We start from the raw sequence: 53,322 nt of genomic DNA on the forward strand, positions 1-53,322 counted from the left end.
GCTGCTAAAGGGGCTGGAGACGATTTCCCTGCGGGTGAATGCACAGGCCGAAACGGCGCTGCAGATTGCGACTGCCCTTCAGGGGCATCCGAAGCTGGCGCGCACGATCTATCCCGGCCTAGCCGATCATGCTCAGAACGCGCTGGTGCAGCGGCAATTGGGCGGTAAGGGCGGAACGGTCCTGTCGCTGGATCTGAAGGGTGGCAAGGAGGCGGCCTTTGCCTTCCTGAACGCCCTGACGATTCCGGTGATTTCCAACAATCTCGGCGATGCGAAATCCATCGCAACCCATCCGGCCACCACCACCCACCAGCGGCTGGCCGATGATCAGAAGGTGGCGCTGGGCATCACGCCGGGTCTGGTGCGCTTCTCGGTTGGGCTAGAGGATCCGGAGGATCTGATTGCGGATCTGACGCAGGCATTGGACGCCTGCGGCGGCTGAAGTCTTGGGGACGCTGTGGCCCGCGTTGTTCGCGGGCCGGGGCGGGTTCACTTGTGGTGCGGGGTCAGTTCCGGGCCGGAACCTGCCGTATTTGTCTGATCCATTTTGTGTTTTCCCGCGTAACAGAGTAATACTGAACATCGCTGCGCCCCGGGGCGTAGCAGCAGCGGAGGAAGTGGTCGTATGAATATCCATATGCGCGGCGTGGACGAGACACCGGACCGGACCGAGGCAGAGGCGGCTCTTGAGACGCTTCGCCAATGGGCCGCGACAGCCACCCAGACGGAAATTGCGCAGCTTGACCCAGCCGTTGCCCGGCTTCTGCCAGAGCGGGCGGTGCAGAACTACCCCGATCTGTCGCGCAACTACCCCGAGGATTTTGTGGCGGATGAGGGCTATCGCGCCACATTGCCCGACCTGCAGAACGGCCCCTCCAGCCTGATCCGGGGCGCCAATGAGCAGATCCAGCATGTGGGGATCTCCAACTTCCGCCTGCCGATTCGCTTTCACACACGGGACAATGGCGATCTGACGCTGGAAACCAGCGTGACCGGCACCGTCAGCCTTGAGGCCGACAAGAAGGGCATCAACATGTCCCGGATCATGCGGTCCTTTTACAAACACGCAGAAAAGACCTTCAGCTTTGAGGTGATCGAGGCCGCGCTTGAGGATTACCTCAGCGATCTCGGCAGCATGGACGCGCGCATCCAGATGCGGTTCTCCTTCCCGGTGAAGATCGACAGCCTGCGTTCGGGCCTGTCGGGCTATCAATATTACGATATCGCGCTGGAACTGGTGGATCGGGACGGGGTGCGCAACAAGATCGTGCATCTGGACTATGTCTATTCCTCGACCTGCCCCTGTTCGCTGGAACTGTCGGAACACGCGCGTCAGTCGCGCGGGCAACTGGCAACCCCGCATTCGCAGCGGTCAGTGGCGCGGCTGTCGGTGCAGATCGACCCCGAGGCCCCCTGCCTGTGGTTCGAGGATCTGATCGATCATTGCCGCCGTGCGGTGCCTACCGAGACGCAGGTCATGGTCAAGCGCGAGGACGAACAGGCCTTTGCCGAACTGAACGCTGCCAACCCGATCTTTGTCGAGGATGCAGCGCGCCTGTTCTGCGAAGCCCTGCAAAGCGATCCGCGCATTGGCGATTTTCGCGTGGTGGCCAGCCATCAGGAAAGCCTGCACAGCCACGATGCAGTCAGCGTGCTGACCCAAGGGCCATTGTTTGCCGAAACCAGCCTTGATCCGGGTCTGTTCTCGACCCTGATTCATCGGGGGTAACAGGTAGGCAGCGGCGCACGTTGCGCCGCCTCCTGCCTGTTCCGCTATCACTCAAGCGCGAATTTCCGCTGCAATGCCGCATTTTTTTGCTGCGTTGCCGCATTCTCGTGTTAGCCTTCCATCAGGTCCGGACCCAGATGGCTACGGAATCCTTCTGCTGGCCAGATATCCATGCCGGATCTCTTTGATGTAAGGAGTTCCCGATGTTCTTTTCGCCCATCCTCCAAGATCAGCCTGCAACGCTGCCGCAATGGGTCGGCTATTCTGCCGGGACCCAATTGCGATGCTGGCGTGCGATGACGGCGCTGGCGGTGCAGGCGCCTTATGAACAGATACGCCTGACGCATGTACTGATGACCGCCGGAACGGCGGTGTTCAGACCGGCTGCTGTTGCTGCTCCGGCCCCGGCGCCGCAAAAAACGAAAACACCTGCAAAACGGGCAACCAGCGAACGTCCGGCCGCCAAAACCAAGACCCCTGCGCGGCGTCCGGCACGCAAAAGCAAAGCCGCCCCGGCGGCCAGGACTACGGCGCGCAAATCGCCTGCTGCCAAACCTGCCGCAGAGAAACCGGTCGCGGCCAGACCTGCAACGCCCAAGGCGGCTGCCACCACAGCGACTGCGAGTAAGACTGAGAACAAGGCAGCGGCCCGCAAGGCGACGACAACCAAGCCTGCGGCGACAACGCCTAAGTCGACAGCGGCAAAGACGACCGCGCCCCAAACATCGCCTGCTGAGCCTGCACCAGCGACACGAACACCCACCAAGACCGCAGCAGCAAAACCCGCACAGGCAAAAGCCTCCCCAACGAAACCTTCCTCGGCCAAACCTGCAGCAACAAAGCCCGCAGCGGATACTACTGCGGCCAAGGCGACAGCCAAGCCGTCCGCTGCGGCATCCACTCCGCCACAGGCAAATAAGGCTGAAGCCACCACAGCGGCACCGGCACATTCCACCGCGTCCAAGGCAAAACGCGCGCCGTCCAAGCCTCCGGCGCTGCCAGAGCGCTCCGCGGCAAAGAGTGACGCCGAGAAGGCATGACGCCGCCTTTGACTTGACACTTTGCGCAGGGGGCGCCAACGCTGCCCGTCATGTTGGATCTTCGCCCGGTCGCATATGTCATTGGCCTGTTGGTCGTCATTCTTGGCGCCATGATGGTCTTTCCGTTCCTGATCGATCTCTACGATGGGCAGGGCGAATGGCCGGTATTTCTTGAAAGCGGCCTGATCACCATTCTGGCGGGCGGGCTGCTGGCGCTCAGCTGTGGCAATTCAGTGCGGCAGGGGCTTAGCATTCGTCAGACCTTTCTGCTGACCACTTCGGTCTGGGCGGCGCTGCCTGTGTTCGGTGCGATCCCGCTGATGATGGGGGCGACCGAGCTCAGCTTTACAGATGCGTTTTTCGAAGCGATGTCGGGGCTGACGACCACCGGGTCCACGGTAATCTCCGGCCTTGATGACCTGCCACGGGGGATCCTCTTGTGGCGGGGTATCCTGCAGTGGCTCGGCGGGATTGGTATCATTGTCGTCGCCATGGTGTTTCTGCCCGAGCTACGGGTCGGGGGTATGCAGATCTTCCGCTCCGAAGCTTTTGATACCATGGGGAAGATTTTGCCCCGTGCGCAGACGATCGCACGTCAGATCTCGTTGATCTACGTGGCGCTGACGCTGCTATGCATGGTGGTCTATGTGGTGCTGGGCATGGGGCTGTTCGATGCGCTGGTGCATGCCCTGACCACCATGTCGACCGGTGGCTTTTCGAACTACGATGCCTCTTTCGGCACCTTCTCCGGTCCGGCCGAATACGCGGCATCGTTCTTCATGATCATGGCGGCGCTGCCCTTCGTGCGCTACGTACAGCTGATCAACGGGCAGGGGCAGCCGCTGCTGCGCGATAGCCAGATCCGCGCCTTTCTGGGCACTATTCTGGTGCTGATCATCGTGACCGCCAGCGTGCTGCTTTATATCTTCCCGCACCACCCCGAGCAGGCCCTGCGCGAGGCGCTGTTCAACATCACCTCGATCATTTCCGGTACCGGCTATGCCAGCGTCGACTATATGGAGTGGGGCAGCTTCCTGATTATGGTGTTCTTTTTCATCGGTCTGATCGGTGGCTGCGCGGGTTCCACAGCCTGTTCGGTCAAGGTGTTCCGCTATCAGATCCTGTTTGCCTCGATCCGGGTTCAGATCCAGCGTATCCGCTCCCCCAACGGTATCTTCATTCCGCGCTTTGACGGACGCCCGGTCGGGCCGGATGTCCTCAGCTCGGTGATTTCCTTTTTCATGTTCTTCGTGGTGACGCTGGGGGTTGTGTCCTGGGGGCTGGCTCTGACAGGGCTGGACTTCATCACAGCCGTCTCGGGCGCGGCAACCGCAGTGGCCAATGTCGGGCCGGGGCTGGGCGATATCATCGGGCCTGCGGGCAATTTTTCCACCCTGAATGATGCGGCTAAATGGATCCTGAGCGCGGCCATGCTGATCGGGCGTCTGGAACTGATGGCGGTCTACGCGATCCTGACGTTGAGGTTCTGGCGCAACTGACACCACGCCGGAGCGCTGGGGGGCGTGTAAGGGGGATTGGGGCCACAGGCAGGGCCCCCTGCGGCGGTTTGGCCCTTGTATTGCTACAATCCGCAGTCTTGCCCTGATCACGGACCTCCCCTATGAGGCGGTGATCGGAATCTGCGAGCGCACGGAGACGAATGCCCCATGCCCGTTCTAGTAATGAAATTCGGCGGCACCTCTGTCGCCAACCTTGACCGGATCCGGCGCGCGGCAAAGCGGGTCGGTGTCGAAGTGGCCAAAGGCTATGATGTCATTGTCATCGTATCGGCCATGTCGGGAAAGACCAACGAGCTTGTTGGCTGGGTCAATGAAACCTCGCCGCTGTTTGACGCCCGCGAATATGACGCAGTGGTGTCTTCCGGCGAAAACGTCACCGCCGGTCTGATGGCGCTGACGCTGCAGGAAATGGATGTTCCCGCGCGCAGCTGGCAGGGCTGGCAGGTGCCGCTGAAGACGACCAGCGCCCACAGCCAGGCGCGGATCGAAGAGATCCCGACCGAGAATATCAGCGCCAAATTCGCCGAAGGCATGCGCGTAGCCGTTGTTGCCGGTTTTCAGGGCATCAGCCCCGAAGGGCGCATCACCACGCTGGGCCGGGGCGGTTCGGACACCACGGCGGTGGCCTTTGCGGCGGCCTTCGGTGCCGAGCGCTGCGATATCTACACGGATGTGGACGGCGTCTATACCACGGATCCGCGCATCTGCGATAAGGCCCGCAAGCTTGACAAGATCGCATTCGAAGAGATGCTGGAACTGGCCTCTCTGGGGGCGAAGGTCCTGCAAACCCGCTCAGTCGAGCTGGCGATGCGCTATCAGGTACGGCTGCGCGTCCTGTCCAGTTTCGAAGAACAAAATGACAATGCTGGCACGCTGGTCTGTGCCGAGGAGGACATCATGGAATCCAACGTTGTGGCCGGTGTGGCCTATTCCCGCGACGAAGCCAAGCTGACCGTGCAATCGGTCGCCGACCGTCCCGGCATTGCGGCAACCATCTTTACCTGCCTGTCTGATGCAGGCGTGAATGTGGACATGATCGTGCAGGATATCTCGGACGAGGGCCGCACGGATATGACCTTTTCCTGCCCCACCGATCAGGTGGCGCGCGCCGAACAGGCCTTGCAGGAGAGCAAGGAAAAGGGCGATCTCAACTACGCCGAACTGGTTGCCGACAAGGACGTTGCAAAGGTTTCGGTCGTGGGGATTGGCATGCGCTCGCAATCGGGCGTGGCGGCCAAGATGTTCAAGGTGCTCTCGGATGAGGGGATCAATATCAAGGTCATTACAACCTCAGAGATCAAAATTTCCGTGCTCATCGACCGGAAATACATGGAACTTGCTGTTCAGGCACTGCATGATGCCTTTGAACTGGATAAGGCAGCCTGATCGTGCGTGGGCTGCCTGGCACAATAATTACGTGAACAGGGCCCATGGTCGAAAGTACTGAATCCGAGAGCCGCAGGTTGCTAGGGCGCCTGCGCGAGGCCATGGCCGGGGATGACCCTGGCCAGGCCCGTCTGGATAAGATCACTCACCTGATTGCCGACAGCATGGGGACCGAGGTCTGCTCGGTCTACCTGTTCCGCGATGACGAGACGCTTGAGCTTTGCGCGACAGAGGGTTTGAACGTCGAATCCGTGCACCAGACCCGTATGCGGATTGGCGAAGGTCTGGTGGGCCGGGTGGCCAGATACGGCAAGGTGGTCAATACTCCCGATGCCCCGAACGCCAAGGGGTTCCGCTATATGCCGGAAACCGGCGAAGAGCGGTATTCCTCCTTCCTCGGCATTCCGATCCAGCGTCTGGGCGAGATGATGGGCGTGCTGGTCGTCCAGTCCAAGGAAGCGCGCGAATTCTCCTCTGATGCGGTTTACGCGCTCGAAGTGGTGGCGATGGTGATCGCCGAAATGGCGGAACTCGGTGCCTTTGTGGGCGAGGGCGCAGCCCTGTCTCCGATGCACCAGCAACCGGTTCTGGTGAGCGCAACCGCCGCCCAAGAAGGCGCTGCCGAAGGCCATGTCTGGCTGCACGAACCGCGCGTCGTGGTAACCAACCCGATTGCCGATGATCCCCACCGAGAGCTGGAGCGCCTGAACGAAGCAGTGGAAGAGCTGCGCGTCGGCGTCGACAAGATGCTGAAGATCTCTGAAAACGGAGACAAGGATCAGCTGCAAGTTCTTGAAACCTATCGCATGTTCGCCAATTCCAAAGGCTGGATGCGGCGCATGGAAGAAGACATCTCGCGCGGGTTGAGCGCCGAGGCCGCGGTTGAAAAGGAGCAGTCCCAGGCCCGGGCGCGTATGTCTCAGGTGCAGGATGCCTACCTGCGGGAACGGCTGAGCGATCTTGATGATCTATCGAATCGCCTGCTTAGGATTCTGACCGGGCAGGGCGCCGAAACCGGCGCCGATCTGCCAGTGGACCCGATCCTGATTGCCCGCAATATCGGCCCGGCCGAGCTGTTGGAATACGGTCGCTCGCTGCGCGGCATCGTACTGGAGGAAGGCTCCGTCGGCTCGCACGCCGCGATCGTGGCGCGGGCCTTGGCGATTCCTCTGGTGGTGAACGCCAAACGCATCACCACCGAGGCGCTGAACGGCGATCATATCATGGTGGATGGCGATCAGGGGATCGTGCATCTGCGCCCGGATGAAACCGTGGTTAGCGCCTTTCGGGACAAGATCGCGATGCAGGCCGATGCCCAGGAGCGCTATGCCTCGATCCGGGAAAAACCTGCCATTACGCAAGACGAGCAACACGTCACCTTGCTGATGAACGCAGGGTTGATGGCCGACCTCCCGTCGCTCGAAGGATCCGGCGCCGAAGGGGTAGGGCTGTTCCGCACCGAGCTGCAGTTTCTTGTGCGCGATCAGATGCCTAAGCGGTCGGAGTTGGTGACGCTCTATCAGCGGGTTCTGGATGCATCGCACGGCAAGCGGGTGGTGTTCCGGACGCTCGACATCGGGTCGGACAAGGTTCTGCCCTATATGAAACCGACGGATGAGCCGAACCCGGCCCTCGGTTGGCGGGCGATCCGGGTGGGTCTCGATAAACCGGGCGTCATGCGCATGCAGCTGCAGGCGTTGATGCGGGCGGCCAATGGGCGGCCGCTGTCGATTATGTTCCCCTTTGTTGCGCAATTCGAAGAATACCGTGCTGCGCGCCAGGAGATCGACAAGACGCTGGAGCGCGAGCGAATCCTTGGCCACGCGCTGCCGGAACGGCTGGAAGTGGGGGCGATGCTGGAAACCCCATCGCTGGCATTTGCGCCGCATAAGTTCTTTGAAGAAGTCGATTTTCTTTCGATCGGCGGCAACGATCTGAAGCAGTTCTTCTTTGCTGCCGACCGAGAGAATGAGCGCGTCCGAAAACGCTATGACACGCTGAACGTCAGCTTTTTGACCTTTATCGAGCAGATCGTGGAGCGCTGCGACAGGTTCGAAACACCGCTGAGTTTCTGCGGCGAAGATGCCGGACGGCCGATCGAGGCCGTCTGTCTTGCTGCGATGGGAATCCGGACGCTGTCGATGCGGCCTGCTTCAATTGGGCCGGTCAAGTCTTTGTTAATGCGTGTTAACCTTTCAGATGTCCGCAAGATTATTTCGGACTCCCGCCACCGGGGCGATCAATCCGTCAGACCTGCTGTGATGCGATACCTGCGGGAGCTCTGAGCGCGGCGACCTTTCTGACAGTAAATAATGGCGCGGCCCCGGAAACGGGGCCTTTTTCTGCTGGGTTGCCGCAGATTGGCCAGGCGCTTGTCCCATTAGCCGCTACAGTTAGCCGAACCGTTTGTGATGGTGGATTTTAGGGGAGGACAGCGGGTGATTCAGATGAATCTGTAGGGGGGTAAAAATTGTCTAAAATATTAATAAATTTGACATTTGATCGTCCTTGTCCGCTCCAAAATTTACAAAAATCAATAATTTTGACTAGTTTGCCAGATTTATTCAAATGTTGCCCACATTTTCATCCACAGGAGGGGCTTCTGTTCTGGCGAAGGTTCGAAGTATATCCGGTGAGGTCTGCGTCAGATTGGCAGTGGGGCGCCGGATCGCATAGTGATGTGGCTCACGATTTCGCCAAATGGGATGTCTTATCCCAAAGTTATCCCGGGTTTATCCACATTAATGTATGATGCCTGTGTATTGATGTAAAAACACAAAAGGCAAACCAATCGCGGGATAGGGTCTCTGCACGCCCTGCAAATCTCAGATTATTTGCATTCAATTTTACCTTCTCTTGGTTGCTAAGTGGTAAACGGTTGGCCCCGGAATGGGGCGTTTAAATTTCAAGTATGAAACTTTAAGCTTGAAGTGTTTGTCGTCTCGCTTATCCTGATCACAACATAACAATCTCATGCGGAGGGTAGGATCATGAAAGTTGCCTGTTTGGGAGGTGGTCCCGCGGGGCTCTACTTCGCGATTTCAATGAAGCTGCGTCAGCCGGACGCTGATGTCACGGTGTTTGAGCGAAACAAGGCGGACGACACCTTTGGCTGGGGTGTTGTCCTTTCCGATGATGCGCTTGAAAACCTTACGGAAAATGACCCTGAAAGCGCCGCGGAAATCCGTCGGAACTTTGCCTATTGGGATGACATCGCGGTGGTGCACAACGGTGTGCGTACGGTGTCCGGTGGTCACGGGTTTGCTGGGATCGGGCGCAAGAAGATGCTTCTGATCCTGCAGGAGCGCGCGCGGGAGCTCGGGGTGAACCTGCAGTTTGAAACCGAGGTCGGACCGGCAGCGGACTATCAGGATGACTATGACATCGTGGTCGCCTGTGACGGGCTTAATTCCAGCGTCCGCAATGAGTTCGCGGAACATTTTAAACCCAATATCGACGTGCGCCCGTGCAAGTTTATCTGGCTGGGCACCCATCAGAAGTTCGATGACGCCTTCACATTCGTGTTCGAAAACACCAAACACGGCTGGGTCTGGATCCACGCCTACCAATTCGATGCGGATACGGCGACCGTGATCGTGGAGTGTTCTGCGGAGACCTGGGACAACTGGGGCTTTGAGGACATGAGCAAGGAAGAGATTATTCGCACCTGCGAAGAGATCTTTGCCGACCATCTGGGTGGCCACAATCTGATGTCCAACGCCGACCACCTGCGCGGATCGGCTGTCTGGATCAACTTCCCGCGGGTGCTCTGCGAAAAATGGCACCATCAAAACGTTGTGCTGCTGGGCGATGCCTCGGCCACGGCGCATTTCTCGATCGGGTCCGGATCGCGGCTGGCCTTTGACAGCGCCATCGCCCTGGCCGAGCTGCTGACGGTAGAACCGTCTATGGAACGCGCCTTTGAACGCTATCAGGACGAGCGGCGCCTTGATGTGTTGCGCCTGCAGTCAGCTGCGCGTAACTCATTGGAATGGTTTGAGGAAGTCGAACGTTATCTGGATATGGATCCGGTTCAGTTCAATTATTCTCTGCTGACCCGCTCGCAGCGGATCTCCCACGAAAACCTGCGTCTGCGTGATCCCGACTGGCTGAAATCCGCGGAAAAATGGTTCCAGGAGCGGGCGGGTGTTCCGGCGGAGGCGCCAGTGCGCGCGCCGATGTTTGCCCCCTATAAACTGCGCGACATGACGTTGGAGAACCGCATCGTTGTCTCCCCCATGGCGCAGTACAAGGCGGTGGATGGCTGTCCCACGGATTGGCACCTGATCCACTATGGTGAGCGCGCCAAGGGCGGCGCCGGGATGGTCTATACGGAAATGACCTGCGTCAGCGCCGAAGGGCGGATCACCCCTGGCTGTCCCGGTCTTTACGCGCCAGAACATGAAGCCGCCTGGACCCGTCTGACCGATTTCGTACATAGCGAAACCCGGGCCAAGATTTGCTGCCAGATCGGCCATTCGGGCCGCAAGGGTTCGACTCAGGTTGGCTGGGAAGTGATGGACGCGCCTTTGAAAGAGGACAACTGGGATCTGGTCTCGGCCTCACCCTTGCCCTGGTCCCCGAATAACGCCACCCCGCGCGAAATCACCCGCGCAGAAATGGAGGCCGTGAAGGCTGAATTCGTCGCTTCGGCCGAGATGGCAGAGCGCGCCGGATTTGACATGATCGAACTTCATGCGGCGCATGGTTATCTGATCTCCTCCTTCATTTCGCCAAAATCCAATATTCGTGAGGATGAGTTCGGCGGCTCGCTGGAAAACCGCCTGCGCTACCCGCTGGAGGTCTTCAAGGCGATGCGTGACGTCTGGCCTGCCCATAAACCGATGTCCGTCCGGATCTCGGCCAACGACTGGATCGGCGACGAAGGTGTGACACCGGAAGAGGCGGTCGAGATCGCCAAGGCATTCTCTGAAGCAGGCGCCGATATTATCGACGTCTCTGCCGGTCAGACCTCGGTCGACGCCAAACCGGTCTATGGGCGCATGTTCCAGACGCCGTTTTCGGACCGTATCCGGAATGAGGCAGGCATCGCGACCATGGCTGTCGGTAATATCTACGAGGCCGATCATGCCAATTCGATCCTGATGGCAGGCCGCGCCGATCTGATCTGTGTGGGGCGCCCACATCTGGCGGATCCCTACTGGACGCTGCACGAAGCCACCCGGATCGGGGATCGACAGGCCGCCTGGCCGTTGCCCTACGAGGCGGGCCGGGATCAGGCCTGGCGTCTGGCGGACCGCGACGCAGAGGTGATCCGGGCATGAGCGTTGCGGGCAAACACGTCGTCATCTCTGGCGGTGGCTCTGGCGTTGGCGCCGAACTGGCGGCGCAGTTCGCGGGCCAGGGCGCCCGGGTGACCATCCTGGGGCGCCGTATGGAGCCTCTGGAAGAGGTCAGCGCGGCGACCAAGGCCCTGCCGCTGACCTGCGATGTCACCGACCGCGCTGCCGTTGAGGCAGCGCTCACAGAGGCGGCGGCCAAGAACGGACCTGTCGCCATTGCCCTAGCCAATGCCGGGGCGGCGCCCTCCAAACCCTTTGACCGGATGAGCGCCGAGGATTTCGGCGCGGCTTTGTCGGTCAACCTGGCGGGGGTTTTCAACCTCTGGCAGGCGGCTCTGCCGGGCATGAAAGAGGCAGGCTGGGGCCGTATGATTGCTATCGCCTCGACCGCTGGGCTGAAGGGATATCCCTATGTTTCAGGATATTGCGCGGCAAAGCACGGGGTGATCGGGCTGACGCGGGCGCTCTCGTTGGAACTGGCACGCACCGGCATCACGGTAAATTCGATTTGTCCGGGTTTCATTGAAACGCCGCTCCTGCAAAGATCGGTGGATAATATCGTCGCCAAGACCGGGATGACCCCGGAGAAGGCGGAAAAATCACTGCGGGCCAGCAACCCGCAGGGTCGCTTCATCCAGCCTGCCGAGGTTGCCGAAGCGGCGTTGTGGCTGGCAAGCGAGGGAGCGGGATCGGTGAACGGTTCTGCCCTGCCCATATCAGGAGGCGAGATCTGAACGTGGCGGAAACCTCAAAAGACAGATTGCGGCTGTGGCTGCGGGTTTTGAAGGCGACCCGCGCGGTGGAAAGCGAGATCCGCGAAAACCTGCGCCGCGATTTTTCGACCACGCTGCCGCGTTTCGATGTGATGGCAGCGCTGGTCCAGCACGAAGACGGGCTCAAGATGAGCCAGCTTTCGGGCGTGTTGAAAGTGTCGAACGGCAATGTGACCGGCATCATCGAACGTCTGGTCGAGGATGGCCACGTACAGCGCGAACCGGTGCCGGGCGACCGCCGCGCCAGCCTGGTGCGGATGACCGCGCAGGGCCGCGCCGAATTCGCACGGCAGGCCGAAGCGCATGAAGCCTGGATCGACAAGATGTTCGCCGATGTGCCCCCCGAGGCGGCGCAGACCATGGCCGAGGCGCTGGATGCTGTCGCCCGCCGTTTGGAAAACAAGGATGAAAGCCGATGATCAATACGGATACCAAACATTTTCTCTGCCATGTCGAAGATGGCATTGCGACCGTGTCGCTGGACCGGCCCGAGCGCAAGAACCCGCTGACCTTTGACAGCTATGCCGAGATGCGCGACTGGTTCCGCGAGCTGCACTATGACGATGACATCAAGGCGGTGATCTTTGCCTCCAATGGTGGCAACTTCAGCTCGGGCGGGGATGTGCATGATATCATTGGCCCCCTGACCAAGATGAGCATGAAGGAACTGCTGGCGTTTACGCGGATGACCGGCGATTTGGTCAAGACGATGGTGAATTGCGGCAAGCCGGTAATTGCGGCGATTGACGGCATCTGCGTGGGCGCAGGGGCGATCATCGCGATGGCGTCGGATCTGCGTATCGCCACGCCCGAGGCCAAGACGGCCTTCCTGTTCACCCGCGTCGGTCTGGCGGGCTGCGATATGGGCGCCTGCGCCATCCTGCCCCGGATCATCGGTCAGGGCCGCGCGGCTGAGCTGCTTTATACCGGCCGCTCGATGAGCGCCGAGGAAGGCGCCGCCTGGGGTTTCCATAACAAGCTGGTCCCGGCCGAAGAGCTGACCGCAGAGGCGCGCCAATGGGCGACGCGGATCGCGGCGGGGCCGAATTTTGGTCACATGATGACCAAGACAATGCTGGCGCAGGAATGGTCGATGTCCATCGAACAGGCGATCGAGGCCGAGGCCCAGGCGCAGGCAATCTGCATGCAGACAGCAGACTTTGAACGCGCCTACCATGCCTTTGTAAACAAGGAAAAACCGGTCTTCGAAGGAGACTGAGTTCTATCGCCCGCCCGGTCTATGCCGCGGCGGGCTTCGCATTGACGGAGAAGAGCTGCACAAGACAGCCAAAGGGGAGTTTCATCATGGCGGACCGGACATTTCTGAACTGGCCATTCTTCGAGGACCGGCACAGAACGCTGGCAGCGGATCTGGATGCTTGGGCGGCCGAGACCGTCAGCGGTATCGACCATTCGGACACCGATGCCGCCTGCCGGGCGCTTGTGATCGCGCTTGGAGAGGGCGGCTGGGCGCAGCATTCCGGCGCGCCAGCCGGTGAAACCCTGGATGTGCGCAGCCTGTGCCTGATCCGGGAAACTCTGGCCCGTCACGATGGGCTCGCCGACTTTGCCTTTGCCATGCAAGGTCTTGGAACTGGGGCGATTTCCCTGTTCGGCAACGAAGCGCAACAGGCAGAATGGCTGCCGCTGACCCGCTCCGGGCAGGCGATTTCGGCATTTGCGCTCACGGAACCGCAATCTGGTTCGGATGTGGCAAATTCCACAATGACAGCGACGCTGGATGGCGATGAATATGTGCTGAATGGAGAAAAGACCTGGATCTCAAACGGCGGGATTGCAGACGTTTATACTCTGTTTGCCCGCACCGGAGAGGGACCGGGCGCCAAGGGGTTGTCTGCCTTCATCGTGCCTGCCGGGCTGCCGGGGTTCGAGGTGGTCGAACGCCAGCAGGTGATTGCGCCGCACCCGCTTGCCACCCTGCGCTTCACCGATTGCCGGATCCCGGCAAGCGCGATGATCGGTGGACCGGGGCAGGGGTTCCGGATCGCCATGTCGGTTCTGGACGTTTTCCGCTCTACCGTTGCGGCCGCGGCCCTTGGCTTTGCCCGCCGGGCACTGGACGAGGCGCTAAGCCGCGTCACCAGCCGTCAGGTCCAAGGCGCGCCGCTGTTCGATCTGCAGATGGTGCAGGGGCATATCGCCGATATGGCGCTGGATGTGGATGCGGCGGCTCTGCTGGTCTACCGCGCCGCGTGGACTAAGGATTCCGGTGCAGCCCGCGTGACCCGCGAAGCGGCGATGGCGAAGCTCTTCTCCACCGATCAGGCGCAGCAGGTCATCGACAAGGCGGTGCAGTTGCACGGCGGGGACGGTGTGCGCCATGGTCAGAAGGTCGAGGAACTTTACCGCGATATCCGCGCCTTGCGCATCTATGAGGGCGCATCGGACGTCCAGCGGGTGGTGATCGCGCGCCAGACACTTGGCGCCTTTGAAGGAGGCAAATGAGATGCTGGGACCGACCGCACATAGCGACACCTTCACCCGCGATAACCTGCCACCTGCGGACCAATGGCCGGACTTCCTGCTAGAGGGCTTCGACTACCCGGAACGGCTGAACGCCGCGGTCGAGCTGACCGATGCCATGGTGGAAAAGGGCTTTGGCGATCACACCGCTCTGATCGGTAACGGACGGCGCCGCACCTACAAGGAACTGTCTGACTGGACCAACCGTCTGGCCAATGTGCTGACCGAGGATCTGGGCGTTAAACCGGGCAATCGGGTGCTGATCCGCTCAGCCAACAACCCGGCCATGGTGGCCTGCTGGCTGGCCGCGACCAAGGCGGGCGCGGTGGTGGTCAACACCATGCCGATGCTGCGCGCCGGAGAGCTGGCCGCCATCGTCGACAAGGCCGAGATCAGCCACGCGCTTTGCGATACGCGGCTGATGGATGAGCTGGTCTCCTGCGCCAAGACCTCGGACTTCCTGACCTCGGTGGTCGGCTTTGACGGCACCTCCAACCACGATGCGGAACTTGACCGTCTGGCGCTGGAAAAACCGGTGACCTTTGATGCGGTTGAAACCGGGCGCGATGATGTAGCGCTGCTGGGCTTTACCTCGGGCACCACGGGATCCCCCAAGGCGACCATGCATTTCCACCGCGATCTTCTGATCATCGCGGATGGCTATGCGCGCGAAGTGCTTGATGTGCAGCCCGAGGATATCTTTGTCGGCTCACCGCCGCTGGCCTTTACCTTTGGCCTTGGCGGGCTGGCAATCTTCCCGCTGCGCTTTGGCGCTGCCGCGACGCTGCTGGAAAATGCATCACCGCCAAACCTGATTGAAATCATTGAAAAATACAAGGCGACCGTCTGCTTTACCGCGCCCACCGCCTATCGGGTGATGCTGCAGGCGATGGACGAGGGAGCCGATCTGTCGTCCCTGCGGGCAGCTGTTTCGGCCGGGGAAACCCTGCCGGCGCCGGTCTATGACGAGTGGATGGCGAAGACCGGAAAACCGATGCTGGACGGCATCGGTGCCACGGAAATGCTGCATATCTTCATCACCAACCGGTTCACCGACCACAAGCCCGCCTGCACCGGCAAACCCGTCTCAGGCTATCAGGTGCGGGTGCTGGACGCCGATGGGAATGAGGCGCCGCGCGGAGAGATTGGCCGCCTGGCGGTCAAGGGGCCAACCGGCTGCCGTTACATGGCGGACGAGCGCCAGAAAACCTATGTCCAGGACGGCTGGAACGTCACTGGCGACAGCTTTGTCATGGATGAAGAGGGCTACCTGCATTTCGCCGCCCGCAATGACGATATGATCATCTCCTCCGGCTACAATATTGCCGGCCCCGAGGTGGAAGCCGCGCTTCTGGCGCATGAAGCCGTTTCTGAATGCGCTGTCGTCGGCGCCCCGGACGAGGCACGCGGTCAGATCGTCGAGGCGCATGTGGTGCTGACCGCCGGACATATGCCCTCGGATGCGCTGGTCAAGCTGTTGCAGGACCACGTGAAGGCGAGCATTGCGCCCTACAAGTACCCGCGTTCAGTAGTCTTCACCAAAGCGCTGCCCAAGACGGAAACCGGAAAAATCCAGAGGTTCCGCCTGAAAGGTTGAACCTTCGCTGGCGCTTGTTCCGAAGATGGGACAAGCGCTATCCATGAATGGCGCGGAATGCAGGTTTGGCCTTGTGCTTGGAAATGAATCACGCTACTTCCAGCGCCACACCACAAAGACCTTGGCGACAGGGTAGAAGGCGAGTTGGCGGAGTGGTGACGCAGCGGATTGCAAATCCGTGTACACCGGTTCGATTCCGGTACTCGCCTCCATTTAAAATCAAGTACTTAGATGGCTCACCGTTTCCGTTTGAAATCGCGTCTAATCAAATGTCTAAACATTCTGTTTTTGTTCTGTTCGTTTTTCGGGTCGCGAACGGGGTGTGAGGTAATGGCTATTTTCGGCGACTTTGGGCTTCGATTGCCCGCACGCGCTGACGGATTTGCTGGGTGTAGTGTGCGACCATCTTGGGGCTTTGCCCGGTAACTGCGGCCACTAGTTCGTCATTGCATCCTGCCTCGACCAGTTCACATGCGGCGTTATAGCGCCAGCTGTGAATGTCGAATTCCAGCGCTCCGATGTCTTCCCTGATCTTCCGAATGGCCTGTGAGGCACCGCGATATGACCAGCGATTGGTAGCGCGGTGGTTCGTCAGCATGAACAGAGACCGACGCGGGGCCGCATCCAGTGCTTCCTGAAGGGCTGGTACGATTGGCACCCAAAGCCGCTTGCCAGTCTTGTTCTGTTTGACCGTGATTCCGCCGTCCTGAATATCTCCCCACCGCATTTCCAGCACGTCACCAATGCGCTGGCCTGAACCAAGGCACAATTCCATTAGCAAGCGTTCGCGCGTTCCAATAGGTGCGGCTTTCCGAAAATCGTCTATCAGGCTTTGCGGCCATGGCTGGCGTGGGTCAGTGTCCACCTTCAGCAGCGACACGCCCTTGGCGGGGTTGTCGGTACGCCACCCAAGGTCGATGCAGTGTTCCATCAGAATGCGAATGACCTTCACTGCATAGTTCGCGAAGTAGGGTTTTTCGGCGTTCTGATCGCGCAGGCGGATAACATCCTTACGCTGCAGGTTTGCCGGGTTCAGTGGTCCGAACCGTTCGTCAATGAAGGCGGTGTATTTGTCATAATCCAGCGCCGTGCGTGGCTTCAAGTTCCGGTAGCGCGGCGACTTGTGGTAGCTGCGAATTAGCGCGGAAAAGCTGCGGCGCAGCACCTTTGGCTGTTCCTCGCCCTTTAGGATGGCGGCATATTCGGCCCAAAACTCAGGGGTTCCAAAGTCCGATTTTATCTTTTGTGATGGCCATCCGCGCCGCTGAAAATAAAGCCCATTGCGTTGTCGGTATATAAATTTAGGAAGCTCCCGCTTTGCCATATCGCATATCCACTTTGTCAAATTCCGAAAGGTTTTCCGGTTCCGTTTCTAATTCTAGCTCTATTCTTTTCCCCTCAATCACCACGCGCTTTACAACCCGCCCTTCGGCTTCGAAGGCTTTCAGGTAGTTCAGGGCCTTCTTTTCGGCTGTCATGGCGGGCATGGTGCATCCCCTTCCATCGGGCCGCGCGGCACCTCATTCCACTGTTGGCCATCCAATGTTCGCCCGGTAGCTTCCTTTGCCGCCCGTTTCATCAAGTGCACGCGGTCACCGTGAAATCCTGTGCCGCCTTCTGCGTACAGGATGGTCCATCCTTCGCGGCTTGCTTTTGAGTAGTCGGCCCGCCAGTCTGGATCATCCCTGTCTCGGTCGATTTCAGCGGACCAGTTTCCCCATTGCTTGAAGAAGAAAGATGTGCCGGCCGAACGGCACTGCTCTCGCAGATCACGTGCCCAATCGGGGTGCATCGGGCGGGCGTTCGTCCCGCTTTCACCACCGCATATGACCCAATCAATCTTCGGTCCAATCTCGCCAAGGCCGTCAATGCCGGTAAGTGCGTTTTGCGCGATGGTAATGTGTTTCCCGAGCTTTTTTTTGGGGATCCGTGCAAGGTCCATGTTTCCAAGCATTGGCTCTGCGCTGACGAAACGAACGCTTGCGGGAACATTCAGAAGGTGCGGAATATTTTGGTCTGCCGTTTTTTGTGTCCCGGCGCTGGTGCCAAGCCAGACCTGCGGCCATCCAGCGCCCCAATCTGGTGGTAGCATCTTCGCGATGTTCTGCGGACGTTTCGTCAGCAACAGCCAATCCAGCTGGTCACATTCGCGGATAAGCGCCCAAAGGTCTTCGCGCCAGCTGGTGTCCACGGCATTGTCGAAGACATCGGCCAGCGATGCGCAGAAGACCCGCTGTCGCCGCCCGTGGGCAGCGTGGAAGGCGACGGCCTGTGCATTCCACCGGCGGGGCTTGTTCCAGTTCTGTGTGCTGGTCCTTCGCCGTGGAGCCTTTGGCCCCCAATGGATGCCGCCGGTAAACCGTTGGTCCCGGCTTTCCGCGTAGCAGTGATCGCATTCAATCGCGACTTTTTGGCATCCTTCCCATGGGTTGAACGTGTGGTCGGTCCATTCGATTTTCGACTGTTCAGCCATGGCTATCTCCTTTCAGGCAGGCGGCTTTCGCCTTATCGACTGCGGCGCGTTCTTGCCGATCTGTGGCCAGCCTCGCGCGGTATCGCTTCATCACATCGACCAGTTGGCGGCGGTCCACTTCGACGGCCCCGGCGGCGACCGCCTTGACCCGCATCGCTTTGCAGATGTCGAAGTGCGGGTGGCTTTTGGGTTGGAACCACTTGCGAGCCACGCCAATGCGGTCGGCCATTGCCAGCAGTTCGTCCATGTTGTCGGCCAGCATGTGGCACATGATCATCCGACCGACCCTGTGGCGGGGTGCATCAACATAGACCGCCATCAACCCACCCTGCGTTTCTTCTGAAGGCCCGCAATCAGTCGCAGTGCATCTGTGTCCGGAGTGACTACATTCGCCAATCCATGCGCAGCAGCAGCTGCGCCGCTGGGAAAGGTCGGGACGTTGGACGTGTAGTTGAATGCGCTGTCGTCAACGCGATGAAGCCGCAGCGCCAGAAGGTGCGCGGTGTCATGAGTTTGCAGCCATCCGCCGCAAATGCAGCCATCACGCTGGTGGCACATAAACAGCCCCGGCGGTTGCTCCCATGTCTCACCGTCATAGGGTGGCAGCTTGGCGTATTCTTCGGGATGCCAGATACCGGATGGCACATCGCGGCGGTAAGGGCATGATCCGCAAGGGCGCTTTGGGGGGCGTGGCAGGTCTGTCATTCTGTTACCTCCCGCGCTGGTTCCAATAGGCTGCGATGCACGGGTGCAAATGGCCAGTCGTCGCCTCGGGCCATGGCGTTGCAGCGGAGGGTTTCGGCTTGGTGACGATAGCAAAGCCACGACCACGTGACGCTGGTGGTCGTGCCGCGCCCGGATAGGTGCAGCAGTTCGCCTGTGTTCGGGTTGCGCAGGCGAACCTTGTCCTTGGACGATAGAGTCAGGAATGCGCGTTGTATTGAGTTTGCGAGTTGTACCGGCATGTCTGGCTTTCAGGTTTCTGGTGTCCGTCGCTGGCCCTCGTTTCCAAGGGCCAGAAAGAGACATCAGGCTTCGGGGGTGCCCTTGAAAGTCGGCAATGCCGTCTTTTCCTTGGCCTCTTCGACGGCTTCCTTGAAGGCGGCTTCAAAGGCTTTTTCAGGGTTGTAGACGGACAGGATGAAGCGGACGGTGCTGCCCGCCTTGCGGTAGCGGAAACGCACAGGCATGCGGTATGCCGCTCCGCCCACGAAGACCGGGATCGCGACGATGATCAGGTTCGGGATCTTCAGCGGCTGGCCGGCCGCGTCCTTGTGTTCGTTCAGGAACTGGATTTCGCCTTCGCCGGTGTCCCGGTTGCTGACCAGCTTCAAATCGCTGGTTTCAAATACTTGAAACTGGCGCGACATCTGCAGCAGCTGGGTCAGCTGGCCATAGCGACCTTCTATCTGCTGGGCGGTCTGAATCAGGCGGTTTTCCCACTGCTGATTTTTCTCGTCTTCCTTACCGGCAATGATGGCTGGCGTCGGATCCATGATGTCTTTGGCGTTGGCTTCGATGAACTCGCCAAGGTCATCTTTGTCCATCGGTTCGCCGGAAATTTGGGTCCATGCCTTCCATTCGTCGGACAGGGGGAAGTCGTAGATTGCCCGGTGATGGCAGTGGCGTGCAGACGGATCGCCTTTCGGGTTGAGCGGGTCTGCAGCGCCAGCGGCGTGGTAGTCCGCAACGCAAGTGATGGTCGGTGCCTGCATGTCGGGTTTGGCGAACAGAACGGATGTCTCGCCCTTGTTCCGGTTGGTCCAGTCGATAAGGCTTTGCAGGTCGTCAAAGCGTGCGGTGCCTTTGCGGCGGGTCGGCTTCAGGTGTTCCGCCGCCGCCAGATGCTTGGCGGTAAGGTCTTCGACCTTCCGGTGTTCAGGCACCGTCACCAGATGCGGCTTGGTCAGGTCCAAACCTTCGGGTGTTTCGATTTCATCGTGATGGCCCAGCTTCTCCATCACATCCCGCATGGTGACGGCGGGATTTTCCACGGTGGCAAGGTTGGTTTCTTTGGTCACTGTCGTGTTCCTCTGCTGTGGTCAGTGAAGGGTCAGTCCGCGTCGCGGATTTCGCCGGTCACGGGGTCGAAGTCTTCGACATCGCGGACGGGCTGATGCATGCGCTTCATCATCGGGCTGTAGAGGGTCAGTTCCCCTGCATCGTTGATGTATGCGCCAGCGCTGGACGGCGGTTTTTTCGGGGCCTTGAAGGCTACATTCGCCCCCATGCCCACGTCGCCGGAATTACCCACGGCATAGGAGATTTGCAGGGTCATGGTCCCGCTGCAGCCCTTGGGTCCGTGTTCGGCGTTGTGTTCCAGAAGATCCTGCATCAGCTTCTGGTGGCCCGACATCACTTCAGCCATGAAGTCGCCGCCATCAAACAGCATCAGAATTTGTTCCAGTGTCCGCATTTTGTACGGATCGTGCGGGTCCGCCGTGGGAAGTGGGGCTGGCTGTTTGCGTTGGGTCATCAAGGTTACACTCCTTGCCGGTGTTTTGCGTTGAGGTTTAAGCGGCTACGCCATGCCGCGCGGTGCGCGAGATTGCATCGCGTAGGGTTTCCAATTCCACGAAGGCGTCAGCCGCGCGGCGCAGGTCGTCGGAAATCATCTGGGGCTGCGTGCGGATGCTGGACACCACGGTGACCCGCGTGCCGCGTTCCTGAAGGAAGCCCACCAGCGGGGTGAAATCGCGATTGCCTGTGAACAACACCGCATGCGCAATGGACGGGGCCAGCTTCATCATTTCCACCGCCAGTTCCATGTCGGTGTTGCCCTTGGTGCGCTTGCGCCCGTCTTCGGCCTCATAGACTTTGGCGGGCTTGGTCACCACGTTCCAGCCGTTGTATTGCATCCAGTCCACCAGCGGCTTGATGGCCACGTGGTCGTCGGTGTCGGCCAGCGGGGTGAAGTAGCTGGCACGCAGCAGGCGACCCTTGGCCTGAAAGGCTTCCAGCAACCGCTTGTAATCCACGTCGAAGTTCAGAGCGCGGGCGGTGGAGTAGAAATTGGGGCCATCGACAAACAGGGCCAAATTCTCGTCGGTATAAAACATGGTATCTCCGTGTGGTTTTAGGACTGGTCGAGCACAGCGTCAGCGATGGCATGAACCACCGAAGCGGGAACCCATTCGCCCGCCGCGTTCTCTTTGAGTTGCTGCAAAGCCCGCTGCATTGCAGTGGCGCGGTCCAGTAGGGGTTGGAACATGATGCACATGGCCTCATACTGCTGTTCCATCGACATGCTGTTCCAAAGCTCGTCCGCCTCCGCCATGTCGATGACGAGTTTCCCGTCTTTGATTCCGGAATTCATGGGCTGTTTGATCGGCATTGTTGCCCCCTTGAGGTTAGATGGTCTTGAGTTCGAAGCGGCCATCCAAGAATTCGTCAGCGCCTCGCGCCCAAATTGGATTTTCGCCATCAGTGGTGGACGCATAAAGGATTGCCGGTGTCGCGCTTGCCTCAAGGAAGCAATGCCCGTGAACGGCGTATTCAACCCCGCTTTTGAGGTGCAGCCAGCGAGAACCCATCGGGGCGGCAGCATTCACTTGCGCCATTTCATGGGCCATTTCATCAGGGTGTTTCATGTGCGCCTCCTGCTGTCGGGGGCTGCAATACGACCTGTCCACGCATCGAATTCGGTGCGCAGACGGTCAAAACGGTCGCGGGCGGCTTGGTCGCTGTTCAGATCGCGACGGCTGCTCACATTGCAGCAGGTGCGCAGGTATTCAGCGGCACCGCTGGCGTTGAATGCATCACCGGGAAAGCCGCAGCGCACGGCTGCGAATTTCTGAAACGAGGGGTTGTTGCACAGTATGCCAGCCTGTTGCGCGGCAGGCATGTCTGCAAAATGTGGTGTCCTGCGGTCGGTCACGACGATGCGCCCCCCGAAGTTGCGCAGGACGGAAGCTGCGGGGTGGCTGGGTGAGCCGCAATTAAACCGGCATTGTCGGTGTCTTCCGAGGTGCGCTGCTGGCGGGCCAAGCGTTTCCAGTTTGCCATCGCCTCTTCTTCGGTCGCGCCATCAGCGCAGATGCCGTGCAGGTCCAGTTCCCACCGATGGGTTCGGTCGCCAGCGGGCGGGTCGAACCGTCCGAAGGTTTCCAGCACCTCGTTCACAAAGGCGTCCATCTGACCATCGGCGGACAGGCATTCCAAGTTCTGCAGGAAGGCGGGAAGGCGGCTGTGCAGGGCTTCCATCACGCAGCCTCCTGCATCTGGGATAGAACATCGGATGCAGCGGCGCGTTCGGTGGCGTCGGTGGAATGGCGCAAAATGGTTTCGCAGGCTTCGGCCAGTTCGCGAATATGGGTCGGCCCGGCAGCGCGGATCGCGTTGCGGGCATCGTCCAGCTTGGCGGCGATGGCTTCTGATCGGAGTGCCAGCGCCAAGGCGAATGGGCGATTGCGGGCGGTCTGCCGCCAGCGCAGCAGTTCACCGCAAATTTCTGGCAGAACTGCGGCCAGCTTCGCGCAGGTTTCCACGTCGAAATCGCCGGGCTGCGGTGGGTTGGTTAGGTTCGCCAGTTTTGCCAGCAGATCATCGCTGACATTCGGCGTGGCTTCTGTCGTATGCATCGCTGCCTCCATCGGTTGATGGAAGGCAGGGTATCCAAAAAAAATGGACTTGCAAGAGAAAAATCCAAATTATATGGATCACGGTGCGATGGGCGCGCTACGCGGATGGCTGTCGCGCGTGTTTCCTGAAGTTAAGGGGGGGGGAGATGTGGCTGACTGCGCATCCCATCAAGGTTTGAGCGCATCGCTGCGCGGGCGCGGAAATGGACGCTTCCGACGCGCTCTGCGCCAATCTTCACAGCATCGCTTTGATGTGATCGGCGCAGCCGCAAGGCGCAAGTTTACGGTAATCTATCTAATATTGGTTGTACCGTTTGAGGCGTGGCGTGTTGCGGGGTCGCCTGATGTTCACGCCGCTGGCGATCGTGGGCGATGCCGACCTGAGTGTTTTTAGTTGTGCTGCGCGCACGTTCCTTAATTGTTCTAAATTCGGAGGATTGGATGCGGAGGCCGCTCACATATAGATTGGCAAGGGTTGCAAACTGGTTCGGAGTGAACCTTAATTTTGTGTTTGATCCCATTCACTATTTGCGCGTTCGAGTGCGCCAAAAAGGCTCTCTTGAACGTCAGCGGGAAGCTGGGCGAAATCGCCGTTCATAATAAAGTTAAAGTCGATCCGGTGTGCGCGGTACAGATACTTCATCACGTCCCTATTTGGAAACTGAAGCCCCTTTTCAATATTGTTATACGAAGTCTTTGAGATTCCGCAGGCGCGGGCGAATTCCTGCTGCTTTTCGAAGCCGCTGACGTACCGCGCCGCCTTCACGCGAATAGCACTTGCCTTCACGCCCATGTCGCCACGGTGGGCGATGTACTCTTTGCGCTCAATATCCATGATCTAGTTCTACGCATTGTCCAGAAAAAATGAACCGGATATGAAATGGATGTGGACAGTCCATAAAAAATGGACTACCTGTCTTTTTCATGACAAACACATCCGAAGTCTGTGACCAACTTGGCCGAAAACGCATGGCGGAATGCCTTGGTGTTGGGGTGACCACCATCAGCAACGCAGCTGTGTCCGGTGTTTTTCCTGCCAAGTGGTATGCGGTGGTTAAAATGCTTTGTCGCGAAGATGACATCGCCTGCCCAGATAACCTTTTCAATTTCATCAAGCCCGCAGATGCCGCCGACGACGCCGACGACGCCGACGACGCCGATGGTGCTGGCGTGTCGATGAAAAGGGCCAGCTGATGCGTGGGTATGTGCTTTTTGTTTCATGCGTTCACCCTGCACCGCATCCCCGCGCGTGCATAGGAAACGAGGTTTCCGATGCCTGATTTTCGCAAAATAGTCCGCGCAAACATGAAGTCACTTGTGGACTGGCTTGGCTGCTATGACGCGGTGGCAGAGACTTTTAATGCCCGCTGGGGCGGCGGTTCCAGCAAGGGTACGGTCAGCAAAAAAGTCAGCGGAAATCTGGATTGGACGGTGGCCGATGTTATTGCGCTGGAAGATGCGGCAGGGCGGTATCCTGTCACCCGGATGCTGGCGCGGCGACTGGAAGAGCGACCCGTGGATGACGGCGGCAGCTTGTTGATGGATGGATCCAGCATCGCCAAGGAAAGCGGCGAAGCGATTTCTGCCATTCTGGCGGCGGAGCAATCGACCTGCGCCGATGAACGTGCTCAGGCCATCAAGGAAATTGATGACGCCATGTTCGCCATGCGTCGGGCGCGGGCACGGTTGGAAAAGCCGATTGAAAACGGGGGTGCTGAATGACGCGCCTTCGTCGCCCTTCCGCCCGCCACCCCGCCTTTCTGAAGCGCCGCGACCATGCACGGCTTTGGCGTTTGGTCGAAGGTGCCGTGGTCGATGCGTTCCGCAATCACCCGGACTATTTGACTGTCGCCGGGCATAGGTCTGCGGTCCAGTCGGTGACTAAACGCGTGGTGGGCCAGATTGTCGGCCACGCAAAACAGGCGCAAGGCGCGGTCAGCCCTCCTCCTGCTGGGGCTGGCTCTTGTGGTGGTGCCGCTCGCAACGGTGCTGCCAGTGGTGCGGGGCGGCATTTCCTCCCGCTGCCCCGCACCCGCTGGCCTGATCTGCATGCCGCTTTGTGCGGGAAGGAAGCATGATGGGCGTCGATGTCATGTTTCCCCGCGATCCCGATTGGGACTGGCTGAAGGCAGCATTCCCCAGCGGTGTTTTGTTGCATGTGGATTGTCCGTTTTTCGAAGTAGTGCGCCGCGCTGCCGGACGGATGACCTATCTGGCCACGCCCTACACTCGGCTCGTGCATGATGATGGGATGCAGTGGGATGCTGCGCATTCCGCTGATGTTGAAGTTCGCACCGCCCGCTGGGCGCGGGCCTTCGCGATTGAGGGGGTCTCGGTTGCATCGCCCATCCTGATCGGGTGCGCCATGCTGAATGCCGATGTGGAGCGCCAGCTTGACCCGCTGGATGATGTGTTCTGGTCGCGCTGGTGCCAGCCGATGCTGGCGGCCAGCGGATCGGTGATCATCCCGGCGATGGAGGGTTGGGATATGTCACGCGGTATCTGGCGCGAAGCTGGCTGGGCACTGCGAAACAATATGCCCGTCTATCTGGTGGCCGAAGGGTCGGAATTCGGGGGTGACCTGTGACCGCACGCGCCAGCGTTTCATCGAGCCGGTCCAAGTCCGCCCAAGCGGCGGAACGCCTTGCGATGATTTTTCACCCCCGCGGGTCATCTGCGGATGATTGCGCGCTGTTGAAGGCGCGGGCTGCGGGCGACAACTTCACGGACATTGCAGTGCGGCTGGCCCGCCCACGCATCGCGGTCGAACAGCGCTGGCACCGGCTGCGCGTGGTTCCGAATATCCTGAAGCAGCTGGAAGCCTATGGCCTGTCCGCGCGTCCTTATCCTTTGGATGGGGGCCGTCATGGGTAAGCGCCTGTATAGCGACATCAACGTGCGGGGCACGGTCTATGCTGATGCGAACGCGGCGGCGGAAGCCTTGGGGGTCACTGCCGGTCAGGTGCGGATGGCTGTCCGCCGTGGTCGTATTGATGCTTTGGGCACGCGGCCAGACACTCGGCCTGTCACCATTCGCGGTGTGACCTATGGCAACTTCAGCGATGCTGCGCGGGCGCTTGGCGTAAATCCGAACACGGTGCGTGCGGCCTATCGCAACGGCACCCTGCATCGTGTCGGAACCGGGCGGGCCGGGCCGGAACCCATGCCGGTCAGGATCGCAGGTCGGGACTTTGACAACGTGCATGACGCGGCGAAGCATTTTGACTGCTGCCCGCATACGATTTGGGCGGCTTTGGCCGACGGCGACCCGGACCGGGTGGCTCGTCCGCAACGGTGCAATCCTTGGAAATCAAAACCCTTTCAGATCGGAACCCTGTCTTTTCCATCGATGCGGGCCGCAAGCCGCGCACTTGGCTTCAAGGATGAAGAATTCATTGCCAAGGCCATCAAGCGCAAATCCAAGCGCGGTCGCGAACGCATTCTGGCAGCGGCCATGGCCTATGCTGACAGCGGCGCTGTGCGCCACAATCAAGGGGGGTCGGCACCATGACCCTTCCGGCGCAACGCCTTGCCAATGCACCGGCGGCGCATTTCGACCTAGAACCCTTTCACGTCACCGCGCATCGCGAACTGGCGGAATTTCCACTGGTCAAGCCCGGCGTGTGTCTGAACCCGATGTGTTCGCGACCCTTCGCGCCATCGCGCAGCTGGCAGCGCTACTGCTGCGAAACCTGCCGCAAGATGGATGAAGCCGAAATGCGGCGCATCGGTCAGAAGGCCGCGCCCGCCCTGCTGGCGTGGCGCATGGGGAAATATGAAGAGGAAGACGCCGCGCTTCGGGCCTTGTCCCGCGCCGGTCGCAACTACATCACCCGGCTGCAGTCGGAATGGTATCGCGACCGCATGGCACGTGCGTCCGAAAGGAGGCAGGATGTCTGACGCATCACTTGATAGGTTCAAGGAGTATTCCACGTCTGGCTCATTCAATCTCGCTTTGTCGCGGGCGCAAGTCTCCGCCTTGGCGATGATTGCCGAGCATGGCGATGCGTTGATGGGTGCCCATACCTATCGCGCCCTTCACCACAAGGGGCTGGTGGCGGAAATCCAAGCCGAAGGCGGCGGGTTCGAATGTCGGCTCACCCCTGCAGGTGTCTATGCCTTAAAGCTGGTCCGGTTGGCGGATTTGGTTCAAGGCGACCCTGACCCGGTGGGGGCTGAAATTCAGGGCCTGACGCGGGATCTGGAAACAGCGCGCGGGATTGCGCGGAACGCCCTGCTGTTCGCCCGGTCGATGAAGGCGCGGGCTGAGCAGGCGCACAATGCGGTGAAAAGAGTTCGGCGCTTCCTGCGGTCGGGTGCCCCACGGCCCAAGCCGATCATCAGCCTGAAAGATCCCAGCCCGGACCTGACACTTTCACACATGTCCAGCGCGCTGGACATGGCAGAACGCAATTTGAAGGGAGGGCAGTAATATGGAAGCGGCAAGAACAATCAGGCTGGTCGATAGTGATGACCTTTTTGATTATCCCATCCCATCCGGCGAACGTCTGGACAGCCACTTTTTTATCACGTGGCGGTTTGACTGGTGGCTGCATTCGGAATTTCGCCTGCTGGCGGACAAGGAGGTCCGCGCGGTTGGGTTCGACCTGTTCAACATCGCGCAAAAAGAAGATCCGGTTGGCACGCTGCCACTTGATGAACGCCTGCTGGCGCGACTTACCGGGGAATCGCTGGAAGAATGGCGGCGCTTGATGGAGCGCCCGATTGGGCCGCTCTACAACTGGAAGCAATGCCGCTGTGACAATGGCTACGTGCGTCTGTATCACCCGGTGGTTCTGAAGATCGCGCAGGATGCCCTTGGGCTGCGCGAAGACCGGCTGGCCAAGCGCGAAGCCGAACGCGAACGCAAGCGGCTAGAAGCCCTGCCGGACAAGATGCTGCGCAGTGGCGCACCCAAGGGCATGACCGAAGACAAGGCGCTGGTGCTGCAGTTCGACCAGTTCATGGTGGATCACTTCGACGCCATGGGACAGCGCCGCCCCGCGCTGATCCGTAAGGCGCTGGAAGCGTTCTCGCTGATGCGGGAAGGCATCGACTGGCAGTCTGAATTCAGCGCCTGAAATCGTTCCGCGTTTCTTCCGTCGGAAGGAACTTGGAAAGAACCCGGAACGAACCCGGAAGAAAATCGGAAGGTATTGGATGGATTTTGCACGTTTTGCGCCTCGTTCCGTCCGGATTTTTCCGGGCTGAAAGGACAGAAGAAGAAAAAATAAGAAACCGAAATTGCCAAAAGCGCCCCAATAGCAACCCACACGCCATTTGAGACCGGGGCAAATGCAATGAAGAAAGGCAGGATGGATGGACAGTGCTGAACAGGCGAACGGTGAAAAACGGGTCAGGGCCGTGCTGGTCGAACCGCTGCTGGCGCGCGGTCTGGCAAAGCCGAAGGGGTTCACGAAGCAATCGGACTTTGACGGGATGGTTGCAAAGGTGCTGTGCCCCAAGCTGGCCTATATGTCCGAACTGAACCTTGCGGCCTTGGAGGAAGAGGTTGCCGCCAATCCCAAGGGCAAGGGGCGCGACCAGATGATGATCCCCAATGAGATCCTTGAGCGCGCGGCCAAAATTCAGCCGCCCGCAGATGAGGCATCACCGCTGATGCGCGGCGTGTTCGCGGCGGCGCTGGGGCGGGATGCCATGGCGGACGGATGGGGGCCGGAATTGCTGCGGTTCCTGCGCAAGCACCGCGAATGGCCCAAATCGCGTGATGTGGGGGGGATCAAATCCGAAGCCGAAGCCGCGCTGCGCAAATCAGATGCAATCAATCGCCGTCAACAGTCTGGCCAGCCCGTTTCCAATCAGGACCGCGCGTGGCTGGCGGGGCGGAACAAGGCGCAGCGCAAGTGCGAGGAAATCACCGCTTTGGTCGCAGGGGGGTCGGCATGATGATGGGCAAGATCGAGGCGCAGGATTTGCAATGGTACGCTGTCCGGGTTGTGCGCAAACAGGTGGGCGGAATCAAAACCATCACGGTCGGGGGGGAGTTTGAAGCCTACCGCGACCGACAACGCCGATTGCGCAAGCGTCGGGTCGATGGCACAGGGAAACGTGTCTTTCTGCCCGAACACATCCTGCGCCGGGCGGGGTTCGAAGTATTCCTGCCTATCGAAAAGGTGCTGCGCCGGAAGAACCGCTTCAGTCCAGAGAAGCAGCTGGTGTCGAAGCCAAAGCTGGTCGACTGGCTGTTTGTCGGATGGCCGGCCGATGAATCGCGCTGGCACCGCCTGATGGAACTGGACGTGGTGGTTGGGGTCATGGGGACCGGTGGTCGCCCGGTCGCCATTCCGCCTGCCCGCATTGTCCGGCTGATGCGGCAGTGGGGTGGCGGAGAACTGTCGCTCGAATGCTACCGGATGATGAAGGCGGGGTATGCGGCAGGTGATGTGGTCAAAGTGCCGGATGGGCCATTTGCCGATTTCGATTTCACCGTGGTGGATGTGTCGGAAAAAACGGCCCGTGGCCTCGTCAGCATCTTCGGGCGCGACACGCCGCTGGACATTCCCCTGTCCAAGCTGCCGGTGTCCGAAACCATGCAGCACGAAATCAGCCGGGCGCAGGAAAGGGGGGGAGAGGTTGCCGACCCGCGCCTTACGCCTTGCGAATGCGGCCACCAGATGGCGCAGGTCATCCGTGCTGCGGATGGCCATTGCGTCATCTGTGGCAATTGCGACCGGCGCGCGGCGGTGGGGTCCAAAAGCGAAGGCGGCGCGATTGAGCGCTGGAATGCGTGGCGCAAGAGCGCGAAGTGATTTGGCGTTGGCAATAGGTCGGTTCACTCGACGCCGCCCCAACTTTTGGGAAATCTATTGGGCTGCCCTTGAAAAGTCATCCTGATACCAACAGATGAAATACTAGGTGGTTGGCTATCCGGGTTGGCCGCCGCTAGGTGGTTGGCTATCCGGGCTGGCCGCCGCACGGTGATACCAGATTTGGACATTTCGTAGGACGCATAGGCTGAAAGTTTGAGGCTAAATCCGACCAGCATTTGGTCTTGGTGCTGGATAGCCTCGCCGCACTTTCAGTGGCTCGCTTTTCAAGCTTGAGCGGTGCAGTTGGTTCATGCTCTGGTGTTTGCAATAGGCGGAATGTGAGTGGTCCGCCGCGCAGAAGTCTTCGGGTGCTGTAAGTTTATCTCCTGAGGGAACAGATCCAAGAGTCTGCTTTCCTCATAGCAAATTTCCGGCAACCGTGAACGCACGAACGATGCAATTGCAAGTGGGCCAAACCCAGACCCATCATCAAAGCTGGGCATACCCTAGCCGCGAGGTTTGGACATGCCAAAAATAATACTTCAGTTTGGGCCTCCGGCAGCTTTGCAAGAGGCAGGCTATGCCAGAACTGAACTTTTTGACCGACCTATTTGAAATGATCGCTGCACTTTCTGCGCTTGGCGTGACTTTCATTCTCTACATGGAAACGCGCCGCATGCGCGCTGAAATGCGAGAAGACCGGGCGGACATGCTGAGGCTTCGGGATGAAATAGTTCTCCTGAAGAAACAGCGCAAAGATTGAAGACAGGGAAGGGGCGGGAAACCGCCCCTTTCTTTATCTTTGAGCATTGGTTTCGAAATTCATGTGAGTTGCATAAAACGATACATAGGGGAACAAGCATGTCGGGAAAATTAAGTGCAGCATCACTGGCGAGCATCAAGCTGGATCTTGCATTTCAAAGCAAACAGCTGAGCAGTGCTTCGGGTTTTTTTTGGAAGTATGGCGAGCGCCTTTTCCTTGTCACCAACTGGCATGTAATGTCGGGTAGAAACGCCCTTGATAATAAATGCTTGGACCCAAATTTGGCCTTGCCGGACCGGCTAAGTGCGGGGGTCATACAAAGCGCGGGTGGGAAATTGGTAACAGGATCAGTGCAGTTTGAGTGGAAGCTCGGGGAGCGAACGCCTTGGCTTATCCATCCAACGTATCAAAGCGCGGTCGATGTGGCCATGCTGGACGTGAGCGCCGTTCCTCTAACTGGCGTCCTGCATTTTAATGAAAATCAGGACAACACGTATATGCTTATGTCAGGCGATGATGCCTTTCTTCTGGGATACCCTTTGGGGTTGGGGGTAAATAAAACACCACTTTGGAAGCGCGGAACTGTGGCGTCAGAACCGATGATGGATGTGGATGGACTTCCAAAATTCCTTGTGGATACCGCAAGTACCAGTGGCATGTCGGGGTCGGCAGTCATTACCAAGAAAACCTTCGGGCTTTTACAAAATGGTCAACGTTCAATGGGGCAGCACGTCACAACATTGGAAGGGGTTTATTCTGGTCGAGTTTTGGAAGCGGGTGATTTAAGCGCACAGATAGGAATCGTTTGGAAAGCCAGTGTTTTAAAAGAAATAGCGGATGGCGGTGTCTATTATACAGCGGATTGATCTCTGTTAAGTGCCACTCGATTTTGTTAAGGGGGGTTGACGGAATACATCATCTTCCCTTAACAGTCGGAATTGTCGAAGGTTCGGTGACCCCTGTTGAAAGACACATGTCATGGTTCCGGGCGGATTAAGGCGCACGTAATGCACCCGTTTTGATCTGCATTCCGATATGTCGAGGCTCCCACGCGAACGCGCTGCCGCCTCTGACACTGCTGCTGCAATGGATGATGTTGGCCCGGCTGAAAAGCGCGGGCCTTTTTTGTATCCGAATGTTTGTGTGAGACGTAAACGCCAGCAATGGATGCCGCAATGAAGCGCATCTGAACTTTCACTTGTCCATCGGTTTGAGGGCCGGTCGCAGATCCTGCGGCTGGCCTTTTTTGTGCGTGCAGTGGTTCGATAGGCCAAAAGAACCAAAGGGGGTTCGGTGGCGGGCGCAACTGCTGCCGATTGAGCCTGCGCGGTTGAAGGCTAGATGCGTGATGCGCCACGACTATGCACCGCGCCTGCACGCATTAGATTTTGGAAGGGATGGGATGTTCAGCGTCAGCAACATCGATGTGCGGGATCTGCAGCGGTTCGAAAACATGCTGGGGGCTTTGGGGCAGAAGGCACCGAAGGCGGTGAACCGCGCGCTGAACAGAACCGGTGACATGGCCCGCACGCAGGTTATTCGCACGGTCGCCAAGGAAACCAGCATGCCGCAGAAAATGGTACGCAACATCGTGCGCCGGGATCCATCCCGCGAAGGTGATCTGACCTATACCATCTACGGTGCAGGCGGTGACATTTCGCTGAAATACTTCAAGCCGCGCGAAACCCGCCGGGGTGTGACAGCTTTCGTGCGCGGGCAGCGGGAACTGTATGAAGGGGCGTTCTTGCGTGGTGGTGGCTTTGCGCGCGGGCGTGTCGAACTCAACATGGGCGGGCACGTCTTCCAGCGCGTAGGCGCGTCCAGAAAGCCCATCGAAAAACTGCCATCGGGTGTGGTTATCCCGGCGGAGATGGTCGAAGGCGCGTCCGCTAAGGCATTCGACCGCACCGTGTCTGAGCAGCTTCCCCGCCGGTTGGATCACGAAATCAGCCGCCTTTTGGGGCTGTGACGGGGCGATATGAGTACAAGCATACGGGGTCGAGGTGGGTCAAAATCGGCCTCTGAAAAAAGGGACCGTACCCCGCCTCGAAACCACACGGTGCGGAAGCGGCCCGAGGGTTCAGCAGTCAGACGGCTTTTGCAAAGCCTTAACAATAAGGGGATTTCACTTAACGCCGGGCGCTTAACATACCTGCCCCACCGGCCCCGGACAGGATGGACATGCACAGATGCAGCCAGCACATCAGGAAATGTCGCAGGCCGATTTTGCGCGGGCCATGGGGGTCAGCCGCGCGGCGGTCAGTCAGTGGAAGTCGAAGGACATCCTGCGCGACGATGCGTTCACCAAGCCGGGCAAGTCCGGCAAGATCATTTACCCGGTCGCGGTTGAACAGGTCCGGCGCAACCGTGACATCGGCCAATCGCTTGGCAATGGCATCGCAACGCGGACCACGGTGGATAACGTACCGCAGGTGCAGCCCGCTGCCGCGCCAGACCCCGTGCCCGCGACAGTCCAGCAGCCAAGCCTGCCGATGGCCGAAGCCGCCCCGGTTGAACAGACCACGCCCGAAGCGCCTGCCGCGTCATCGACCCCGGCGGCACCCAAGCCCGATACGGTCGAAGACCAGCTGAAGCGGGCAAAGCTGGAAGAACAGCTGCGGCGCAACCGGATTCAGGCGGCGGATGAAGCACTTCGGCAAGGCATGCTGATGTCTGCCGAAGATGCCCGCGAACAAATGGCCCGCATCGCGGGCATGATGCTGCAGATTTTTGAAGGTGCGTTGCCGGACTTTGCCGCTGCGATGGCCGCGCAGTTCGACATTCCGCAGCGCGATGTCCTGCACCTGCTGCGGGCGGAATTCAAAAAGGTCCGCAAGACGGCGGCGATGAAAGAACGCGCCCGCGCGGATGAAGTGGAAAAGGACGTGGCCACCTCGGTTGAACTGGATGCCTGATGCTGGATGTCGCCGTCACAAGCGCCGAATGGATGGCGCACGATGTTCTGGCGGATGTCATCGACCCGCCGCCGCCTGTCGATTACCTGACATGGGCTGAAGAAAACATAGTCTTTTCGTCGCGGGAAAGTCCGCTGCCCGGCCCGTACAACCGGGAACGCTTCAGCTACTTTGACGAAATCCTGCGGGCCTTGTCGCCCGATGACCCTTGCCGGGTTGTCACCTTGTCGAAATCAGCGCAGCTGGGCGGCACGGTGCTGGCCAATATTTTCACCGGCGGTTCCATGGACATGGACCCCGGCGACTTTCTCTATGTCCACCCGACCGACGAAAACGCGCGGCGGTGGTCGAAGATGAAGCTGGCCCCGATGCTGAAAGGCACCACGGCGCTGCGCAAGATTTTCCCGATGAAGGCCCGAGACGGGCAGGATTCGGTTTTCTACAAAGAGCGCCGCGACGGTCGCGGGGCTATCCAGATTTCAGGCGCGAATTCGCCCGCTTCGCTTTCGCAGGTGTCCATGTCCCGGCAGGTTCAGGATGACCTTGCCAAGTGGGATATGAACAGCGCTGGCGACCCTGAAACCCAAGCGGACAGCCGCAGTCAGGGTTACGAATTCGCCAAGATTTTCAAGATTTCGACACCCATGGTGGTTCCGGGGTGTCGCATCACCAAGAACTTCGAGTCCGGCAGTCAGGAATTTCTGCACGTGCCGTGCCCGCATGACGAATGCGGCCACATGCAGGTGCTGGAATGGGAAAACATGCTGGCCAGTCTGGATGAAGACCATCCAGAACGGGCACATTTTACCTGCGAAGGCTGCGGCGCTTCGATTGAAGAACACCACCGCCCGAAGATGCTGCGGGGGGCCAAGTGGATCGCCGCGAACCCGAAGATGAAGCGGGTGCACCGGTCATTCTACATCTGGTCGGCCTATTCGCTGCTGCAGTCCTTTGAGCGCATCGCGCGGTCATGGCTGTCGGCCAAGGGCGACCCACCAAAGGAACAGACCTTCTGGAATGACGTGGTGGGCAAAGCCTATCGCGTCTTGGGTGAAGCGCCGCCATGGGAAGACATCCGCGACCGCGCGTCGGAATCGGATTATGCCCACGGCACCATCCCTGCGGGCTTCCCGCTGCTGACCTGTGGTGTGGACTGTCAGGGTGACCGGGTGGAATGGCAGGTGGTCGCGTGGGGCCAGAACAAGCGCCGCGCGGTGGTCGAATATGGGGTGTTTAACGGGCACATTTCTGATGAAGGGTGCCAGTCGAAATTGAACGGCCTGCTGCGGCAGGGCTTTCGGAACGCCTATGGCCGGAAGGTTGAAATTGACCTGCTGGCCATCGACGGCAACGCCTACACCGAAGACGTGTGGGATTGGGCGCGTCGGCACACGGCATCCCGCGTCATCATGGTGCGGGGTGTGCATCCTGAAAGCGCCCCGCTGCTGGCGCAGGTGAAAAAGGAACGGAACCGACGCGGCAAGATTGTCCGCTATTCGAAGCGGTTCTTCAACTTCGCCTCGTCGGTTTTGAAGATGGGGCTTTATCGGAACCTGAAGAAAACAGATCCGGAAGAACGCGGGTTCATCGCCCTGCCGAAAGGGCTGGAAGATGAATTCTTTCGCCAGCTGACGGCGGAAAGCCGGAAGGCACAGAAGGCGAAATCGGGCTTCACCCGGTATCTGTGGGTGAAAGACCCGAACCAAGCGAACGAAGGACTGGACACCCACCTTCAGGCGGAAGCTGCGGCCATTCGCCTTGGGGTGCGCAATCTGCCGGACACCGAATGGGACCGCCTGATGACGGAACGCGAACGCCCGCCGGAAGATGTGCAGGGCGACTTCGAAGACCTGCTGATGGCGGCGCAGCCGCAGGCCGAACAGGTGGCGGATGAAAAGCCCGCCGAAGACGAAACTGAAGCGCAGGCCAAAGAGCGTGCGCGGTCGAAGTGGAGAAACAGGACGCGATGAGCGGTCTAATCAAGCCAGACGGAACGCCACTGGTGGCGGCTGAACGGTCTTCGCGCCCGACCGCCCGCTATATGCGTGACACCAAGAGTGGTGTCATCGCCAGTCGGGTCGCGCCCCTGACCAGCCATCGCGACGATGTGCGCCGGTCATGGTCGCGGGCTGCAGGTCTGGCCATGGACCTGATCCAGAACAGCGGTCGCTTGAAGGGTGCGACCGACCAAGTTTTGGCCGACACGGTGGGCGTGGGTCTGACCCTGACGCCTGACCCCGACCTGTCCGGCATGGGCTATGACGAAAAGGAAAAGGCTGACTGGATTCGGTTGGTCAAGAAACGCTGGCGGGCCTACTGGCGCAACGCCCGCGAATGCGACATGCGTGGCAAGCTGACGGGTCCGCAGATGGTGGACATCGGGCTGCGGTGGCACATCGCCTATGGCGAGGCAACCGGCGTCTTCGATTTCTTCACCGCAGGCGACCGCAGCCGGTATGGCATCACCAGCGGCACCAAGCTGTGCCTTGTTCCGCCGCCCCGGCTGGTGCAGGACACCAGCCCGCTGGATGGTCTGTTCCAAGGCGTGCATCACGATGGCAAGGGCCGTCCGGTGTCCTACCGGTTTGAAACCGTCACCGGCGGTTTGAAGTCGAAGCGCGACTACGCCGCCTTCGATGTCGATGGTCGCCCGCTGGTCATGCACGTCTTTGACCCGATGGACGCCACTGATGTTCGTGGCATTTCCCTGCTGGCACCGGCCTTCCGGAAGCACATTCAGGCGGAGATGCTGGATGATGCGACCCTGCAGATGGCCATTCTGCAGACGGTCTTTGCCATCACGCTGACCTCCGAAGCGCCAAGCCAAGATGCCTATGAGGCGCTGGAAGTGCTGAAGGAAAGCGAAGGCGGCACGGGCTATGCGCAGGAGTATCTGGACTTCCTTGGGGCGCAGCTGGACCGGGCGGCGGAAAGCCGGATTTCGGTTGGGGCGGACCCGCAGGTGTCGCACCTTGGCCCCGGCGAAAAGCTGGGCATGGAAACCGCGAAGGTTCCCGGTCAGGACTTCCTGCCGTTTTCGAACAGCCTTGCCCGCGACATGGCCCGCACCATCGGCATCACCTATGGCGGGTTGACGATGGACCACACCGCCGCAACCTATTCCAGCGTGCGCATGGAAAATGCGTCCATCTGGGCGGTGGTGATGCGGCGGCGCGAACGCATCGCTGCCCCGATGTGCCAGATGGTCTATGGCAACTGGCTGGATGAAGAAGTGGGCGAAGGCCGCATTCCGTTCAAGGGCGGATATGAAGCCTTCCGCGCGAACCGCGACCGGGTGGCAGCTGCGAACTGGCAGGGGCCAGCGAAGCCCACGGCAGACGATTACAAGTCGGCGCGGGCTTCGACCCAACGGCTGTCGAACGGCACCAGTTCCATCGCCAATGAAACCGGCGACCTTGGGGTGGACCCGGATGCGCTGTTTGAACAGCGCCAGCGCGAACACCAGCGCTATGTCGATGCCGGGATGGAATCGCCCTATGCGGCGCGTGATGCGCAGCCTGTCATCGAAACGGAGCCTGCCCCATGAGTACGATGAAGGTTGGCCAAGATGTCGTGCAGATGGATGACCCCTGCGCGATGGCCGATGCGTTGCGCAAGGTTCGCATTCGACTGAGTGCGGGCCAGCTGAGGGAAACCGTGCGCATGGACGGCGAAGAGGTGACATTCCAGCGGGCGCGGCTGGATGACCTGAAACAGCTGATTGCGGAATACGAAAACGCCTGTCGCCGGAAGACCGGCGGCGCGGCCCGCACCAGACATGCGAAGCGGTTCCGCTTCACCTGACCGACAAGGAGACAGACATGACCATCTTGGTGGATGGCGAACTCGTTCTTTACGGGTTCGTCGGGGATGACTTTTGGGGTGATGGCTTTACCGCATCGCAGGTCATCGACGCGCTGGCGATGCTGGGGCGTGATGCGGACATCACCGTGCGCATCAATTCGGGCGGCGGTTATACCGATGACGGCATTGCCATCTACAACGCCCTGAAGGCACATCGCGGCGATGTTGCCGTGGTGGTCGATGCCATCGCGGCATCGTCGGCTTCGGTCATCGCCATGGCGGGTGACACAATCACCATGCGGGCCGGTGCCCTGATGATGATCCATGACCCAGCCAAGTTCACGTGGGGCAACGCGGGCGACCACGAGAAGTCCACCGAACAGCTGAACAAGCTGGCTGACCTGATGGCTGACATCTACGCCGAACAAACCGGCGAAGATGCCGAAACCATCCGCGAAGACATGAAGGCGGAACTGTGGCTGACTGGCGCGGAAGCGGTGGAACGCGGGTTCGCGACCGACACCGAAGGGGGCCGCGCCAAGGCTGTCGCTGCCTTCGATTACCGGGTTTATTCCCACGCCCCCAAGAAACTCGTGGCCATGGCGAAGAAGGAAAAGTGGTCCTTCGAAGCTGCGACCCGAAACGCGGCGTCCGCCGTGCAACCCCCGGACCATGAAAAGGAGAAACCGACCATGGCACCCAAACCCGAAGCGGCGGACAAGACATTCGCCAATCCGGCCCCCGGTCAGCCGACCGGCGGCGCTGGTGCTTCCAGCGCTGCGGATGTGAAGGCCCGCATCAAAGCCATCACCGAAGCCGATGCGGCAAAGGGGCATGAAGCCCTTGCGAAGCATCTGGCCTTCGATACCGACATGCCCGCCGATGACGCCATTGCGGCGCTGAAGGCGGCAGCAACCGATGCACCGCAGGCGAAGGCCGACGATGCGCCGAACCCCGCCAAGTATCAGGCCAGCCGCAGTGCCGCCGCTGACCTTGCGCAACCCGCGCCGGGCGCTTCGGCAAAGCCGAAGGCCACCATCAACACCGGGGGCATCTATGCCGCCCGCCGTGCCGGAAAGGAGGCATAAGCCATGGAAAATGCAACCATGCAGACCCGCAATCTGGCGTTCCTGCTGTCTGAAGCCGCAGGCCGCCGTTCGCGCAGCATCGTCACCATCGCCAATGGCGCAGGCAAGCTGGCCGCTGGCACCGTTCTGGGCAAGGTGACCGCCACCGGCGAATACGTTCCCGCGCCCGCTGCCGAAGTGGTCGGCAAAGAAGGTGCCGAAACCGCCGTGGCCATTCTGGCCTACGGCGTCGATGCGACCGACCAAGCGGTGGAAGTCACCGCCATCGACCGCGATGCCGAAGCCAAGCTGCCGATGCTGTCTTTCGACGCTTCGGTGGACGATCAAGCCAAAACCGATGCGAAGGTGGCGCAGCTGAACGCTGTCGGCATCCGCGTGCGCTAAGGAGACCGGGACCATGTGGGAAACTGAATTTTCTGTGCTGGCCCTGACGGCTGCAATCAACAATCAGCCGTTCGTGCCGGGCCAGCTTGGCGCGACCGGCATCTTCGATGAAGATGGCGTGGCCGTGACCACCATCAAAATCGAAGAACACAACGGAACGCTGGCGCTGATCGAGCCGACCCCGCGCGGTGGCCCCGGTCAGACCATCGGTGACGATGACCGCCGCGTCATCCCGTTCGAAATCGACCATTACGAAATCAATGATGCCGTGCTGGCCGATGAAACCCAAGGGGTGCGGATGTTCGGCAGTGATGACCAGTTGGAAACGGTCCAGAACCGGGTCGATTCCAAGCTGTCCACCCACGCGCGGGCGCATGACGCCACGCTGGAACACCAGCGGGTCGGGGCCATCAAGGGTGTCATTCTGTCCGGCAAAGGCAAGGTGCTGCATAACCTTTATGACCGCTTCGGCCTTGCCGTGCCTGCGCCGATTGCGCTTGGCATCAATGCGCAGGTGGAAGGTATCGCCACCAAGATCAAGGGCGATGTGGTCTATTCCATCGAAGATGAACTGGACGCGCCCTATGACCACATCCACGCGATGTGTGGCCGCGATTTCCACGATGCCCTGTGGGACCAGAAGGAAGTGCGCGAAACCTTCCTTGCCGACAATATGGGCTATCGGCTGCGCGACGGTGCACCGGATGTGTTCACGGTCGGCAAGGTCACCTTCGAACGCTACCGCACCGGCAAGAAAGCCACCGCTGCAAATGGCGGCGCGGCCTTCATCGCAGCGAATGAAGCGCGGGTGTTCCCGGTCGGTGTGCCGGATCTGTTCATCACGCGCTTCGCCCCGGCGGACCTTGAAGAAACGGTGAACACCATCGGCCTTCCGCGCTACGCGCACCAGTATGCGATGCCGAATGGCAAGGGCCGTCATCTGGACAGTCAGATGAACGCGATTTCGCTCTGCACCCGCCCCGGCGTGCTGAAAAAGCTGACCATCGCCTGACAGCTTTCGAACAGGACAGTGAAGCAAGGCCCGGCGGGAAACTGTCGGGCCTTTGGCTGCATCCCCAAGCGCCCGCACGGCGCTTCGGAATTCAGCCTGTGAAGGAGACAATCATGGCGCAGTCGAAGAAGAAGTGGGTGGCCTTCAAAAGCAATGCCACCGTGCCCGGCGATGTGATGGGCGAAGACAAGGACCAGAAGATGCAGGTCGGGGAACCCACCCAGCTTCCCGAAGCCTATGCGAACCACGTGGTGCAGGATGGCTTTGCGGCGTTCTGTGACGCGCCGAAGAAGGCCGCGCCGAAGAAATCCGGGGGGCAGTCCGCTGAAGAAAAGGCTGCTGCGGAAGCTGCGGCCAAGCTGGAAGCTGCGCAGGCCCGCGTGGATGACCTGAACGCCAAGCTGGGCGAAATGTCCGAAGGCGATGAAGGTTGGGAAGACTTGACCAAAGAACTGGATGAAGCGGTCACAGAACTGACCGCGCTGCAGCCTGCATCCTGATGGACAGCAGTCTTCGCAAAGACCTGATGGCCGAAGTGGATGATGTGTGGTCGGAAGCCGTCCGACATCTTCCACTGGCTGATGGTCGTAAAGACCCGGAACGCGATGCGTTGGAATTCACCGCCGTGCTGCGGACGGGTGACCGCGATGCGGAGCGGATGAACTTCGGTCGCGGGAACAACGCCCGCGCCGGTGTAACGGCGGATGGTGGCCATCTGCGCATCGACCGCGCGGTGCATACCGCGCTGGTGGTCCGCAAGGGTGACAAGGTGGTGGCGCTGGATCGTGATGGCCAGCCGGTGTTCGAAGTGTTGTCGGTCGATGACCGGTCGCACCTTCGACTGATTTGCGAACTTGGGGATGCGAACTGATGTCTCTGACGATGATGGCATTGCGGATAGCGGCGGTTCAAGCGTTGAAGGCTGGTGGCACGCTGGTCGGTGACAACGTGCTGGACAGTCAGATTTCTGCCATCGACCAGACGGCGGATGGTCAGCTGCGCAGCGACCAGCAGCGCCCCTTCATCGCGGTCTATACCGATGCGGCCAAGGCCCAAGATTTGGGTCAGACCGGGCTGCGGTCGAATGGCCGGGTGGACATCATGTTCAACTGCGGCGTGTCGGTCACGATGGCCGAAACGAACAAGGAAACCGGGGAAACGCAAATCGTGGACCTGTTCCCGGCGACCGACGCCAATCTGGAAGCGGTTCTGGATGCGCTGGATGTGCAAATCAGCCGTGTTCTGAACGACCCGGACAACCCGTGGGCGCAGGTCTTCGGGGATTTCGTACAAGCCTATGTGGCTAAGGAACACGTCCGGTCCAGCAGTTCGGCGGAAAATGTGCGCCTCGCTGCAGGGCAGACCAAGCTGACGGTCGATGTCTTTGCTGACCCGCGTCATGGCCAGCCCTTGGTGGAAGGTGGCCCGTGGCCGCGCTTTATGGCGTTGATGGCGGAACATGGCGTGCCGCAGTTGGCGCTGTTCCAGCAGCTGGTAGGTGACCCGGCGTCGAGGGCCTATGAAGATTTCGAGCGGTTGACAGGCATGACCACGCGCGATGCGCAGTCGCTGCGCCTCTACACCTTCGGGGGCGTGGGCCGTGATGTGGTGGTGACCGATGCTGTCAATGAAGCGGTGCCGGTCTGATGGCGGGCCTGCCGGAAATCATTGATGACCTGCGCCGCCGTGTCAGTGAGTTGGAAAGGCGCATCAGGTCGCAGTCCCGCACAGGGGTGGTCGAAGAAGTGGATGCGGCGAAGGGTCTGGCGCGGGTGCGGTTGCTGGACGGTGATGCGCCATTCGTGACCGGCTGGATACCGTGGGAAGAACCCGCAGCGGGTGCGAATAAGACCCACAACCCGCCATCGGTGGGTCAGCAGGTCAAGCTGTATTCGGAATCCGGAGACCTGCATGATGCCAGCATTCAGGGGAGCCTGAATTCAAATGCGAACGGTCGGCCTTCCGGGGCTGGTGATGAATATGTTTTGGCATCGGTGGGGGCTGCCAGTGTGACCATAAGTGGTGGGGGGGCTTCCATGGTTCTCAAGGTTGGCGGCAGCACCGTGACCCTGACGGATGGTGGAATTGTTTTGAATTCGCCACGTATCGACCTGAACTGATGCCTGCGGTCACCAGAAAAGGCGATAGCTGCACGGGGCACGGTTGCTGGCCTCCGCGCGGTAGCACGCAAGGCAGCGGCGATGTTTTTGCAAATGCCATTGCCGTCCATCGGCAGGGCGATGCGTGGGCACCACATACGTGCCCGGCAATACCCGAAACCCACGCTGGCGCGCTGGCCAGCGGGTCGGGAACGGTTTTTGTGAACGGGCGTCAAATCGGGCGCATCGGTGATCCGGTGGACTGCGGGTCAAGTGTCGCCAGCGGGTCTGGCGATGTGTTTGCGGGCGGATAGCCCTAATCCAAGGAGAGACAAATGGACAATTCGAAACCCGCCCCGGCGGACTATGAAGTGACGCAAGCCCGTGAAATCGGTGGCGTGCACCGCACCGTTGGTGAAACCGTCACCCTGACGCCGCTGCAGGCGAAGTATTACCTGCCGCCATATGGCACGGGCCTGAAGGCTGCTGCCGCCAAGGCTGCGGCAAAGCCGAAGGCAGACGCGGAAAAGCCCGCGACAAAGGGCGACAAGTCTGAAGGCTGACTGCGATGGACCTGAACCACGACACCGGGGGTGCGGTCGAAGGGTGGGACCACGTGGTGCAAAGCATCCAGACCATCCTTGCCACGCGGCTGAATGCCCGCGTCTTCCGGCGTGAATTCGGGTCCGAAGTCCCGGCGCTGGTCGATGCGCCAATGAATGAAGCCAATGTTCTGGCGCTGTATGTGGCCGTGGCCGAAGCGCTGGAACGGTGGGAACCCCGGTTCGAACTGACCGATGTTGCCGTGGAAGGTGCAGAAACCGGGGCCATCACCATGACCCTGATCGGCAATCACCGCCCGAACGCTCACAAAGGCGACCTGACCACGGTTGTCGATGACATTCAGACCATCCGCGTCATGCGTGACCGGGTGGAAAATTGGAGCCTTGCCGCATGAGCCGCTTTGCCGCGCTGGACCTGACCACACTGCCGGACCCGACCGCGATTGGCGTGCTGGACTTCGACGCCATTCTGGAAGCGCGACTGGTCGAACTGGAAGCGCAGCTGGCGGGAGTCTTCGATGCACCGAAGGTGGCCGAAGTCATGGCGCTGGCCCGCAACATCGCAGCCAGCCCGATGCGCTATCTGAATGAAGCGGCGGCGGCGCGGGAACTGTATCTGGAAAACCGCATCAATGAAGCGGTGCGGTCGGTGTTCCTGTCCACGGCGCGTGGCGATGACCTTGACCAGATCGGGGCCAATCGCGGCGTGCTGCGCAAGGTGCTGGATGACAGCGACCCGGACAATCCGGTCATGGAGGTAGATGAGGCGTTTCGCGCCCGCATCCAGCTGGTCATCGAAGCGTGGTCGCCGCATGGCACCGAAGGGTCATATGTCTATTGGGCGCTGGATGCCGATGACCGCGTGGTGGACGTTGCGGTCTATGGGCCAAACCACGGACTGGACCCGGCCATTCCGCCCGCCGAACCAAAGATGGTCATCCTGTCCAGCGAAGGCGATGGAACGGCGGATGCGGCGCTTCTGGATGCAGTGTTTCAGCACTGCACAACTGACAAGCGCCGCCCTGTGGCCGACAAGCTGACCGTGGTGTCCGCGCAGCCGGTGCCCTACGCCATCGAAGCGGTTCTGCACGTCACCACCCCGGAAACCGCATCGGCGGTTCAGGCGGCGGCGCAGGCGGCGGTGCAGGCATTCGTAAATGGCCGTATCCGCATCGGTCGGAAACTCTACCGCACGTCCATCGCTGCGGCGCTGAATGTGCAGGGCGTGGTCGATGTCGAACTGGTGTCGCCAGCGGCTGATTTGGACATCGGGCCATTCGATGCGCCCCACTGCACCGGCATCACCGTGACGCTGCAATCCATCACCGGGGGTTGGCGCGATGTTTGATGTGAAAGACACCCTGCTGCCGCCCACGGCCACGCCGCTGGCCAAGGCGCTGGACATCTTGGAAGAACGGCTGTTCGCCTTGCCAGTCCAGATGATTTCTAAAGACCCGGCCACGGTCGATGTCGGTCTGCTGGACCATCTTGCGTGGGAACATTCGGTCGATGTGTGGGATCTGGAATGGCCCGAAGACATCAAGCGCAGCGTCATCGCCGTCAGTGCTGAAGTGCACCGGTTTAAGGGCACGCCCTACGCCATCCGCACCGCGCTTGCGGCTTTCGATGTGGACACCGAACTGCTGGAATGGTTCGAACCCGAAGGCGTGGCAGATGGCCTCGAGGCTGGCAGCTTCAGGGTGACGGCCTACGCGGGCCGGTCGCTCTATGGGCCGAATGAAAACACCATCGACAATCGCATGGTGTACGCAATGAATTCGGTGGTGCAGCGGGTCGCGCCGGTGTCACGCAAGCTGATTTTCCGACTTGGGGAACGCTTCCGCACCGAAAGCTACCTGCGCACCGGCGTGCGTCCAGCGCATCTGCATCAGGCGGACATCGACCCCGGCCCGCGACCTGCGATGGTCGAAGGCGGGCCGATGCTGCGAACAGGGCTGCGCACCCGGCGGGTGTTCAGCGAAACCCATGAACCGCAACCGCGTCCGGCCAAAGCGCCGGTGGCGGCTTTTGTGCGACTGGCGGCGCGAGTTCTGACCGTCAGTCAGGAATTCCATGATGTTCAAAGGAGGGTGAGCTAAGCTAATGCCGACAACACTTCTGACCGATATTGCGGAGGCGAAAATCACCGCCGCCGCCGGGTCGGGAACAGCGGTCGCCATCACGCATATTGCGCTTGGTGACGGCAATGGGGGCAACTACGCGCCCAACTATTCCCAGACCGCCCTGCAGCGCGAAAAGGCGCGGCAGGCCATCCAGACCCGTCACATCGTCGGCACCAATGCGTGGCGCGTGAAAGCGGAATTCGACCCTGACACGCCCGCTTTCGCGGTGCGGGAAATGGGGTTTTTCGATGCCGACGGCGACCTGATTGCCATCTGGGCGGGCAATGATGTGGTGGCCCGTCAGACCGGGGCCATCTCCTATCTGGTGGACCACGTTTTGAGTTTCACCCGCGTCGAAGACGGTCTGGTCATCGTGAATGCGCCGGATGACGTGCTTTTTGATTTGGCCGTGTCCACCGCTGCCAGCCTTGCTGAACTTCACCTCGAACAGTTCCGGCAGTCGGAACGCATCCGCGACCTGCACGGCGCTTACTAAGGAGTCGAAGAATGACAACTTCAACGGAACAACTGAACGATGCGATTGCTGCGCTGAACAGCGCAGCGGGCGCTTACAATGGCAAAAAGACGGAAATCGACAACGCGGTGGCAGCGGCCATCGCTGCTATCCCGAACAATTTCAAGGTGTTCTATGTCGATCAAGTTGGCGGCGATGATGCGTCACCGGGCACTGTAGCGGAACCGCTTGCAAGTATTTCCCGCGCTGTGGCGCTTACCCCGCGCGGTGGAATCTGTCAGGTCAGACTGGCCAGTGATTACATCCTTCAGGAGCGCGTAGAACTGCAACGCATCCAGTTGGAAGTCATTGGTCAAACCGTTCGGCGTGCATTGTTGCTGCGATGGGTCGAAATCGACAATCAGATTGACTATCTCGGCCAGTTCACCCCACTGCACGGTTCCCGCGTCACGCTGCGCGATATTGATGTTGCGTTCCCTGACGATCCAGTTGTGTCGTTTCGTTATGACCACATGCGTGGATTTATCAGCGGCACAGGTGTGGACACCCAATCGAGTGTCGATGCTGCGTTTCACGGATGCACTTTTGACATCGGCGCGAGCACGGTTGGTTCGATATTCGGCAATATTCCCGGCTACATTGTGGTTCGCTTCCTGAATGGCGCTGCCTTCACCGGCAGTTGGGAGGGGCGGATTACCGACCGCGCCGGTGGCGTTGGCGTGGATCCGAATTCCGTGCTGCGCATCATCAATACGAACCTGAGTTGGATTTAAGGAGGCTGTCCCATGCTGGAAGTCAAGCACGAGAACAAGACATTTGCTGCGGAAACCGCCGCCGAATTGACGGCGATGGGTGTGCCGCAGGTGGTTGTTGATGAGGCGCTGGCGCTTCGCCGCCAGAAGGGCATCAGCGCAGAGTGCCGCCGCCGCATCTATGATGTTGCGTCTGTCGAAGCACAGATGAACATGGCTGCGGCGGTCGGGGTCATTTCCGGCAAGACCGCATCCGCGCGGAGCGAGGACGAAAAGTCCATTCTGGCCGGGGCCGAAGCTGCCATAGGGTGGGTTGCCGCGATGCGGGCGGCTGTCGCCACGCTTGCTGCGGATGCTGACGCTGATTTCACGGCTGACGTTGCATGGCCCGATGTGCCGCCGGAAGCTCTGGCCATGATTCAGCACTTCTAGGCGCGGCCTAATGTATGTCTACAAGGCCCGCGTCACTGATGTCTATGACGCGGACACCATCACGGTCGATGTGGACCTTGGGTTCCACGCTTGGCTGCGCAAGGTAAAGGTTCGCCTCTACGGCATCGACGCGCCGGAAATGCGCGGCACGGAACGTCCGGATGGGCTGGTGTCGCGCGACTGACTGCGCGGCGAAATCTTGGGGCGCGACATCGTGATGCGCACCTACAAGGACAGCACGGCCACGGGCAAATATGGCCGCTGGCTGGCCGAAATCTACCGGGCCGAAGGCGATGCTGTCAGCATCAACCAAGAACTGGTGACAAACGGCTTGGCGGTAACGGCAAGCTACTGACCGGGCCGTCTGGCCCATAACCCGACACCGGCGGAAGCCGGGTCATGCCCGGCAGATGCGTGCCGGGTTTTCTTTTGGCAAAGGAGAAAGCAATGAGCTTTGCAAGTTTCCACCACGGCACGCGACTGGCGGAATCCAATGAAACCCCGGTTCTGGTGCAGGTGGCCCAAACCGCCGTTGTCGGCCTTCTGGGCACTGCGCCCGATGCGGACGCGGCCAAGTTCCCGCTGAACACCCCGGTGCTGCTGAAGGGCACGCCCACGGATGCGGCTGGCCTTGGCGACACCGGCACCCTGAAGGATGCGGTGGATGACGTGTTTGACCAGATCGGCGCTTACACCATCGTCATCCGCGTCGAAGAGGGTGTGGATGCCGCTGCCACCATGTCCAATCTGGTGGGCGATGCCACGCAACTGACCGGCGTGCACGCGCTGAAGAAGGCCGAAGCGCAGCTGGGCATCAAACCCCGCCTGATTGCCATTCCCGGCTATACCAGCGGCGATGGTGTGACCGCGAACCCCGTGGTGGCCGAATTGGTCGGGGTTTTGGACCAGCTGAAGGCTGTGGCCTTTGTCGATGGTCCCGACACCACTGACGCGGATGCCATCGCCTATCGCGACCTGATCGGGTCGCAGCGGGTCTATGTCGTAGACCCCAAGGTGCTGGTCTGGGATACCGGCACCAGCGCCTATGTCGCACGCCCTGCATCGGCCCGCTTCGCTGGTGTGCAGGCCCGCGTCGATACCAATCTGGGCTTCTGGCATTCGCTTTCGAACAAGACCATCAACGGCATCGGCGGCGCGTCCCGCACCGTGACCTACGGGCTGCAGGCGAACTATCTGAACGAAAACCACGTGGGCACCGTCATCAACATGGGGTCCGGGTTCATCACGTGGGGCAACCGTGCCGCGACCACCGATGACCTGTGGGTGTTCCTGTCGGTGCGCCGGACGGCGGACTTCATCAATGAAGCCATCGAAAAGGCGTATCTGGAATTCGTGGACAAGCCGTTTTCGGCGGCGAACCTGATGTTCATGCTGGAAAGCGGCAACGCTGCCATGCGGACCTTCAAGGCGTCCGGGGCCATTCTGGGCGGTCGTGTCTGGATTGACGAAACCCTGAACGAACCGACCGAAATGGCGGCGGGCAAGATCACGCTGTCCATGGAATTCGAACCGCCCGCGCCGATGGAAGACATCCGGTTCATCGCGCACCGCAACATCCAGTATTATCTGGAACTGACCAAGGAAGCGCTGAAGGCGGCGGCGTAAGACCGCCCGCCCCGGTGACCGAATAGCCCGAATGCACTGGCGGTGCATTCGGGCCGCAACATCGCGCTGACAAGGAGTAACAGCCATGAAATCCACCCCCGCTTACATCCTGCGGAACTGCGCCCTGTGGGCCAATGAAGACGTGAAGGTCGGTCAGTTTTCCGAAGTCACGATTTCGATGCCGAAGGAAAAGACCGAAAGTTTCCGCAACGGCGGCATGATCAAGGAACGCAAGGCCAGCATGGGCTATGAACATGATGACCTTGAATTCACCCTGACCGCCTTCGACCCGGCCACGCTGAAGCTGATGACCGGCAAGCCCGGCACTGAACATGCCTTCATGGTTACCGGTGCCCATGTCGATGAAGACGGTGTGACGCACAGTGCCGTCTATTACGTGCGCGGTCGCCTCGTCGCGGGCGATGCCGGGAACTGGAAGCCCGGCGACAAGGCCGAACTGAAGTGCACCGTGGTGCAGAACTATGCCAAGCTAGAAATCGACGGGTCCGAAATCTTCGAGATTGACGATTTCGATTTCTCTGTTGGCGGCGTCAGCCAGACCGGCGACATCCGCGCCGCGCTGCTGCTGTAAGGGGGCATCATGGAATATCCCATTGAAGTGACCCTTCAGCGCCCCGTCACCGTCGATGGCAAGACCATCGACAAGCTGGTGTTCGATGAACCCGACCTTGGCACCAGCATCGCGGTCGAAGAGGCAAAGTCGCCTGCAGAACAGACCGCCATCCTGCTGGCAGGCATGGCAGGCGTGGACCGCGCGGTCATGCTGAAGGTCAAGGAAAGCGACTTCCGTGAAATCGGCAAGCGCGTTCTGGAACCCTATCAGGCCCACGTGGCGGCGCAGCGTGGATCTGATGCGGGAAACGGGAAACCGGCAAAGTAGCGAAAGACCTGCGCTTTGCCGCGGGGTTCGTCGCACGGGCGCTGGCGACCCCGCTTCCGCAGGTGCTGGCCATGAAGGTCAGTGAATTCCACATCTGGCAGGACACGGCCCGCGATGTGTGGGATGCGACCCGGCTGAAGCTCGAATAGCGTCAGTCGTCGGACAATGGGCGCTGGAAGGCGTTCAGCTGGTCGCGCTTCATCGGGCGGGTTGGCCCGCTCTGATGTGTCATGGCGCGATAGGTCACCACCAGCAGTGCTGCGAAGGCCAGTGCGCCCCAAAGCCCACCTGCAAACATACCCACAAGGATTGTCGCCGCCACGGCGGCGGCAATCATGAAGATGGCAAAGATCATCGCAAAAATTTCCATGGCCTAAATATAGGCATTTCCCCCTAAAATTGCAATGTGAGTGTGCGAACCATGGCGACAAAGCGCATCGAAACGCAGCTGACCATCAAGGCGGTGGACCAGTATTCCAGCATGCTGCGGAACATGCGGACGGTCACCGGGCGTTTCGCAGATGGTGTGCGCACCGAAATGAGCCGTCTACAGGGCCTGCGCGGTCCGCTTCGGCTGATTGAAGATTTCCGCAAACAGCAGCAGGTGGTCAGCCAATCCGGTGAAGCCTTGGAGCGTGCGCGAGAACGTGTCCGCCAGCTTCAGCACGCCATCACCACCACCCGCAACCCGACTGCGCAGATGCGCCGCGAATTCGAACGGGCACGCGCGACCGCTGACCGGCTGGAACAGCAGCACCAGCAGAACCGCAGGGCGTTGTCCGGCTTGCAGGGACAGCTGCGCCAAGCGGGCGTGAACACTGGTGACCTTGCCGGGGAACAGCGGCGGCTGGCTGGTGCGCTGGATGGCGCGACCACCGCCTTCGGTCGGCAGATGGAGCGCATGCGCCGTCTGGAAATGATGCAGACCCGCATCGCGGAAGCGCGTGAACGCATGGACCGGTCGCTGGCCACGGCGGCAAACCTGTCGTTTGTCGGCAACGCCTCGATGATGACCGGTCGCCGTATCCTGACGGCGCTGTCCGGGCCTGTGCAGCAGGCCATCGAATTCGAAAGTGCGATGTCCGATGTCCGCAAGGTGGTGGACTTCGACGCGCCGGAATCCTTTGCGCAGATGTCCGATGACATTCTGGACCTGTCCACCCGCATTCCCATGGCGGCGGACGGTCTGGCGCAAATCGTGGCGGCTGGTGGCCAGTCTGGCATCGCCCGTGAAGAACTCCTGAAATTTGCGGAGACAGCAGCGAAGATCGGTGTGGCATTCGATATTTCGGCAGCGCAGTCCGGCGATGCCATGGCCAGCATCAAGACGCAGCTTGGTCTGACGGTCGAAGAAACCAGTGCGCTTTTCGACGCGATGAACCACTTGTCAAACAATATGGCTTCGACGGCCCCAAAGGTGCTGGAATTCACCACGCGAGTGGCTGCGGATGGCGAAGTCAAGGGCTTCAATGCGACTGAAACCATCGCATTCGGTTCTGCGATGATCGCGGCGGGCGCTGGCGCAGACGTGGCAGCGACATCGTTTCGCAATATGGGTAAGGCTCTAGCCCGTGGCGCGTCATCCACACCTAAGCAGCGGGCTGCTTTCGAGTCACTCGGTTTGAGTGCGGCAGATGTTGCGAAGCGCATGCAGGAAGATGCGGTTGGCACCACACTGGATGTGATGGAGCGCATAAACCAGCTTCCTGCCCACCTTCAGTCGTCAACTATGTCTCAGATTTTCGGTGATGAGGCGCGGGCATTAACGCCGCTCATCAATCGACTTGATTTGCTTAGAGAGGCATTGGGGCTGGTTTCAGAAGAGCAGCAGTATCTTGGCAGTGCCGAGCGCGAATATGCCGCCCGCGCAGAAACCACGGCGAACAACCTTCAGCTGATGCGGAACCAGATGGCCCGCCTTGGCGTGAGCATCGGGGAAGTCGTTCTGCCGCCGCTGAATGACCTTCTGGAAATGTCGCAGGGCGTCATCGACCGGATGGTGGCGTGGACCAAAGAACACCCAAAGCTGACCAAGTGGCTGGTTATCGGTGCGGCGGCAGTTGGGGGGCTGGCGATTGCCGGTGGTGCCCTTCTGACGGCAGCGGCGGGCCTTATCGGCACCATGGCCGTTCTGCGCTTTGGGTTGGTCGGGCTTGGTGCGCGTGCGGCCTTTGCTGCGGGTGACCTGATGGGCGTTGGTGGCGCGTTTCGTGGACTGACCCGCCTTCCGCGCTTTGCGCTGTCCACCTTGCTAACGCCTGTGCGATGGACGGCAAGGCTGGTGTCCCGCATTCCTTGGGCATTGCTGACGGGTGGAAAATTCGCGCTGTCAGGTCTTGTAACGCCCATTCGGTGGGCGGCAAGGCTGATTCCGTCCATTCGTTGGGCTTCTCTGGCGGGTGGGCTTCGCTGGACTTCGCTGATCCGCCCGCTTTCTTGGTTGGGTCGCGGCGCGTTGCGGTTCATTCCGGTCATCGGCTGGGCGACCCTTGCGGGCGAACTGCTTTGGCATTTTCTGGTTAAGCCTCTGGGGTGGGACAAATACCTGCCGTCGATTGATTGGCAGCGCATCTGGGGTGCCTTTTCTTGGGAAGGCTGGTTGCCGGAAGTCGAATGGTCTGAGTTTGTGTCGGCAATCGACTGGCCGGAATGGATTTCCGATGTCGATTGGTCGCGGTGGCTAACCTTCGAGTGGCTGACCTACATCAGTCCGATTTCATGGGTGCGGTTCATTCCGAACATCCCGTGGTCGGATTGGTTTGGGTTCGAATGGTCGGACTTTCTGCCGGAGTGGAACTGGAACTTCATCGGTGAAATTGATTTCGCCGGTTTGATTAAGTGGCCGGAGCCACCGGATTGGCTGAAGTGGCTGATGGGAACCGAAGACGAAGCTGCAGCGCCAGTCCCGACTGTGATGGATGCTCCCGGCTTCGACCAGTTGCCAGCTGACCAGCGGGCTGCGGCGGAAACAGTGGTGTCGGTGACCCAATCCGGCCCGCTTCCGACCCCGGCGCACCTGCAGGAATTGCGCGACTATGCGGCCAGCCTGCGGGATGAAATCGCGGGCATTCAGGGTGAAATCGACAACCTTGGTCAAGGCCCGATGGCTGACACCATGGCGATGCCGTTGCGGCAGACCATGGACGCCCGCCGCCGGGAACTGCAGGAAGTCGAAGCGGAACTGTCGAATGCTGAAGGGCGTGCGGGTGAACTGACCGCTGCGCTGCAGGTTCTGGACGGCACCGAAGCCGCCCCGGAAATCAGCACGGCATCCATCGACCGGGCGAACGAAAGGGTGGCCCTTCTGCTGTCGCAACTGCGGGCCGTGCCTTCGGCTGGAACGGGGGCCACGGCCACGCCGCGCCCCACCGGTGCCCGTGCTGGTGGTGGATCTGTCCGGATGGGTCTGCCCTATCTGGTGAACGAAAACACCCCGCGTTCGGAGTGGTTCGTGCCAAGCCGGTCGGGTGGCGTTCTGAACGTGGGTCAGGCGCAGGCGGCTTTCAGGTCGCATCTGTCTGGCATTGCCCCGCGTCCAGTCGGTCGCAATCCCGAACTGGCGCGGCTGCATCGTGGGGCGCAGGGGCTTCGCGCTGCCAGCCTTGCGGTTCTGACCGGTTCGGCGCTTGCGGCCCCGGCTGCAGCGCAAGGCGTTTCTGGCGCTGTGCCAAAGGGCAATGTCCGGGTAGAAATCAATGGTGGCATAAACATTCAGGTGCCGTCCGGTGTTTCCGACCCGGAGGCGATTGCTGACCTTGTGTCTGACCGTATCGGGCAGCGTGTCGCGGCCACGATGTCGGCCAGCTTTTCCGACTAAGGGGGTGACATGGCTGGACCTGTGACCATGGCTTTGGGGCCATTCATGTTTCGTGCCCATGGCTTCGGCTACACCGGAGTCGGGCGCAAGCTGGACACCACGTGGGCTGCAATCGAAACTGCGGGGCGGTTGAACGCCCTGCAGTGGACCGGCCCGCGCACTGAAGTGGTGACCATCAATGGCGTGCTGTTCCCGCAGGAATTCGGCGGGGCTGGCACATTGGAAGGCGTGCGGCTGGCCGCGAAATCCGGGGTGCCGCTGATGCTGGTGTCCTTGGGGGGTAAGGTCTTTGGCAGTCACGCCATCCAGAAGGTCGATGAAGACCGCGCGTTCCATGACCGCTACGGCACGCCGGGCCGCAATGCCTTCACCATCGAAGTGAAGCGCATCGGGGCCGGGTTCAGCCTGCTGTCACTGCTGGGGATTTTTTGATGGCCAGTGTTTACGTGACCGCCGCCGGGGATCCGTTGGACCTGATTTGCCTGCGCGAATACGGGGCGCAGGCGGGTGCGGTCGAACGGGTACTCGAGGCGAACCCGCATATCAAAGCCGTGGCCCACCGATTGCCGGTGGGCACTGAAATCACCCTGCCCGACATGGTGGTGCAGGATAGGGCTGGCCAGCCATTGAGGTTGTGGGACTGATGACGCATCCGCGCATTCTGGTGACTGTCGATGGCGTGCCCGTGTCGGGCGCGTTCTTTGACCGGCTTGTCAGCCTGACCATCACCGACCGCGAAGGCATCCGGTCTGACACGCTGGATCTGGTTTTTAATGACGCGGCCCCGCACTTCCAGTCGCCCCGGCGTGGAGCGGTGGTCACCGTCACCATCCTGAACGGCATCAGCGGCGGGTTTGTCGGGGCCTACATCATCGACCGGGTGGAATTCGCGTGCCTGCCCTACACCATCACG

Annotated in this window: 67 protein-coding genes and 1 tRNA gene (2 of these 68 only partly in view); 52 read left to right on the forward strand and 16 right to left on the reverse strand. The window is 60.3% G+C overall.

Features of this window, described 5'->3' with window-relative positions; translation table 11 throughout:
- The 12 genes from metZ to SM765_RS15205 all read left to right on the forward strand — a co-directional run.
- A protein-coding gene (metZ, locus tag SM765_RS15150; protein WP_274838288.1) for an O-succinylhomoserine sulfhydrylase crosses the window boundary here: on the forward strand, window positions 1-442 show its end. 761 nt of this gene lie to the left of the window's left edge; 442 of the gene's 1,203 nt are visible here — the last part of the coding sequence; its start codon lies off the left edge, out of view; it ends in the stop codon at window positions 440-442.
- A 183-nt stretch (window positions 443-625) separates the two neighbouring features.
- Complete coding sequence (gene folE2, locus SM765_RS15155; protein ID WP_065270833.1) at window positions 626-1,729, forward strand: GTP cyclohydrolase FolE2; 1,104 nt, start codon at window positions 626-628, stop codon at window positions 1,727-1,729.
- A 1,090-nt stretch (window positions 1,730-2,819) separates the two neighbouring features.
- Window positions 2,820-4,268 carry a TrkH family potassium uptake protein gene (locus SM765_RS15160; RefSeq protein ID WP_065270831.1) on the forward strand — a complete coding sequence of 483 codons (1,449 nt, stop codon included), beginning with the start codon at window positions 2,820-2,822 and terminating at the stop codon, window positions 4,266-4,268.
- Between the two features lie 168 nt (window positions 4,269-4,436).
- Window positions 4,437-5,675, forward strand: a complete 1,239-nt coding sequence (locus SM765_RS15165) for an aspartate kinase (protein WP_368981559.1) — start codon at window positions 4,437-4,439, stop codon at window positions 5,673-5,675.
- 44 nt (window positions 5,676-5,719) lie between these two features.
- Window positions 5,720-7,960 (forward strand): phosphoenolpyruvate--protein phosphotransferase, encoded by a 2,241-nt coding sequence (ptsP, locus tag SM765_RS15170; RefSeq protein ID WP_274838287.1) that lies wholly within the window; start codon window positions 5,720-5,722, stop codon window positions 7,958-7,960.
- 705 nt (window positions 7,961-8,665) lie between these two features.
- Complete coding sequence (locus tag SM765_RS15175; RefSeq protein WP_274838286.1) at window positions 8,666-10,960, forward strand: bifunctional salicylyl-CoA 5-hydroxylase/oxidoreductase; 2,295 nt, start codon at window positions 8,666-8,668, stop codon at window positions 10,958-10,960.
- The gene (locus tag SM765_RS15180; RefSeq protein WP_065270827.1) at window positions 10,957-11,712 is read left to right on the forward strand and encodes an SDR family NAD(P)-dependent oxidoreductase; all 756 of its coding nucleotides are present in this window, start codon (window positions 10,957-10,959) and stop codon (window positions 11,710-11,712) included. The genes SM765_RS15175 and SM765_RS15180 overlap by 4 nt, the downstream gene beginning before the upstream one ends.
- A gap of 2 nt (window positions 11,713-11,714) precedes the next feature.
- The gene (locus tag SM765_RS15185) at window positions 11,715-12,170 is read left to right on the forward strand and encodes a MarR family winged helix-turn-helix transcriptional regulator (RefSeq protein WP_274831161.1); all 456 of its coding nucleotides are present in this window, start codon (window positions 11,715-11,717) and stop codon (window positions 12,168-12,170) included.
- A complete protein-coding gene (locus SM765_RS15190; protein WP_274838285.1) occupies window positions 12,167-12,970 on the forward strand; it encodes an enoyl-CoA hydratase family protein in 804 nt (267 codons plus the stop codon). Before SM765_RS15185 ends, SM765_RS15190 begins: the two co-directional genes overlap by 4 nt.
- A gap of 86 nt (window positions 12,971-13,056) precedes the next feature.
- Window positions 13,057-14,217 carry an acyl-CoA dehydrogenase family protein gene (locus SM765_RS15195; protein WP_274835960.1) on the forward strand — a complete coding sequence of 387 codons (1,161 nt, stop codon included), beginning with the start codon at window positions 13,057-13,059 and terminating at the stop codon, window positions 14,215-14,217.
- A 1-nt stretch (window position 14,218) separates the two neighbouring features.
- On the forward strand, window positions 14,219-15,832 hold the full coding sequence (locus SM765_RS15200) for an AMP-binding protein (RefSeq protein ID WP_274828314.1): 1,614 nt from the start codon (window positions 14,219-14,221) through the stop codon (window positions 15,830-15,832).
- A 138-nt stretch (window positions 15,833-15,970) separates the two neighbouring features.
- Window positions 15,971-16,044, forward strand: a tRNA-Cys gene (locus SM765_RS15205).
- A gap of 122 nt (window positions 16,045-16,166) precedes the next feature.
- Here SM765_RS15205 and SM765_RS15210 read toward each other — a convergent pair.
- From SM765_RS15210 to SM765_RS15280, 15 genes are all read right to left on the reverse strand, one after another.
- Complete coding sequence (locus SM765_RS15210; RefSeq protein ID WP_368981560.1) at window positions 16,167-17,156, reverse strand: tyrosine-type recombinase/integrase; 990 nt, start codon at window positions 17,154-17,156, stop codon at window positions 16,167-16,169.
- Window positions 17,134-17,319: a hypothetical protein gene (locus SM765_RS15215; protein WP_368981561.1), complete on the reverse strand. Its 186-nt coding sequence runs from the start codon at window positions 17,317-17,319 to the stop codon at window positions 17,134-17,136. The genes SM765_RS15210 and SM765_RS15215 overlap by 23 nt, the downstream gene beginning before the upstream one ends.
- On the reverse strand, window positions 17,307-18,305 hold the full coding sequence (locus SM765_RS15220; protein ID WP_368981562.1) for a DUF5131 family protein: 999 nt from the start codon (window positions 18,303-18,305) through the stop codon (window positions 17,307-17,309). The genes SM765_RS15215 and SM765_RS15220 overlap by 13 nt, the downstream gene beginning before the upstream one ends.
- Entirely contained in the window at window positions 18,298-18,624 is a 327-nt protein-coding gene (locus SM765_RS15225; RefSeq protein ID WP_368981563.1) for a DUF4031 domain-containing protein, read from the reverse strand. Before SM765_RS15225 ends, SM765_RS15220 begins: the two co-directional genes overlap by 8 nt.
- Complete coding sequence (locus SM765_RS15230; protein ID WP_368981564.1) at window positions 18,624-19,010, reverse strand: DUF6283 family protein; 387 nt, start codon at window positions 19,008-19,010, stop codon at window positions 18,624-18,626. The genes SM765_RS15225 and SM765_RS15230 overlap by 1 nt, the downstream gene beginning before the upstream one ends.
- 323 nt (window positions 19,011-19,333) lie before the next feature.
- A complete protein-coding gene (locus tag SM765_RS15235; protein WP_368981565.1) occupies window positions 19,334-20,326 on the reverse strand; it encodes a DUF2303 family protein in 993 nt (330 codons plus the stop codon).
- Window positions 20,327-20,358: 32 nt separating this feature from the next.
- Entirely contained in the window at window positions 20,359-20,781 is a 423-nt protein-coding gene (locus SM765_RS15240; RefSeq protein ID WP_368981566.1) for a hypothetical protein, read from the reverse strand.
- Window positions 20,782-20,818: 37 nt separating this feature from the next.
- Window positions 20,819-21,364, reverse strand: a complete 546-nt coding sequence (locus tag SM765_RS15245) for a LabA-like NYN domain-containing protein (RefSeq protein ID WP_368981567.1) — start codon at window positions 21,362-21,364, stop codon at window positions 20,819-20,821.
- Window positions 21,365-21,381: 17 nt separating this feature from the next.
- Window positions 21,382-21,639: a hypothetical protein gene (locus SM765_RS15250; protein ID WP_368981568.1), complete on the reverse strand. Its 258-nt coding sequence runs from the start codon at window positions 21,637-21,639 to the stop codon at window positions 21,382-21,384.
- 16 nt (window positions 21,640-21,655) lie between these two features.
- Window positions 21,656-21,895 (reverse strand): hypothetical protein, encoded by a 240-nt coding sequence (locus tag SM765_RS15255; protein ID WP_368981569.1) that lies wholly within the window; start codon window positions 21,893-21,895, stop codon window positions 21,656-21,658.
- On the reverse strand, window positions 21,892-22,182 hold the full coding sequence (locus SM765_RS15260; protein ID WP_368981570.1) for a hypothetical protein: 291 nt from the start codon (window positions 22,180-22,182) through the stop codon (window positions 21,892-21,894). Before SM765_RS15260 ends, SM765_RS15255 begins: the two co-directional genes overlap by 4 nt.
- The gene (locus SM765_RS15265; protein WP_368981571.1) at window positions 22,179-22,508 is read right to left on the reverse strand and encodes a hypothetical protein; all 330 of its coding nucleotides are present in this window, start codon (window positions 22,506-22,508) and stop codon (window positions 22,179-22,181) included. The genes SM765_RS15260 and SM765_RS15265 overlap by 4 nt, the downstream gene beginning before the upstream one ends.
- Window positions 22,508-22,885 (reverse strand): hypothetical protein, encoded by a 378-nt coding sequence (locus tag SM765_RS15270; RefSeq protein WP_368981573.1) that lies wholly within the window; start codon window positions 22,883-22,885, stop codon window positions 22,508-22,510. The genes SM765_RS15265 and SM765_RS15270 overlap by 1 nt, the downstream gene beginning before the upstream one ends.
- Before the next feature lie 499 nt (window positions 22,886-23,384).
- On the reverse strand, window positions 23,385-23,720 hold the full coding sequence (locus SM765_RS15275) for a helix-turn-helix domain-containing protein (RefSeq protein WP_368981574.1): 336 nt from the start codon (window positions 23,718-23,720) through the stop codon (window positions 23,385-23,387).
- 74 nt (window positions 23,721-23,794) lie between these two features.
- Complete coding sequence (locus SM765_RS15280; protein WP_368981575.1) at window positions 23,795-24,106, reverse strand: hypothetical protein; 312 nt, start codon at window positions 24,104-24,106, stop codon at window positions 23,795-23,797.
- Window positions 24,107-24,190: 84 nt separating this feature from the next.
- Here SM765_RS15280 and SM765_RS15285 point away from each other — a divergent pair, with 84 nt between their 5' ends.
- The 36 genes from SM765_RS15285 (at window position 24,191) to SM765_RS15460 (ending at window position 48,592) form a co-directional block, all read left to right on the forward strand.
- A complete protein-coding gene (locus SM765_RS15285) occupies window positions 24,191-24,607 on the forward strand; it encodes a hypothetical protein (protein ID WP_368981576.1) in 417 nt (138 codons plus the stop codon).
- Window positions 24,608-24,959: 352 nt separating this feature from the next.
- Entirely contained in the window at window positions 24,960-25,472 is a 513-nt protein-coding gene (locus SM765_RS15290) for a DUF1937 family protein (protein ID WP_368981577.1), read from the forward strand.
- A 62-nt stretch (window positions 25,473-25,534) separates the two neighbouring features.
- The gene (locus SM765_RS15295) at window positions 25,535-25,759 is read left to right on the forward strand and encodes a hypothetical protein (protein WP_368981578.1); all 225 of its coding nucleotides are present in this window, start codon (window positions 25,535-25,537) and stop codon (window positions 25,757-25,759) included.
- On the forward strand, window positions 25,752-26,396 hold the full coding sequence (locus tag SM765_RS15300; protein ID WP_368981579.1) for a hypothetical protein: 645 nt from the start codon (window positions 25,752-25,754) through the stop codon (window positions 26,394-26,396). The genes SM765_RS15295 and SM765_RS15300 overlap by 8 nt, the downstream gene beginning before the upstream one ends.
- Window positions 26,393-26,785: a hypothetical protein gene (locus SM765_RS15305; protein ID WP_368981580.1), complete on the forward strand. Its 393-nt coding sequence runs from the start codon at window positions 26,393-26,395 to the stop codon at window positions 26,783-26,785. The genes SM765_RS15300 and SM765_RS15305 overlap by 4 nt, the downstream gene beginning before the upstream one ends.
- The gene (locus SM765_RS15310; RefSeq protein ID WP_368981581.1) at window positions 26,778-27,317 is read left to right on the forward strand and encodes a hypothetical protein; all 540 of its coding nucleotides are present in this window, start codon (window positions 26,778-26,780) and stop codon (window positions 27,315-27,317) included. The genes SM765_RS15305 and SM765_RS15310 overlap by 8 nt, the downstream gene beginning before the upstream one ends.
- A 1-nt stretch (window position 27,318) precedes the next feature.
- Window positions 27,319-27,966 (forward strand): hypothetical protein, encoded by a 648-nt coding sequence (locus SM765_RS15315; protein ID WP_368981582.1) that lies wholly within the window; start codon window positions 27,319-27,321, stop codon window positions 27,964-27,966.
- Window positions 27,967-28,204: 238 nt separating this feature from the next.
- Window positions 28,205-28,792 carry a hypothetical protein gene (locus tag SM765_RS15320; RefSeq protein ID WP_368981583.1) on the forward strand — a complete coding sequence of 196 codons (588 nt, stop codon included), beginning with the start codon at window positions 28,205-28,207 and terminating at the stop codon, window positions 28,790-28,792.
- Complete coding sequence (nusG, locus tag SM765_RS15325) at window positions 28,789-29,655, forward strand: transcription termination/antitermination protein NusG (RefSeq protein WP_368981584.1); 867 nt, start codon at window positions 28,789-28,791, stop codon at window positions 29,653-29,655. Before SM765_RS15320 ends, nusG begins: the two co-directional genes overlap by 4 nt.
- Before the next feature lie 580 nt (window positions 29,656-30,235).
- Complete coding sequence (locus tag SM765_RS15330; protein ID WP_368981585.1) at window positions 30,236-30,418, forward strand: hypothetical protein; 183 nt, start codon at window positions 30,236-30,238, stop codon at window positions 30,416-30,418.
- Window positions 30,419-30,516: 98 nt separating this feature from the next.
- A complete protein-coding gene (locus tag SM765_RS15335; RefSeq protein ID WP_368981586.1) occupies window positions 30,517-31,284 on the forward strand; it encodes a S1 family peptidase in 768 nt (255 codons plus the stop codon).
- 536 nt (window positions 31,285-31,820) lie between these two features.
- The gene (locus tag SM765_RS15340; RefSeq protein WP_368981587.1) at window positions 31,821-32,387 is read left to right on the forward strand and encodes a phage tail protein; all 567 of its coding nucleotides are present in this window, start codon (window positions 31,821-31,823) and stop codon (window positions 32,385-32,387) included.
- 220 nt (window positions 32,388-32,607) lie between these two features.
- Window positions 32,608-33,333: a hypothetical protein gene (locus SM765_RS15345; protein ID WP_368981588.1), complete on the forward strand. Its 726-nt coding sequence runs from the start codon at window positions 32,608-32,610 to the stop codon at window positions 33,331-33,333.
- Window positions 33,333-35,303, forward strand: a complete 1,971-nt coding sequence (locus SM765_RS15350; protein WP_368981589.1) for a phage terminase large subunit family protein — start codon at window positions 33,333-33,335, stop codon at window positions 35,301-35,303. The genes SM765_RS15345 and SM765_RS15350 overlap by 1 nt, the downstream gene beginning before the upstream one ends.
- The gene (locus SM765_RS15355) at window positions 35,300-36,880 is read left to right on the forward strand and encodes a phage portal protein (protein ID WP_368981590.1); all 1,581 of its coding nucleotides are present in this window, start codon (window positions 35,300-35,302) and stop codon (window positions 36,878-36,880) included. The genes SM765_RS15350 and SM765_RS15355 overlap by 4 nt, the downstream gene beginning before the upstream one ends.
- Entirely contained in the window at window positions 36,877-37,137 is a 261-nt protein-coding gene (locus tag SM765_RS15360) for a hypothetical protein (RefSeq protein ID WP_083464354.1), read from the forward strand. The genes SM765_RS15355 and SM765_RS15360 overlap by 4 nt, the downstream gene beginning before the upstream one ends.
- A 17-nt stretch (window positions 37,138-37,154) precedes the next feature.
- The gene (locus SM765_RS15365) at window positions 37,155-38,225 is read left to right on the forward strand and encodes a head maturation protease, ClpP-related (protein ID WP_368981591.1); all 1,071 of its coding nucleotides are present in this window, start codon (window positions 37,155-37,157) and stop codon (window positions 38,223-38,225) included.
- Window positions 38,226-38,228: 3 nt separating this feature from the next.
- The gene (locus tag SM765_RS15370) at window positions 38,229-38,609 is read left to right on the forward strand and encodes a head decoration protein (RefSeq protein ID WP_368981592.1); all 381 of its coding nucleotides are present in this window, start codon (window positions 38,229-38,231) and stop codon (window positions 38,607-38,609) included.
- A gap of 13 nt (window positions 38,610-38,622) precedes the next feature.
- Complete coding sequence (locus tag SM765_RS15375; protein ID WP_368981593.1) at window positions 38,623-39,621, forward strand: major capsid protein; 999 nt, start codon at window positions 38,623-38,625, stop codon at window positions 39,619-39,621.
- A gap of 113 nt (window positions 39,622-39,734) precedes the next feature.
- Complete coding sequence (locus SM765_RS15380) at window positions 39,735-40,121, forward strand: hypothetical protein (RefSeq protein WP_368981594.1); 387 nt, start codon at window positions 39,735-39,737, stop codon at window positions 40,119-40,121.
- Window positions 40,121-40,492, forward strand: a complete 372-nt coding sequence (locus SM765_RS15385; RefSeq protein ID WP_368981595.1) for a hypothetical protein — start codon at window positions 40,121-40,123, stop codon at window positions 40,490-40,492. Before SM765_RS15380 ends, SM765_RS15385 begins: the two co-directional genes overlap by 1 nt.
- Window positions 40,492-41,268 carry a hypothetical protein gene (locus SM765_RS15390; protein WP_368981596.1) on the forward strand — a complete coding sequence of 259 codons (777 nt, stop codon included), beginning with the start codon at window positions 40,492-40,494 and terminating at the stop codon, window positions 41,266-41,268. The genes SM765_RS15385 and SM765_RS15390 overlap by 1 nt, the downstream gene beginning before the upstream one ends.
- Window positions 41,268-41,741 carry a phage baseplate assembly protein V gene (locus SM765_RS15395; protein WP_368981597.1) on the forward strand — a complete coding sequence of 158 codons (474 nt, stop codon included), beginning with the start codon at window positions 41,268-41,270 and terminating at the stop codon, window positions 41,739-41,741. The genes SM765_RS15390 and SM765_RS15395 overlap by 1 nt, the downstream gene beginning before the upstream one ends.
- Window positions 41,741-42,034 (forward strand): PAAR domain-containing protein, encoded by a 294-nt coding sequence (locus SM765_RS15400; RefSeq protein ID WP_368981598.1) that lies wholly within the window; start codon window positions 41,741-41,743, stop codon window positions 42,032-42,034. Before SM765_RS15395 ends, SM765_RS15400 begins: the two co-directional genes overlap by 1 nt.
- Before the next feature lie 21 nt (window positions 42,035-42,055).
- A complete protein-coding gene (locus SM765_RS15405; RefSeq protein ID WP_368981599.1) occupies window positions 42,056-42,283 on the forward strand; it encodes a hypothetical protein in 228 nt (75 codons plus the stop codon).
- A 5-nt stretch (window positions 42,284-42,288) separates the two neighbouring features.
- Complete coding sequence (locus SM765_RS15410) at window positions 42,289-42,678, forward strand: GPW/gp25 family protein (protein ID WP_368981600.1); 390 nt, start codon at window positions 42,289-42,291, stop codon at window positions 42,676-42,678.
- Window positions 42,675-43,631 (forward strand): baseplate assembly protein, encoded by a 957-nt coding sequence (locus tag SM765_RS15415; protein WP_368981601.1) that lies wholly within the window; start codon window positions 42,675-42,677, stop codon window positions 43,629-43,631. The genes SM765_RS15410 and SM765_RS15415 overlap by 4 nt, the downstream gene beginning before the upstream one ends.
- Window positions 43,624-44,382, forward strand: a complete 759-nt coding sequence (locus SM765_RS15420; RefSeq protein ID WP_368981602.1) for a phage tail protein I — start codon at window positions 43,624-43,626, stop codon at window positions 44,380-44,382. Before SM765_RS15415 ends, SM765_RS15420 begins: the two co-directional genes overlap by 8 nt.
- A 4-nt stretch (window positions 44,383-44,386) precedes the next feature.
- The gene (locus SM765_RS15425; RefSeq protein WP_368981603.1) at window positions 44,387-44,902 is read left to right on the forward strand and encodes a phage tail-collar fiber domain-containing protein; all 516 of its coding nucleotides are present in this window, start codon (window positions 44,387-44,389) and stop codon (window positions 44,900-44,902) included.
- Window positions 44,903-44,913: 11 nt separating this feature from the next.
- Complete coding sequence (locus SM765_RS15430) at window positions 44,914-45,654, forward strand: hypothetical protein (protein ID WP_368981604.1); 741 nt, start codon at window positions 44,914-44,916, stop codon at window positions 45,652-45,654.
- A 12-nt stretch (window positions 45,655-45,666) separates the two neighbouring features.
- On the forward strand, window positions 45,667-46,065 hold the full coding sequence (locus SM765_RS15435; protein WP_368981605.1) for a hypothetical protein: 399 nt from the start codon (window positions 45,667-45,669) through the stop codon (window positions 46,063-46,065).
- Window positions 46,066-46,075: 10 nt separating this feature from the next.
- Window positions 46,076-46,249, forward strand: coding sequence for a thermonuclease family protein (locus SM765_RS15440; protein WP_368981606.1), 174 nt, complete (start codon window positions 46,076-46,078; stop codon window positions 46,247-46,249).
- Window positions 46,250-46,282: 33 nt separating this feature from the next.
- Complete coding sequence (locus SM765_RS15445; RefSeq protein ID WP_368981607.1) at window positions 46,283-46,420, forward strand: thermonuclease family protein; 138 nt, start codon at window positions 46,283-46,285, stop codon at window positions 46,418-46,420.
- A gap of 92 nt (window positions 46,421-46,512) precedes the next feature.
- Complete coding sequence (locus SM765_RS15450) at window positions 46,513-47,691, forward strand: phage tail sheath subtilisin-like domain-containing protein (RefSeq protein ID WP_368981608.1); 1,179 nt, start codon at window positions 46,513-46,515, stop codon at window positions 47,689-47,691.
- A gap of 85 nt (window positions 47,692-47,776) precedes the next feature.
- Entirely contained in the window at window positions 47,777-48,283 is a 507-nt protein-coding gene (locus tag SM765_RS15455) for a phage major tail tube protein (protein ID WP_368981609.1), read from the forward strand.
- Between the two features lie 9 nt (window positions 48,284-48,292).
- The gene (locus tag SM765_RS15460; protein ID WP_368981610.1) at window positions 48,293-48,592 is read left to right on the forward strand and encodes a phage tail assembly protein; all 300 of its coding nucleotides are present in this window, start codon (window positions 48,293-48,295) and stop codon (window positions 48,590-48,592) included.
- A 151-nt stretch (window positions 48,593-48,743) separates the two neighbouring features.
- Here the strand turns inward: SM765_RS15460 and SM765_RS15465 are convergent, their stop codons facing one another.
- A complete protein-coding gene (locus SM765_RS15465; RefSeq protein WP_368981611.1) occupies window positions 48,744-48,947 on the reverse strand; it encodes a hypothetical protein in 204 nt (67 codons plus the stop codon).
- Between the two features lie 66 nt (window positions 48,948-49,013).
- Between SM765_RS15465 and SM765_RS15470 the strand changes: the two genes are divergently transcribed.
- The 4 genes in view from SM765_RS15470 to SM765_RS15485 are tightly spaced (at most 9 nt apart) and all read left to right on the forward strand, a layout consistent with a single transcriptional unit that may run on beyond the window.
- Window positions 49,014-52,409, forward strand: coding sequence for a phage tail tape measure protein (locus tag SM765_RS15470; RefSeq protein ID WP_368981612.1), 3,396 nt, complete (start codon window positions 49,014-49,016; stop codon window positions 52,407-52,409).
- Window positions 52,410-52,418: 9 nt separating this feature from the next.
- On the forward strand, window positions 52,419-52,841 hold the full coding sequence (locus SM765_RS15475; RefSeq protein ID WP_368981613.1) for a phage tail protein: 423 nt from the start codon (window positions 52,419-52,421) through the stop codon (window positions 52,839-52,841).
- Complete coding sequence (locus tag SM765_RS15480; RefSeq protein ID WP_368981614.1) at window positions 52,841-53,053, forward strand: tail protein X; 213 nt, start codon at window positions 52,841-52,843, stop codon at window positions 53,051-53,053. Before SM765_RS15475 ends, SM765_RS15480 begins: the two co-directional genes overlap by 1 nt.
- A protein-coding gene (locus SM765_RS15485) for a phage late control D family protein (RefSeq protein WP_368981615.1) crosses the window boundary here: on the forward strand, window positions 53,053-53,322 show its 5' portion. It continues 723 nt past the right edge of the window; only the first 270 of its 993 coding nucleotides appear in the window; the start codon lies at window positions 53,053-53,055; its stop codon lies off the right edge, out of view. The genes SM765_RS15480 and SM765_RS15485 overlap by 1 nt, the downstream gene beginning before the upstream one ends.

Source organism: Pseudophaeobacter sp. 1A09344 (assembly GCF_041008745.1).
GTDB classification, from domain to species: Bacteria; Pseudomonadota; Alphaproteobacteria; order Rhodobacterales; family Rhodobacteraceae; genus Phycobacter; species Phycobacter gallaeciensis_A.

Bases quoted from the DNA above. Each gene is read 5' to 3' on its own strand.
- folE2 (WP_065270833.1), top strand. From the start codon at position 626: ATGAATATCCATATGCGCGGCGTGGACGAGACACCGGACCGGACCGAG.
- SM765_RS15160 (WP_065270831.1), top strand. From the start codon at position 2,820: ATGTTGGATCTTCGCCCGGTCGCATATGTCATTGGCCTGTTGGTCGTC.
- SM765_RS15165 (WP_368981559.1), top strand. From the start codon at position 4,437: ATGCCCGTTCTAGTAATGAAATTCGGCGGCACCTCTGTCGCCAACCTT.
- ptsP (WP_274838287.1), top strand. From the start codon at position 5,720: ATGGTCGAAAGTACTGAATCCGAGAGCCGCAGGTTGCTAGGGCGCCTG.
- SM765_RS15175 (WP_274838286.1), top strand. From the start codon at position 8,666: ATGAAAGTTGCCTGTTTGGGAGGTGGTCCCGCGGGGCTCTACTTCGCG.
- SM765_RS15180 (WP_065270827.1), top strand. From the start codon at position 10,957: ATGAGCGTTGCGGGCAAACACGTCGTCATCTCTGGCGGTGGCTCTGGC.
- SM765_RS15190 (WP_274838285.1), top strand. From the start codon at position 12,167: ATGATCAATACGGATACCAAACATTTTCTCTGCCATGTCGAAGATGGC.
- SM765_RS15195 (WP_274835960.1), top strand. From the start codon at position 13,057: ATGGCGGACCGGACATTTCTGAACTGGCCATTCTTCGAGGACCGGCAC.
- SM765_RS15200 (WP_274828314.1), top strand. From the start codon at position 14,219: ATGCTGGGACCGACCGCACATAGCGACACCTTCACCCGCGATAACCTG.
- SM765_RS15210 (WP_368981560.1), bottom strand. From the start codon at position 17,156: ATGGCAAAGCGGGAGCTTCCTAAATTTATATACCGACAACGCAATGGG.
- SM765_RS15215 (WP_368981561.1), bottom strand. From the start codon at position 17,319: ATGCCCGCCATGACAGCCGAAAAGAAGGCCCTGAACTACCTGAAAGCC.
- SM765_RS15220 (WP_368981562.1), bottom strand. From the start codon at position 18,305: ATGGCTGAACAGTCGAAAATCGAATGGACCGACCACACGTTCAACCCA.
- SM765_RS15225 (WP_368981563.1), bottom strand. From the start codon at position 18,624: ATGGCGGTCTATGTTGATGCACCCCGCCACAGGGTCGGTCGGATGATC.
- SM765_RS15230 (WP_368981564.1), bottom strand. From the start codon at position 19,010: ATGACAGACCTGCCACGCCCCCCAAAGCGCCCTTGCGGATCATGCCCT.
- SM765_RS15240 (WP_368981566.1), bottom strand. From the start codon at position 20,781: ATGACCCAACGCAAACAGCCAGCCCCACTTCCCACGGCGGACCCGCAC.
- SM765_RS15245 (WP_368981567.1), bottom strand. From the start codon at position 21,364: ATGTTTTATACCGACGAGAATTTGGCCCTGTTTGTCGATGGCCCCAAT.
- SM765_RS15250 (WP_368981568.1), bottom strand. From the start codon at position 21,639: ATGCCGATCAAACAGCCCATGAATTCCGGAATCAAAGACGGGAAACTC.
- SM765_RS15255 (WP_368981569.1), bottom strand. From the start codon at position 21,895: ATGAAACACCCTGATGAAATGGCCCATGAAATGGCGCAAGTGAATGCT.
- SM765_RS15265 (WP_368981571.1), bottom strand. From the start codon at position 22,508: ATGGAAGCCCTGCACAGCCGCCTTCCCGCCTTCCTGCAGAACTTGGAA.
- SM765_RS15270 (WP_368981573.1), bottom strand. From the start codon at position 22,885: ATGCATACGACAGAAGCCACGCCGAATGTCAGCGATGATCTGCTGGCA.
- SM765_RS15275 (WP_368981574.1), bottom strand. From the start codon at position 23,720: ATGGATATTGAGCGCAAAGAGTACATCGCCCACCGTGGCGACATGGGC.
- SM765_RS15280 (WP_368981575.1), bottom strand. From the start codon at position 24,106: ATGAAACAAAAAGCACATACCCACGCATCAGCTGGCCCTTTTCATCGA.
- SM765_RS15285 (WP_368981576.1), top strand. From the start codon at position 24,191: ATGAAGTCACTTGTGGACTGGCTTGGCTGCTATGACGCGGTGGCAGAG.
- SM765_RS15290 (WP_368981577.1), top strand. From the start codon at position 24,960: ATGATGGGCGTCGATGTCATGTTTCCCCGCGATCCCGATTGGGACTGG.
- SM765_RS15295 (WP_368981578.1), top strand. From the start codon at position 25,535: ATGATTTTTCACCCCCGCGGGTCATCTGCGGATGATTGCGCGCTGTTG.
- SM765_RS15300 (WP_368981579.1), top strand. From the start codon at position 25,752: ATGGGTAAGCGCCTGTATAGCGACATCAACGTGCGGGGCACGGTCTAT.
- SM765_RS15305 (WP_368981580.1), top strand. From the start codon at position 26,393: ATGACCCTTCCGGCGCAACGCCTTGCCAATGCACCGGCGGCGCATTTC.
- SM765_RS15310 (WP_368981581.1), top strand. From the start codon at position 26,778: ATGTCTGACGCATCACTTGATAGGTTCAAGGAGTATTCCACGTCTGGC.
- SM765_RS15315 (WP_368981582.1), top strand. From the start codon at position 27,319: ATGGAAGCGGCAAGAACAATCAGGCTGGTCGATAGTGATGACCTTTTT.
- SM765_RS15320 (WP_368981583.1), top strand. From the start codon at position 28,205: ATGGACAGTGCTGAACAGGCGAACGGTGAAAAACGGGTCAGGGCCGTG.
- nusG (WP_368981584.1), top strand. From the start codon at position 28,789: ATGATGATGGGCAAGATCGAGGCGCAGGATTTGCAATGGTACGCTGTC.
- SM765_RS15330 (WP_368981585.1), top strand. From the start codon at position 30,236: ATGCCAGAACTGAACTTTTTGACCGACCTATTTGAAATGATCGCTGCA.
- SM765_RS15335 (WP_368981586.1), top strand. From the start codon at position 30,517: ATGTCGGGAAAATTAAGTGCAGCATCACTGGCGAGCATCAAGCTGGAT.
- SM765_RS15340 (WP_368981587.1), top strand. From the start codon at position 31,821: ATGTTCAGCGTCAGCAACATCGATGTGCGGGATCTGCAGCGGTTCGAA.
- SM765_RS15345 (WP_368981588.1), top strand. From the start codon at position 32,608: ATGCAGCCAGCACATCAGGAAATGTCGCAGGCCGATTTTGCGCGGGCC.
- SM765_RS15350 (WP_368981589.1), top strand. From the start codon at position 33,333: ATGCTGGATGTCGCCGTCACAAGCGCCGAATGGATGGCGCACGATGTT.
- SM765_RS15355 (WP_368981590.1), top strand. From the start codon at position 35,300: ATGAGCGGTCTAATCAAGCCAGACGGAACGCCACTGGTGGCGGCTGAA.
- SM765_RS15360 (WP_083464354.1), top strand. From the start codon at position 36,877: ATGAGTACGATGAAGGTTGGCCAAGATGTCGTGCAGATGGATGACCCC.
- SM765_RS15365 (WP_368981591.1), top strand. From the start codon at position 37,155: ATGACCATCTTGGTGGATGGCGAACTCGTTCTTTACGGGTTCGTCGGG.
- SM765_RS15370 (WP_368981592.1), top strand. From the start codon at position 38,229: ATGGAAAATGCAACCATGCAGACCCGCAATCTGGCGTTCCTGCTGTCT.
- SM765_RS15375 (WP_368981593.1), top strand. From the start codon at position 38,623: ATGTGGGAAACTGAATTTTCTGTGCTGGCCCTGACGGCTGCAATCAAC.
- SM765_RS15380 (WP_368981594.1), top strand. From the start codon at position 39,735: ATGGCGCAGTCGAAGAAGAAGTGGGTGGCCTTCAAAAGCAATGCCACC.
- SM765_RS15385 (WP_368981595.1), top strand. From the start codon at position 40,121: ATGGACAGCAGTCTTCGCAAAGACCTGATGGCCGAAGTGGATGATGTG.
- SM765_RS15390 (WP_368981596.1), top strand. From the start codon at position 40,492: ATGTCTCTGACGATGATGGCATTGCGGATAGCGGCGGTTCAAGCGTTG.
- SM765_RS15395 (WP_368981597.1), top strand. From the start codon at position 41,268: ATGGCGGGCCTGCCGGAAATCATTGATGACCTGCGCCGCCGTGTCAGT.
- SM765_RS15400 (WP_368981598.1), top strand. From the start codon at position 41,741: ATGCCTGCGGTCACCAGAAAAGGCGATAGCTGCACGGGGCACGGTTGC.
- SM765_RS15405 (WP_368981599.1), top strand. From the start codon at position 42,056: ATGGACAATTCGAAACCCGCCCCGGCGGACTATGAAGTGACGCAAGCC.
- SM765_RS15410 (WP_368981600.1), top strand. From the start codon at position 42,289: ATGGACCTGAACCACGACACCGGGGGTGCGGTCGAAGGGTGGGACCAC.
- SM765_RS15415 (WP_368981601.1), top strand. From the start codon at position 42,675: ATGAGCCGCTTTGCCGCGCTGGACCTGACCACACTGCCGGACCCGACC.
- SM765_RS15420 (WP_368981602.1), top strand. From the start codon at position 43,624: ATGTTTGATGTGAAAGACACCCTGCTGCCGCCCACGGCCACGCCGCTG.
- SM765_RS15425 (WP_368981603.1), top strand. From the start codon at position 44,387: ATGCCGACAACACTTCTGACCGATATTGCGGAGGCGAAAATCACCGCC.
- SM765_RS15430 (WP_368981604.1), top strand. From the start codon at position 44,914: ATGACAACTTCAACGGAACAACTGAACGATGCGATTGCTGCGCTGAAC.
- SM765_RS15435 (WP_368981605.1), top strand. From the start codon at position 45,667: ATGCTGGAAGTCAAGCACGAGAACAAGACATTTGCTGCGGAAACCGCC.
- SM765_RS15440 (WP_368981606.1), top strand. From the start codon at position 46,076: ATGTATGTCTACAAGGCCCGCGTCACTGATGTCTATGACGCGGACACC.
- SM765_RS15445 (WP_368981607.1), top strand. From the start codon at position 46,283: ATGCGCACCTACAAGGACAGCACGGCCACGGGCAAATATGGCCGCTGG.
- SM765_RS15450 (WP_368981608.1), top strand. From the start codon at position 46,513: ATGAGCTTTGCAAGTTTCCACCACGGCACGCGACTGGCGGAATCCAAT.
- SM765_RS15455 (WP_368981609.1), top strand. From the start codon at position 47,777: ATGAAATCCACCCCCGCTTACATCCTGCGGAACTGCGCCCTGTGGGCC.
- SM765_RS15460 (WP_368981610.1), top strand. From the start codon at position 48,293: ATGGAATATCCCATTGAAGTGACCCTTCAGCGCCCCGTCACCGTCGAT.
- SM765_RS15465 (WP_368981611.1), bottom strand. From the start codon at position 48,947: ATGATCTTTGCCATCTTCATGATTGCCGCCGCCGTGGCGGCGACAATC.
- SM765_RS15470 (WP_368981612.1), top strand. From the start codon at position 49,014: ATGGCGACAAAGCGCATCGAAACGCAGCTGACCATCAAGGCGGTGGAC.
- SM765_RS15475 (WP_368981613.1), top strand. From the start codon at position 52,419: ATGGCTGGACCTGTGACCATGGCTTTGGGGCCATTCATGTTTCGTGCC.
- SM765_RS15480 (WP_368981614.1), top strand. From the start codon at position 52,841: ATGGCCAGTGTTTACGTGACCGCCGCCGGGGATCCGTTGGACCTGATT.